Below are 45,354 nucleotides of genomic sequence, written 5' to 3' on the forward strand. Positions count from 1 at the left end.
AAACTCTTCAGTTGAAGAGTTTTTAAGAAAAATAGATTGTCTCATTTCTTTCTTTTCTTCTTCTTGAGTTAAAAGATTGTAAATCTCTTCTCCTTCTAAATTAATAGAAGAAAAGGGAAAATTATATTTTCTTGTTCATTCTATTAACTCATTTAATTTAGAAAGAGATTGCTTGCTAGAGCCATAATTTCCTAAAATAACTACTTTTTTGGAGCTCAAAAGATTTAATTTATTAATTATTTCTTTTTGCTCTTCTGAAAGAGCTAAAAAATAATTCAACATACTAATAGGTATAAATTTTTTTAATTCTAATTCTTCTTTTATATTAGAAAGAATAACTATTTCTTTAGAAAAAGTTTTTCTATCTTTTGAATATTTAGCTAATAATTTAATAATTAAGTCTAAATCAGACTTAATTAAAGTTAGTAGAACTAGCTTTAGTTCTAATATAGGTTCAAAGGAGTGGAAACTTTCAACTATATTTATATTTTTATTGTCTTTTTTATCTAAATCTAAAGAAGTTCAAAAAGATTTATCTTCTGAATAAAACAAAGGTATTTTAGAATCTAAATCTAATTGAATTCCCTCTCCCTCTTCACTTGTTTGTGATTTTTTAAAAAATTTAATAGATTTATCTTTAAATTCTTGCTCTACTTCTTTTAAAGAACTTTTAACAATTAAGCTGTTGTACATTTTTGGATTTTCTTCCAAAAACGTATTTAATTGAGATTCTACAGATTCATCAGAAAAAGTTCTAATGACTATAACAATTAAATCTACTGCTCTAATATATGATAAAAAGGAAGCTCCCATATCACTCTTCTTTTTGTCTAACTCCCCATCTAGGGGAACTATTCCAGCTAAATCAAGAAATTCAAAACTTTCATACTTTTTATCTAATTTTTCTCTATAGAGAGAATCTCTAAAAAGTCATAAAAATAATTTTTCTAATTCATCCAATTTAGAATTTGGAAATTCAACCAATGAATATATTGGTTGAATAGTAGAATAAGGAAAAGAAGCTACTGTAGATTTGACTTTTCCATTCAATAAATTAAATATAGAAGATTTACCAACATTAGGTAAACCTACCAAACCTATCTTATATTTCATTACTTAAAAATTCAATTAATAATACAATATAAATTTTTAATTAAAAAATATAGAAATGTAAATAATTAATTAGCAGCCTTTTAAAGGCTGCTTTTTTTCCTCCTAATTAATTATTTTTAAATTTAAAAAAATTTAAAAACAGCTGTAATTTAATTAATTAAAAATTAGTAAGTTAATGATTTTCAAGAATTTCTTGTTAAATCAAAAGCTGGAAATCTTGATTTCATATCTTCTTTTTTATTGAAGCATTTTACTTCTGTTCAATCATTATCTCTTTTAATTTGACAAAAATCTTTACTCAATTCATCTAAATTTTCAGAAACTTGTAAATGAGGCTTTTCTACTGTGTTAGTTCATCTAAAGCCACTTATATCTTCTCAATTCCATCAGATTGTTTTCTTAACAGCCTCATGCTTTCCTCTTATCCACAACAAATCCTCATAACCATTATCTTTTAAATCTTTATTTTTACTCTTAGACCAAACTGTTTGATCGCACAAATCTCTAAACATTCTGTTATTGTCATAATCATTAATTGTTATAGGGATTCTTTTTCTATCGTAATGATCATGTCCTTTTTTAACTAAACTGCAAACTTTTTGTCTACCAATTCCAGCAACTTTAAAGAATCAAGCAACTTCCAATCAAATATCTTGTTTTTGTTGTTTTGCCAATTCCCGTCTTCTAGCTTTTTCTTTCGCCAATAATTCTTCTAATACTTGTTTTACCTTTGGATCTACCTCCTCATGATTTACACTAACTTCTGCCGAAACTGCTTGTTGTTCATTAATTACTTGTTGATCTTCTACTATTTCTTCTTCCTTATATTCAGGTAAATTAAAAGCCGCTTCTCTATCATTTAACCCATTAAAAACATTATTAAATCTTTGACCTCCTCGTGAATTTATCTGTCCTATTCTAGCGAAAGATTCTACTCTTGGAACCTCAATCTTTTGTTCAAACTTAACTTCTTCTTTCTTTAATTGTTGAGAAAAATTTTCAGTATTTTTCCCGACATCTAAATTATTAGAATTTTTGGCAACCCCACCTTCTTCATTTGACACTCCCAATTTTCCAAATAAATAACCAAAAGTAGAACCTCCAGAAACTGTAGTAGAAGTAAGCGACAAACCTAAAATCGCTTTTTTTGTTAATCCCAAAAACATTGTCTAATAAATTTTAGCTTTTTTTATTAATTAACTGTATCCTTAATATAACCTTCTGAATTAATTTCATCTAAAAGAGCTCAATTTTCTAAACAAGTTATATTTGTTCAATTATCATCTTTTTCTTTTTGCTTACAATAAATACCATTTAAAAAATCCATTGGATTTGAAGAATCCATACTATAAGTTGTTGCATAAAATTTAGGATTTCAATCCCTCAAATTATCTTTAATTAATTTAGTGACGATCCCTTTTTCCCCTCTAATTCATACTCCTTCTTTACCATATTTATTCAACAAATATCTAGTTCAAAAAGTTTCTCTGCAAGTATCTTCATTATCTGCTAATTCATCAATACGCAAATTCTTAAGTTGATCATAACCAGACTTTAAAGTAATACAATTTTCTTGCAATTTCCCATGTTCCCCGCCAATCCCAAATTGTCAAGCAGCCTCTAACAATATAGAATCATCCTTTATCTCTTGATCCCATTTCTTTTCTAATATCTCCCTATTTTTAGTATTTGAAAAATCTAATTCGTACAATGCCTCATCTTTCTCCAAAATATTTGAATTATTTGAAATATCAATTGCATTTTTTGAACTTTCTTCAGTAATATTTATTTTTTCTAGAGATTCCGATGAAGAAACTTGTAGTTTATCAGACTCAACCATTTTTTCTTTACTTGTTTTAGGGGAAATTTCATTGTTACTGAAATCTGAATAACTTTTTTCTAACTTTTCCTTTAAATCTGATTTATTTATTAATTTTTGTTGCTTTAATGCCACAGCAATAGCTCCGCCTATTGCTCCGCCAGCAAAAACAGTAATAATTAATACTTTAGAGAATATAGTCAACATATTCTAAAAACTATTTAAAAAAACTAATTTTTTAAGCAAGTGATTTCTAATCATTCATTATTTCAATCTTCTTCCATTTTGCAATAATTATTCAACCATCCTTTACCTTTTATATTTATATTCAAATTTTCTATTTCAGATGTAAATCCATCATATTTCAAAGTATTTCAATTTTCAAAAAGTAATTTATTAACTACTTCTTTCTTCCCTCTTATTCATAAACCTAACTGATTATATTTCTCAGAGTGATCCAAAGACCAAGATGTTTGTTGATCGCATGAATTAAACATTCCGGCTTGTGTTTTTCCCTCTGTAATATCAAAATTTTCATTTAAATCCAACTCTTCTCCATTTTTATATAGAATACAAACATCTTGAAAACCTTCCGAACCATCACCCTCTCTTTTTTTATAAAGACTTTCTAATAAAATATCTCTTTTTGTTATTTCTTGTTTTCATTTTTCTTTGCCTTTTAATTCAGGTTCATAAGATCTTTCTCTTCTCTTAAAAGTTTTTAATGACTTAGTTTTTTGTTCAACTTTTTTCTTTTCTTCTTGATGAGGTTTTTCTTTTAAAGTTTCACTATTTTTAACTTTTGTGTTTTCTTGAAACTTAACATTTTCTCTTTTATTCTCTAAATCAATTGAACTTTGAGAAGAGAAACTTTGCGCGATGGATGTAAAAGGATTTGCAGCGTTTTTTTGAATTTTTTTCCCCTCTGGCCCTAAATTATTTGTGAGTGATAATTTTTTTTGTTTTTCATTAACTTTAGTTTTATTCAATAATGTAACTGTTGTAGCTGTTATTCCTCCTATTGAGCCACTAACAAAAGTAGCAATTAATACTTTAGAAAATGAAGAAAGCATACCCTAAGAAATTACTTGGTTTTATTAATAATTTTTTATTAAAGAAAGGGAGAAAATTTCCCCTTAAAATTTCTAAATTTAGAGAAATATATCTGATTTGGCGATTAATTTAATTTACCTAAACAAGTTATTTCTAACCAATCATCTTTTTTTACCTCTTCTTTACATAAATTAGTTAATCATCCGGCTCCCTCAATGAATACATTTGAATCCTTTTGTTTTTCATTTTTTCCGAAACCATCTACCTTTAAATATGCATCTCAATTATTCTTAATTAATTTTTGAACTTCACTATTTTTACCTCTTATTCATAGTCCAACTCCTTCATGCTCATTAAATCTATCTGAAGATCAAGAAGTATATCAAGAGCAAGGATGATATTCTCCCTCTACATCATCACGACCTTCAGCTAAATCAGCTATTTCTCGCATTACTTCTCCATTTCTATATAAAATACAACTTCTTGCATCAGCCTTTTGGCCTCCATCTCCATATCTATAAACACTTTCTAATTGAATATTGTATTTCTTAACTTGTTCATCTCAATCTTTTCTCTGTTTTAATTTTTGCTCTTCTTCTGCTCTAAGAGAGATATTTAAATCATTATTTCTAACCTTTAAATTTTCTTTTTCTTGATTCTGTGATAATTTATGAACTGAAACTTTCTCTAGAATATTTTTCTTATTATCTTGCTGAAGTTGATTAGAATTCTCATTATTTCTTAAAGCATCATTGTTAGAAATATTTTCTGAATCAATATCTTTTGGTAATATTTCTTTTTCCGGCTTAATTTCAATAGATTCTATTATTTCTTTATTTTTTCAATCTTTAAGTCCTAATGCAATTCCGCCGCCTACAGCACCTCCCACAAGAACAGTAGAAATTAATACTTTAGATAGTTTAGTCGACATATTCTTTTAAAAACTAATTACTTAAACAAGCTATTTCTAATCAATCTTCTTTATCTATTTCTAACTTGCACGATTCATTTAAATTGCCTTTGTGATTTTTTTCAATTTTTAAATATTCTTGTTTGTTATTTATGTAATTTTCTTGTTTCAAATTGTCTCAATTTGAAGAAATTAAATCATTAACTGCATCTCTTTTGCCTCTTATTCAAAGACCAACATTATTATGTTTTGATGAATTTTCAATAGATCAAAAAGTTGCTCCATCACAAGAATCAGTGACATACTTTTTTGTTCTACCTTCAGTAATATCAAAGTTTTCTTCTCTATCTATATTTTCGCCAACTGAATATAAAATGCAGAAATTTTTAAATTGATCTTCACCATTTATATATTTCGCTTTATAAACACTCTCCACTAAGATATTTCTTTTTGATATTTCAGAATCTCATTTTTCCCTTCCCTCTAATTCTGGAGCTCTTTGAATCCTTGTTTTTTTAGGAGATTTAACTTTCGCTTTGTTCATCTCAACATCTAATCCTTCTTTTTTTGCATCATAAGAAGCATTTTTTGTTTCTTTAGTAAAAGATTCTTTTATTTCTGGAGTTTGTTTCAAATTTTCAGAGATTGAAGATAAATTTTGAAGAGAATTCCCTAGCTTGACCTCTTCTAAATTTTTTTCAACATTGAAAACTTCATCTAATTTACTATTTTTTAAATCTTTGCCTCTTAATTCTTCTTTGTGTTTATATCTATTATTTGAGGATGACACAATTCCTGCAATTGCCCCGCCAGCAGCACCGGAAATAATTAATGAAAACATTACCTTAGAAAATACAGTTAACATAACTTAAAAAATTAAATAATTAATTTTTATTTTTGTTTTGTTCTAAGAGATGGGAAAAAAATTCTCCATTATCTCCTAGAATTTTTGTTAAATTACAAGAAATTTCTACTCTTCCTTCAATTTTTGAATCTTTTCAAGAACAAGAAAAAACATTATTACTGGATGTCCAATTTTGATGTTCTTGAGATAAAGAAGCTTTTTCGCCCCACAAACTGTAATATTTTAAAAATTCCTCAAAGTTTTCTTTTTTAACTCGAAGTCAATAAAAAGGTCAATCATTTTTCTTCTTTCCTAAATTCTTTTCGATAAATTTTTCGCAATCTTTAGCTGCAATACTTTTAGATCCCTCTTCTTTAGCTTCTATAAGAAATTCACAAGTCAAATCCTCAAAATCACTAAAAGTTCTAATAAATTCCGAAGAATATGTTGTGCGATAATCTTCCATTCTTTCAACTTGATCAGTTTTAGAAATATCAGATAAATTCTTCTGAATATCTCCCTCAACATTATTAATTGGAGAGAAAAATTCTTTAATTTTATCTCTATAATATCATCCTCCAGCAGATATTGCCCCAACAAATAAAGTTGGTACTAACATCTTAACAGCTAAAGTAGACATTATTTATTATTTTTCAGTAGTCTCAAAATTACTTTGAGGTGGACCGCTCATTCAAATTTGTATTTTTTAAATCACATTTAACAATTACCCTATTTTCATTTTCTTTAGGATCTTCTTTTATGCAAGAATACCTTTCTTCTCACTTTATCGATTCACTTGAATCTAAAGAATTTTCTTTAATTAATTGATAAAAGGTAGCTGTATTTTTAAAATTCTCTTGCTTCACTCTTAATCAAATTACAGGCCATTTTTCCTCCTCATTTCCCAAAATTTTCTTCATATAATTTTTACAACTTCTACCTTTTACAACCATATCTTCCTTATCTTCTGTATTGACTCCATTTTCTTGTTTTCCATTCTTTTCATTTTTCAAAAACTCACACAAAAGATCTAAATCTAAATCATTTTGATTACTTAAATATTCTTTTCCTGTTGAAGTTTTAAATTCTTTTTCTTTATTATGCATATATTCCGAGACAATTTCATCATGATTTATTCTTATATCTTTTTCTTTAATTAAATACTCATGTATAAGATAAGAACCTCCCGAAACTGTTCCAAGTGTTCCAATTGCCATTAAAGCTTTAATGGCAAAAGAAGACATAAGGTTAAATAAAAATATTTATGTTTGTAGAAAGAAATTATAAACTAATTTAATCTAAATTACTCTATGAATAAATATATAGATAATAAAATTTTTGCTCGCAAAGATGTGATATTTTTTCCCCTTCTAGGGGAAAAACCCAGTTAATCTATTTTATGCCTCTTTTTATATATCTATAATCATTTCAATTATTTAAAAAGTTATTTATTAACTTTTGGCTCTTTTAAAGATTTTCTAAATCAAATTTATCTATCATTATCTTTAATAATCTATATGCTATTGCAATAGTAACTTGATTTTCTATATCTTCTTTAACGCCACTTAAAGATCTTGTTGATTCTTCACTTCATCGTTGACATTTAGAGGTTCAAGAGCAACGATCTTCAGAACGACCTCTTTGAAAATTTTTTACTTTATCATCCCATTTTATTGCTTCATTTCTAGCATTCTTTAAATATTCAGCTTCTAATAATATTGAGAAAGGATCATAATCTTTTCCTGAATCGTTTATTCTAAGATATTTTCCAAAACTAACCCTATCTAACCCCTCTCAATTAATATCTTTGAGAGCTTGAATTAATTTTTTATTATTCTCGGGAATTGTATTATTCACTTTTTGATAACTAGAATTATTATTTACATTATTTATCTCTTTTAAAAATCCTATCTCACTCCCTTTTAAACCAGAAAATATTTCATAATAAGTTAATAAAGCCTTTCTTTGTGATTGAGTTAAAGGCTCTGTTTTTTCTGGAAGTCCATCGCGCCCTTCAAATTGTTTAATTCTTATTTTTTGTAAATCTCCTTTATTTTTTCATTCTTTTACTTTTTGATAGAGTTCTTTGAAATTCCTAGTAAAATCAACCAGTTGACTTTGTGAATTTGATAATTCACCAGAAGATTCATCTTGTATTATTGAAAAACCATTTTCTTTATTTACTTCTTTAATAATCTTTGTAACTCTTTCTTGTACTTGAGAAACTTCATTATTGCTATTTAAAGTTCTTAATGAGAGAGAATCTTCAGAAATATTTAATTTGTTTATCTCTGAAGAATAAGATTGAGAATTTTGTATTTCTAATTTTTCATTTAATGATTTAATTGTCTGCCCTTTCTTTATTAATGCATTATCATTTTTAGACTGGAATTCTTTTAAAGAGGTGATTGGTGCCCCTCCCATATTTGAAAGACTAGAAGTTAATACTTCTATATTTTTACTACTGGGTAATAAAAAATAAATCAAATTACCTCCAGCGAATAAAGGAAACAAAGAATAAATTCCATATTTATATTTCAAAAAAATAACTATTAATTATTAAAACATGTCTTTAATAATTTACTCAATTTAATCTATTTTTTATATTTTTCGTTAAATTCTCTATTTTTAATTTTGTATCAATCTTAGTACTCAATTTTTATAACAAAATATTTCTCCTAAATTTTTCTTTCAAAAAATTAATTTCTAAAAATTTAATTATTTAGAGCCTAAAGGCCCTAATTTAATTAAAAAACTAATTTATAGAAATAATTATCGATAACAATATCATTCCACAAAAGTTTTTCCTTTATTATCTTTCTTTTCTTGCACTAAACATGTTCGATTTAAATTTTTTTCACCTCCTTTCAAAACTTTATTTGTTCATAAATAGCCCATAAAGTTAAGAGTTCAATAATCTTTTTCTCATTTATAGTCTCCTTTTATTTTTAACTCTGGGAAATCCTTAGATACTCTAATTAATAATGACATATTATTTTTTCCATTCCCATTACCAATCTTTATATCTGGTAAACAATTATTTTCTTGGGTGTGTTGTAATATATTATTTTTATTATCTCCAGAACCACAAATCCTTTTTCCCTCAAAATTGTAAAGAACATATTCTATATTTTTTGCTTCAGTAGATTTTTGAAATTCATTGGAGATCAATGTCTTTGGAATTTCAATAGTTTTTAAATAAACTCCATAAGAAGCTACTGTACCAATAGCTACACCTACAGACATTTGAAAAACTTTTACTAAAGAAATAGTCATGATTTAAATAAATACCGGATTTAAAAAAATTTTATCTACCTGATTATCGAAATAATTTTTATTGACCAAAAATTTAAAATTTCGTGCTCACAATTTCCTTTGTCATTTCTTCAACTAATCCAACAACAATTATTCGTTTGATTCATTCCTCTCAAGTTTTGATCGCATCATCAAAAACTTTAAAACTTCTACCACCATCATTCCTTCAACCAAATCAACCACTTCTTCCCCAACTTCTAATTCCCGAATCAACGCGCCCCCTTCCTCTTTTTAAATCTTCAATTTTCCCATTAATTTTTAATAAACATTCTTTCTTAATAATACCTTCACTAATTATTTGTCCCAACAATTCAGTAACACTGATATTATTTCCATAACCAAAACCGAGTCTTCGCAAAATTGGAAGAATTTTATCTTCTTGTTGAGTTTCATGAAATGAACTTTCAGTCAATTTATCTAGATTACTTATTTCTTCAATTTCTTTTAAATATTTACTTTTAGCTTTCTTCGTGTTAACCAGTTCTTTGTAATAGTTGAAAATTGATTGCATATCCATTAAGCTCATATTTCCATTTTCTTTAAAACTCTGTTCTTGTAAATTTTGCGAACTTTCACACTTCTTAATTTTTTCGCTCCATGCATTTATGTTCAGAAGAATCTTTTTGAAGTCTTTTTCATAAGTTTTTAATTTTCCCTGCGATTCAATAAGTTTTGCTTTTGCTTCTTTTTCAATTCTCATAAGTATTTTCTTTTTATTCTCATTTTCAAAAACGGATCTAACGGAATCCCTCATTTTATCTAATTCCTTTTTTTCTAAATTATTAATGTTCATAGAAGGAATTTCAAAGATTTTTAAGTTATTATTTTCAAAGTATTTTTTAGAAATATCTGTTGTTATCTTATTGTTGACAACTTTATTCGAAATTCCTTGTAATCGCAAAACATTATTTTTAGTTTGCAGATTTTTTAAGGGAGTAATAACGCCCCCCCCTTAGATAAAAAATGATTAAAAGGCAAATTTAAATTTCAATTATTAAGAGCAAAATAATAAATTGTGCTGCCTGCCGCAGCCAGATAAGTTATTAAATATTCACTTTTGTATCTCAATAACTAATAAAAAAAATTTCTAAATATATTGGAAAAGAAGATCCTTAAAATAATTAAATTTATAAAAATTTTAAAATCGTAAAAATTATACTAAAACCCATTTATTAAAAAATACATTTCCCTATTTCTACTAATAATTAATTAGTAAATTTACTTTACTTATTTCTCCAAATTAATTTACTATTTAAATTTATTTCTATCATAAATAGGAAGATATTTCTTATTAGGGATAGGTTTTCATATTCTATTTCTAATTAATTGAATTTCATGTTTATAAGGAGAAATTAATTTCTTGATATTTTTACTTTCCCTTCAATAAGGTGTTTCAACAATTATTGGTAAGTTTTTAAAAAGAGGTTCATAAGCCCATTCCATTAAAATATCAAATCCTATATGGCCATAATCTAAATTTGCATGTCTATCTTTCCCAGAACCTCTGGGATTCATGGAATCTCCTAAATGAACTACTTTTATTCTTTCTAATCCAATCAATTCATCAAATTTTTTTAAAAATTCTTCTTTTTTAGATAAATCATATCCAGCATCATGTAAATGTACAGTATCTAAACACACTCCTAATTTAGGATGATTATCACATCCTTTAATTATTTGTGAAATCTCCTCTAAAGTTTTCCCTATTTGATTCTTTTTTCCTGACATTGTCTCTAAACAGATAAATACATTAGTATCTTTACATTCATTGAAAATCAATTTAAGATTCTCAATTAAAAAATTAATTCCTTCATCTAATGTACTATTCACATAATATCCAGGATGTAATACTATATAAGGAATTCCCATTGCATCCGTTCTTTTAATTTCTTCACTTAAAAAAGAAATCATGAAATCTCTATTTTCTAAATTAGAGCTAGATGGATTAATAATATAAGGTGCATGAACTAAACAGTTAGAAAAAGAAATTCCATTTTTTTCAGCTAATTTTTTTGCCTCTCCTAGAAATAATTCAGAAATAGGAACTCTTTTTTTATTTTGAGGAGGTCCTGTAAAAATCATAAAACAATTAGCTCCATTAAAAATACTTTCTTCAACTACTCCTAATAAATATTTATTTCCCCTATTAAGGGAAATATGAGAGCCTAATATTAAAGAAATATTTTTAAATAGTTAATAAATAATTTAATATTGCTTGAGCACCTGCACTTACACAATCTTTTCTAGTTTTAGAGAATTGAAATTTTCAAAACAATTTCAAATTTTCTTCATGTATTTCATTTTCCTCACATTTACTATCTAGCATATTTAAAAATTTTTGAATAATTTTTATTCCTTCTTTTTTAGATTTTCCTTCTATTTCTAAACATATTGCATTAGAAGAAGCCTTAAAAAGAATACAACCTTTACATAATAAATTTATTTTTTGAATCAAATCATTTTCTAAATTACAAGAAAAATTTATAAGATGCTGACAAGAAGAAAAATCAACTAAATTTATCTCTTCTTCCGGAAAAGAAGAAGAAAATTTTTTTAAAAAAGCTAAACTATAAATTAAATCTTGATATAGCATAAGTTCAGCCAGAGGCTGAACTTTTTAAAAAATGCTAAATTACTTTAGTTTCTTTATCGCAGGAACAACTTTCAGAACAACAATCTTTTTTACTTCCACAGCAAGAATCAGAACACCCACAACTACTTAATGAACAATCAGAGCAACAACTTCTACTACATGCATCATGGCAAATAGAACCAGCCCCACAGCAAACTCCTCTATGACAACCAATACCCCCTCCAAAACAATGACATGAAAATCCATTGCATGCACAACAATGGGGGCAATTTACTCCAAAACAACCACAAAATCTACAATGCATGACCTTTTTCCTTTCTATGAACTTAATTATATATTTTTAAAAATAAATTGACTTTTTTAAATTTTCAGAAATTAATAAATTGGGGAGATCATATTTATGAAGATATATTATCAAGAAAATGATAATGACTGTGGAATTTCAGTCACTAGATCATTAATACAACATTTTTTTAAAAAAGAAATAACTAGAACAGAAATATTTAACCAAGTAAATATTTCTTCTGAAGGCCTTTCTATTTTCGAATTAGAAGGCATTAATAAAAAATATGGAATTCATTTAGAAACTTATCAAATAACAATGCAAGAGCTAATAAAACTTAGTATTAAAAATTTCTTTTTATTAATAATTCTTAAGGATGGAAGAGAACATTTTGTTATTTCCAAAAAAACATTAAAAAACTTCGTAATTTATGATTCAGCCATTGGGAAAGTTAAATTAACTCCTCTCGAGTTAAGTCAAATATTTTCTGGAAAAATACTACTTATTGAAAGAGTAGAAGACTGAAAAGATGAAAAAGAAAAAATTTACCACAAAGAAAAAGAAATTTTTCTCTTAGATTTTCCTAAATTATGTGCAAGTATATCAATAGAACTAATAACTTTTGTATTTTTATTAATTAGCTTTGCAATTAACAAATTTATTTTTGAGGATGTAATACAAAGTAATTATTGAGGCAATATAGCTGGAATTATTTTCTGAGCAGCTTTACTTATATTTACTTGAACTACAGCTGAATATCTAAAAGATATTTTTTATTTACGCAATAAACAATGATATTTCAAAAAACTATATCAATTATTATTTGAAAATTTAGAAAATAAAAAGAATTTTTTCTTTTCTAAATTAAATAAAAATCAATTTTTAATGACTCATCAATACATCAAGAATTTATCTCTGTTTTATGGAGAAATTATTAGTCTTTTAATTTCTTCATTATTAATTACTCTATTTCTCTTCTTTTATTTGATCTCTTTGGGTACTTGAATCTTTTGCATAATTCTGATTATGGCTCTCATTAAATTGGGTCATTTTTATTGTGCTTATAAATTGGATAGTAGAAAATTATCGGAAATATGAAAAAATGATCTAAATATTCAAAAATTATTTTTTACTATCAATCATTTTTGTAAAAATGAATGAAATTACAATAAATTTATTTTTTTAAATAAGTCGTTAAAAGATGAGTTATTACATCATAACTTAATTGATAAAGAATTAAGTACTCATAAAATAATGCTTTCTAAATTAAATTTCTTTTTCAATTATTCCCTAAATATTGCTATTTACTTAATAGGTTGTTATTTTTATTTCCAAAATAATATAAGTCCAACAAATATTATTTTGGCTGGAATAATTTTTCATCAATTGAATGGCTCTTTAGATAAATCTATTTCAACTAGTTTTAGTTGAAATAAATATATTTCTTCTCTAAAAAACTACAAAGAATTACTATTTAATGACAATATTCCAAAAAATAAGAAATTAAAAATATCTCTACCTAAATTTATTGAACTAAAAAATTTGAATTATCACAATGGCAAAAAAGATATTTTTACTAATTTAAATTTGACCATTTATCCTAATACTTTCTTAATAGGATCATCCGGAATTGGAAAGAGTACTTTATATAAATTAATTTCAGCTAAATTGCAATTACCAGAAAACTCTATTTTCTTTGATAATATCGAGATTTCAGATATTTCTGAAAAATCTTTCAATCAATTAATTGTCTATCAAAATAATCAAACTATTTCTGAAGAATTTCAATGAGAAAAACTATATGAATCTATAAATTCTGAGATTTTAGATGAAATACTAGAGCTAGCTAAAGAACTAAATATTCCTATTGGAAAAAACATTAAAGAACAAAAATTTAGTGATGGTCAAAGACAATTTATAAATTTGCTAAATTTGCTTTCTTTAGAAAAGAAAGTTCTTTTATTAGATGAAGTTACCTCACATATTAATAAGAGAATTAAGTCAAAAATATATAAAACAATTTTCCCAATTATTTCTAGTAGAAATTTTTTGGTTTGTTGTGAACATGATAGTGATTTAAAAAACTTTTTCCCAAACCAAATTAATTTAGATAATTTGCTAAATATTTAATGTTTTTAAAAGAAATACTCTCTATATTTGGTTTTTCATCGATTATATTTGTATCTTCAGGATTTGCTATTAAAGTTAAAAAATTTGAAAATAATAAGTTAATTGTTGATCCTCAAGATAATAAATTAAAGCTCTATCTAACAAATAATAGTTATCACAAAATTGAGCCAAAAACTCATCAACAATTTACTTATTTAAAAATAAAAGGAGAAAATGAAATAACTAAAAATATTTCTAATATTGAGCGAAAAAATAATTTTTATGAATTAACTTTAACTCCTAGCAGTGAATACCAAAATTTTCAAGAAAAAATAGAGCTAATTAAATATCTTGTAGAATCTAAAACCTTTTGAAGTAATTTATTTACTTAAAATGGCGGAAACTGGGGGATTCGAACCCCCGCGCAGCTTTTAACCACCTAACATCTTAGCAGGATGCCCCCTTAACCACTTGGGTAAGTCTCCATTCTAATTTTTAATAAAAATACTATTTATTCATTGATGATTACCGCGAAATTGTCATAAAATCAAGTTTTTTTATCAAAAACCATTAATTTAAATTTGACAATAACTCATAGAATGTTTTCATCTACTCATTTATAAAAGATATTTCCTATTAAATCTTGTCGATCAAATTTAAGTTCAGGCCTCAAAGAAAATATTTTTTTAAAAATTTGATTTTTAATAGTATTCTTAATTTGATTTCATAAATTATCTTTCTTCATATAAGAAAAAGTTTTTTGAATATTATGTGATGCATTTTCTTTCACCATTTTAGGTAGAGAAATATTAAAAATACTATTAAATAGTCTTAAAGGAGAAGAATTATAGAAAAAACTCTTAGTTAAATAATTAGTGTTTGATTGATTATTGAAATTTCTTTGCTCATTTGAAATAGTTCCTGTTAAATAGCTAACAGAACCTAAAAATATAAAAGAACATAGCAATAAAGCTATTCTTTTCCTTCAACCAAACAAAAACATAGAAATAACAATTTAAAAAATCTATAGTACTTATATCTCTATATCTATAAAATTTCTTGTTTTCATTGCGAATCAATAACAAGTTCATCTAAATTAAATTCCTCTGGATGAAAAGAAACTTTTCATAAATTTTTAATATCTTTTTGTTCTATTTCATTATTACTGTCTTTTAAATAAAAAATTAAGTTAACCAGTTCTTTTCTATTTCTTTCATGAAAGTAAAAATTTAATTCCAATTCTGCTTTAGAAAAATCATTAACATTTTCTGATAATTTATGAAAAAGATTAGAAGAAAAGTCTAATTTTCAATAATTATTGATATTATGTTCTAGATCAAAATCACTTTTTTCTAATGTATATGAATAAAATTTTTCATTTATATTGTTAAAAAAAGATAAATTTCCTTGAAAGCTGTCTTTATCAATTAGTCCAATATTTTCCAATGTTGAAATATTTTGAAAATACAAAATTGGTAAATTAAACTTTCTTTTTTTAGATTTATCTATATACATTCTTAATGGATAATAAGAATAAATTGGTGGATTTTTATATTTAAAAATTACTTTATTTAATATATTCAATTCTTTATATCTAGAAGAAAAATTTTTATCTTCAATAAAAACATTTTTTCAATCAAATTGGTTTTTTAATTGAATATTGTTTAATTGTTTCTTTAAAAGATAAAAATCTGAAAAATTCTCTAAATAATTATTCTTATTTTCTAAATAAGAATTAATATCAAAGTTTACTGTAAAAGGAATAAGAGAAAAGTCTTTTCTTTTGTTTGAAAATAAAGAATCATTCTTTATATCAATAAAAGCAAAATTTTCATAAACTGAACAATTTAATTCCGGTGAATGGGGAAAACAAATATCTTTTGTACTCTTTTTTAAAAATAATTTATCTACTTTTTGTTTGGGAAATAAATAAGAAATTTCTATTAAATTATCAGTTAAAGGTATATTACTTTCTAAATGGAATTTTCCATTTACATTCAAATGTTCATTATTGGGAGTTAAAGTAATTGTATAATTTTTAAGGGTTACTAAGGGATTGTTACTGTAATTTAACATTCTTCAGGTTTTCTGGGCAGATAAAAAGAAGGATCATTAGAAGAATTGTAAATATCAGATAAAGTCTTATGAAAAAATTCATAATCGAAAAAAGATAAGAATTTTGCAGAATAATTCTTTAAACATCTATAATAAGATGATTTAGATAAAAACATATCTTTATGTCCCATTCTCTTCAAATAACAATTTTCTAGAAAACCTCTTTCATGAATAGAAATTTGGTTCAAAGCCAATTGAATTTCACTTAAATAAAATTCCCAATATTTGATATATTTTTCGGGGAAAAAGTTTTCATAATTCAATCTATTTGAGAAAATTCTAGATTTATAGAAAACTAAAAATGTATTTTCTATTACCTTTTTGTTTTCTTTCATTTTGTCTAACTTCTCTTGTTCTTTTTTGTCGTAGAACTTGGTTTTTTTGACTATCATTGTCATGATTAAAAAGTTTTCATTTACTTAATTAGCTAAAAAATAAAAAATGACATAAAATTATTTAGCTAACCATTCCACTTCAATAAAAAAATGTTGTGGAAAGAATTCAATATAAATGAAGAATTTAAAAGCCAATTAAAACTTAAGTTATCTGCTATTTCGGGAGCTTTTATGCTCCCAGTAGCAACAATGGCTGTAGTACAAATTTTCTTGTCAATTGCCGGAATATTGACTGATGGGCAAGTAAAAAATTCATTTGAAATGCGACTAGGGGAAGCTTTGCGATCTTTATCTGTTCCTATATTGCAAGCTTTTCCTATTCTACTATGCGTTTCATTTACTATTGCCTTCAACAAAAAAAAGATTGGAATTGCCATTTGATGTTCTTTATTGGCCTTCTTGACTTTCATTTATTTTCAGTCAGCTTTTATAAGCTTTGAAAATAATTCTAACAATTGCTCCCAAAATGGAGCATATTGTAGCCATATGACGGATAAAAGTTGTGGATGTCTATTCTGTCATACTGCAAATTTACAACCAACAATAGCTTTTAATACTGAAGGTCGAAATAAACCTTGATTAATACATCGTATTCTAGGAATCACTACTGTAAATACTTCCGTTTTCGGACCTATTTACATAGGTGGTGTTCTAATTCCATATATTATCAAAAATCATTCAAATATCAAATTACCTACTTATTTGTCTTATTTCTCGGGAAATAGATTACTTCCTTTAATCTCTTGCCTATATGTTATTCCAGTTGGACTATTTTCTGTAATTTTTTGACCTTGAATAAGTTATGCATTATCTTGATTAGGAAATATCATAACTAAAAGTTATGGAGTTGATTCATTCTTTTTTGGATTCATCCAAAAATTATTAATTCCTACAGGTCTTCACCATATTTTGAACTCTCTCTTTTGATATAGTCCTTTGGGTGGAGATGTCTCCCAAGCTTTAATAAATGGATCAGACTGCACTCAAAATTGTTCCTCAAGCTGCTCTTCTTCGCAATTAAATTCAGGTATAGCTCTATCTCAAGCTTTAAGTCTTTCATCATATAATTCTCTTCCACTACAAGGAGATGCATTAATAGGAGCTTCTTTCCTATCGTTGCCATCCAATGAATTCAAAGATATTTGTCAATTAGTAAAAAATGGTAATTCAAATGGAAAAAAAGTTTTTGAATTTTTCGGAGGAAATGGAAGTGGTTGGGGTCATGACATGCAATTAAAAATTGGTAAATTTACTCAAGGTAAATTTCCAATAATGCAATTTGCACTCCCTGCTGCAGCTCTTGCAATTTATCTGAGCTCTAAAAAGAGAAATGAAACTTCAAAAAAGTCTACTTTCTCAGGAATTTGAAATTCATTTATATTAGGTATTACTGAACCTGTAGAATTCTCATTTATGCATAAATTCCCTAAATTATTTTGATTCCATGCAGCTATGTGTGGAGTTTCCTTCTGAACTATGAATTTATTAGGAGCGCACATTCCTACAACATTCTCAGGTGGATTTATAGAACTAATAGTTAATGGAGTTATACCTTACAAAAAAGGTACTAATTTTCATTGATATGCAGTAGTAGGTTCTGTACTAGCTCTTATCTATTTTGCAGTATTTTATTACGTATTCTGCAAATATGATCAACAAAGTGAGACTGGAGGGATAAATCAAAATGAAAATAAAGAACAAGAAGAAAGTCAATTGCCCCCAAATATCTTTTATTTCAAAAAAGGTCTTGGAGGTTGAGATAATGTAATTAATTACAAAAATTGCGCCTCAAGACTTCGATATGACATTAAAGATAAATCAAAAGTAAATGAAGAAAGTCTAAAAAAGGCTGGTGTAATAGCTATCAAATGAATAGGTAATAAACATGTTCAATTAATTGTTGGTCCAAAAGCTGAAGAAATTAATACTAACTTAATGAAATATTGTCAAGAAGAACTTAAAGTTCTTTCCCAATAATCTCTCAAAAATATTCATTTAATTTATATAAGTAATGACAAAAAATTCCAATCTCAAATTATTCCCTATTTGATATCAAATTTTTCTATTTCACAAATTCTTTTACTTTCAAAAGAAGAAAAAAACAAAGATTTAGAACTTAATCTTTGTGAATTAAATTTATTTCTTGAAAATTTAAATGTTGTAGTAAATAAAAAGGTACTATCTCCGCTAGGAGATATACTTAAAAATTCTTTTTATTTAGAAAAAAAAATTTGAAATCAATTTAATGAATTAACAAAAAATCTAAATAAATTTTTCTTATTGTTAGAAATTAATAAATTGAAAGAAATTAAAAATTTATTAGAACAAAATGAGTTGGATTTTCCAAAAGAAAAATTACTAGGTCTTTTTTGTTTTAATAAAAAAACAAAAAAAATGAAACTCTATGATATATCTTCTAATAAATGAATAAATAATAATTTAGAAGAAAAAAATATTAATAATTTAGCAGAAATCAATAAAGCTTTGAGAAAAACTTTTAAAGAACAGACTCTAAAAAGATTTGAACATACTATTAGAGTTTTAGAAACAGCTCATTTAATTTCTTCTAAAGTTCAATTAAATGAAAAAGAAAAAAATAAGTTACTACTAGCCTGCGCTTATCATGATTTTTGTAAAAATTGAACTCTTAGAAGATTACTTTTTTACTCTAAAAAAATATTTATTAATAGAAATAAAGAAGAATTATTAAAAGAAGCTTGAGGTCTTCATGGGCCTGTTGCTTCTTTTATATTAAAAAGAAATAAATTATTAAAAGATGAAGAAGTTTTGTTAGCTATTACAAATCATACCTATCCTGATAGAGAATCAAGTATTATAGGAAAAATATTAATAATAGCTGACAAAATAGAACCTAATAAAATTTCAAACTTTAATGAAAATATTTATAAGGAATTATGAAATTATTTGAGATTTGGAGATATAGAAAGCACTTTTAAATTTTTATTAGAAAATCATAAACCTAAAACTGAATGAAGAAAAGAATAAATTATTTTCAAAAGTTTTTATAAAAACAATTAGAAATTATTTAAAAAATGAAATTAAATTGAAGATATTTGATTAGACATGAAAAATAAAAAACTTACAAATCGATAATTCCCGAAGTAAGAAGTTGATCAATAAATATTAAAGATTCACAAAATACTGAAATAAAAATATGATGATAAAGTTTCTGATTTAAATTCCTAGTAATTAAAAAAATATCAATCCCCTTTTAGGGGATTGAAAAAATGAAATTTAAATCACTTTTTGCTTTATTTTGCAGATAAAGTTGGTGCTACATGTTTTAAATAGTAATCTTGTTCAGACAAACCAGCTTCTTTTGCGGCTTTCATATTAGATTTTTTTAATTTGAAAACCAAGAAATTAGCTACAAAAGAAAAGACATTTCCTGCAATCATAGCATAAGAAATACCTTTTGTGCTGAAGTCTCAAGAAGTTCCACCCATATCAAAAAGATTACCTGCAATAAATAATATAGCAGTTACACATGAGAAGATTAAAAATTTTGTTATTAATCCTGATGTATTTTTAGAATCAAAAGCTACTTTTCAGTGAATATATGAAACAACAAACAAAAAGGTAGCTCCAAGAGCTCCAAAAACTGTTGCTACTGTAGCCGCGGAATAAAACAAAAACATTTTTATTGACTAAAAGAAGACAACTTTGAGCTGCAAAATTGTACTTCCGACATGGAGCACCTTTTAGCTTTATTCGCGTTTTGTAATTTCAAGAGAATTATTTTTCCACATGTATATAAAACGAATGCATTTACATATAATCAAGAAATATGATTTGTATAGTAAGTGCCAGCAGTCGCAGTGCCGTTGCCGTTGCAAAGGCCTGCGATAGTGGCGCAAAAGAAACATAACCCAATTGAAAAATGCAAAAGAAATACTTTTAGATCGATAGAAGAGGTATTTTTATTTTTCATTATTGCCAAAAATTGCGGACCAAAAGAGACAGTTATTGAAATTGCTGCCAAAATAAAAAGAAAAGAACCAATCCCCTCTACCGAAGGATTGGTTTGAAAAAAAGAAATTATAGCTTAAAAATCAACTAAATGTTTTTTATAAAAAACATAAAAAAATTCCCAAAACTCAAGCTATTTGAGCTTTGAAAATAATTTTCCAAATTCATTTAGAATTTTAAGTTCTGAAATTACACAAAATTTAAAAAAATAATTGAAATTATTTTGATTCATTAACGACAGAATTTTTATTAATAAAAGTAGTTTTTCAATAATTTCCCCAATCTAAAGCTTCTTGATATTTTTGCTTTAAATTTTCCGCTCCATTATTGCCATTATCAACATTAATCCCAAATTGCTTCACTAATAAATCAACTAAATTGTCCAATAAAAGATTTAAAGCTATTGGGGATCTTAAACCTTCATTTCAAAGATGATAATTACTATAGCTAAATTTAGAGCTAACAGTAGAATTTGTTGCTTGTGTTTCATTTTTTAGGAGTCTTTTCAAAAATTCCAATTTTGGATTTTCATCTGACTTTAAAATATTTCAATCATCCTCTGTAGCTACAAAAATAATGGAATCTGCTGTTTGTTCAAACTCAGATAATTGACTTCCTTCAAAATTAAAATCTCCTAAATTCCATCATCATCCATTATCATCAACTCCAAAAATATCTTTATTTAATTTAGGAGTATGTGAAGATACTTGTTTTATTGCGGCTTGACCTAAAGAATTAGGTAAAACTTCTTTTAAGCCTAATTCTCTATAGAGAAAAGGATATTTAGATACTGTTTGTATTGTTGAATTTCCAGCTCCTAATTGTGCCGGTGGATAAGAAATAATTGCAACACTTTTTGATTGGTCTTTTGTAAATTTTTCTTTTTCTGGATCAAAATTAGAATCAACGATTTTAGCGCTTTGTAAAAATTCTCTAATTTTTTTTAATCTCTCTTTATAGTTATTTACTATAGAGAGAGCATTTTTTAGAGCATTTTCAATATATTGTTTTCTGAAATCTTTCTCAAAATCTTTTGCAAACTCATTTGATTGAGAGATATTGTACAAAGATGTTGCAATTTGAGCCAAATAAACCATTAAATCTTTCTGTGTGCCTTCCGAAACAGGACTAGATCCGGGCATAGTTGAATGTTCTAATGCTGGATGATGGGCTAAAACTCCAGGACTAGAATTTAATTCTGTTTTACAAATTGAATTATTTTCTGGAGCAGAAACTTTAGAAATACCATTATTTAAATAATTAATTTTGAAGCCATTTTCTCTATCAACAAATTCCTTTAAAATTTCTTTCTCTTCATCATCAAAAATGAAAGTTTCAAATAATTCCGCTATCTCTTTATCAGCTTTAGATTTAGAATCTTGTTTTTCTTTAATATCACTATAAGTAGAAAAGATAGCTTCATTTTGTTTTGGTAAAGAAATAAAATTCTTAAGTTCTCCTAATTCATTTGCTTCTTTTCCTCTATTTTGTTGTAAGTTATCTAAAGTATTGCAAAAAGAATTTCAAAAATCCATATATTTAGCTGTTCTATATAGGGTATTGGGCTTTAATTTAGAATATTTTTTATAGTACTCATAAATTTTTGATGCTAATTTATGATTATTACTTTCTTGGGATGCAGTTCCTGCACTCGGTGAATTAGGATTTTTTGATTTATTGAGAAAGTACTTATATACTTCTTCATTAAATAAGGTATAAGGATCTCTTGCCGCTCTAAAGTTAGTAACTATCAAATTTTTATGTTTAGGTAGAGTACCAGCTAAATACAAGGGACTAGCTGAATCATCTAAAATAAATTGTTCTAAAAATAAATAATCTGTTTTTTTAGATGATCACATTTGCTCATTTTTAGTAACTAATCCCCCTTCATAAAGATCTTCATTTCAAAGACTAGGGCCAAATTCTTTAATATTGCTAATTAATTCATTTATTCGTTCTTGTATTTTTTTACCTATATCTTGCTTATCATTTGATGTTTTACTATCAGCAATAATATATTTATTGATATTGGTTAAATAATCATATAAACTTCTTTGTTTAAATTGATAAGGATAGTAATCTGGAGGTATCTGCAAGCTTAACAGTAAATCAGCTTGCCCATTATAGTTCACCATAATTTTGTAATGAGATGAATTATCTAAAGAAGAAAATTTAATCATAGTTAATGATGGGGAAGCAGATGCCGTTAAAGTTAAAAAAATCATCTTTTTTTGTAATAAAGGAATCATTACTTAATCTTTAAAAAGATAATGATTTCTTAGATAAAAAATGAATTATTTATTTTTTTCGAAAAAATTAAGTGTTTTTTCTAGTTATCTAAATTTATTAAGCTCTTTAGGTTGAATTTTTTTAATTTTCTCTATGGGTTATTATCACTTATATTTAATTAATGATCTTCCTAAAGGATATTACTATTCTTTTTTACCTAATAAAAGTTTCATAGCAGATGTTTTTAGTAACTTGAGACAAAGAACTCCAGTAACTTCTATTCAACCAACACCTTCTTATGCTAGTTCTTTCATAAATGGGCATGGACATGAGCTTTTCTTTTCCCAAGAAATTAATTTATTTAATAAAGCTATTAAATTTTGAACATTAGTTCAACCAGTATTTATTTTTTCTATTATCTCTTCTTCTTTAAATTTAGGTATTTCTCTACTTACCTCTTTCCTTTCTTTTAAAGCAAGATCATTTAATTATTTAGTAATTAGTCTTGCTAATTTATTTATACCTATATATGGATTCTGATTAACTTTCAAAATTAATAATAAGATGAATGATTTCAAAGATGCAAATCTAAATATTAAAAAAATTATTTCTCCAGGTCAATGAGTTAAATTCAAATCTAAACTATTATTTTCAAAAATATTTTCAGATATGACAGTTCCAACTTAAATAAATTAACTCTACAGTTAATTTTTTCAAGATACTTTTTATTGGTGATATTTTTGGAAAACCAGGTAGAATCTCAATTAAAAGATTTTTATCAGAGATTAAAAAAAAATATTCAATTGATTTTGTAATAGCCAATATAGAAAATTCTGCCCATTGCAAGGGCATAACTCTTAGAATATTAAGAAGTCTTTCTGAATATGGAGTTGATTTCTTTACTTTAGGGAATCATTCCTGAAGTAAAACCGAAGAGTTAGAAGAAATTTTTAGTACTTACAAAAATATAGTAAGACCTTTAAATTTAAGTTCTTCCTTTAAGTACTATAACTTAGGAATGGGTAGTAGAGCATTCCAACATAATGGAATAAATATAAGAATTACTAATTTAATAGGAACTAGTGTTGCATTTAAAAATCAACAAACTAATTGTTTTAAAGTATTTGATGATTTTTTAGCTCAATTAAAAGAAAAAAGTCAAGAAAAAGAGCTTCATATAGTAGATTTCCATTCTGAAACTACTAGTGAAAAAAATGCTTTTTTATGAGCATTTAATGGACAAGTATCCGCAATATTAGGAACACATACTCATATACCTACCAATGACTACGTAATTACACAAGAAGGTACAGCCTATATTTCTGATGTTGGTATGACTGGACCTTCCTGCGGAATTATTGGTGGAAAAAAAGAGAGCATTATTTCTAAATTTTTTCATCCAGAAGAAAAATTTAAATTAGAAGCTGAAGAAGGTCCTATTCAATTATGTTCAGTTGTAATGACTTTCAATAGAAAGAACTATAAACCTATCTCTATTGAGCCAGTAATTATTAGAGAAGGTTTTTCATCAGATAAATATTCTGTAGAAAATTTCTCTTTAAAAAATTAATTATTTTTTAATTAGGGCTACTGCCCTAAATTTATCTAAATAATCCCTGTATTTATAAATTTCTAAAGAATATTCTGTGAAATTTTCTTGATTTCATAATTCTTCATGAAATTCACTGCACTCCAAAACTATTAATTTTCAGTAAGAATTATTTTTAACAAACTCTAATATCTTTTCATAATGAGATCAACCATCTTTTTTAGCTTGTAAAGATCATTGAGGATCTCCTTGACATAATACTTTACTATTGTTAAATTCTTTTTCACTCAAATAAGGGGGATTCATAGTAATTACCTCTCATTTACTATTGGAATTCAAAAAATTAACTCAATCAGTTAGATAAATATTAATTGAAAATGATTTAAATGATGAAGAAAGATTTTGAAATATATTCTTACAAGCTTTAAACGAAGAATCAATTGCCACTCCTTTTTTAATTTCTTTCTTTAAATTTTCTAATACAGATAAAAAAATCACTCCACTTCCAGAACATAAATCTAAATAGGTAAAAGAGCTTAATTTAAGCTCTTTAACTCACTGTTTTACTAACTCCACTAAAAGTTCAGATTCAATTCTAGGGGAAAAAACACCTTGGTTTAAAGTTCATTTTTTTCTATAAAAAAATACTTTATTAGTCAGTCTTGTTAAGGGATAATCTAGATTTTCTAACTTTTCCCTAAGTTTTTTATTTAAATTACAAGAAAAATCAATTCAATTTTCTTTTTCTTGGTTATATTCAATTAAACTAGTTACTTTTGAAGACTTTAGAAATATAAATTCAAGCATTCTATTTCTTAAATCTTCAGGAAAAGAAAATATTAGCTCTCTAAAAGAGAGCAAAAATTTATTTAATTAATTAACCAGTTGTTAAACTATTTAATCAATCTTCTTGCTCTCTTAAAGATAATTGATTATGTATTTGCTCAAAATGACCTTCCATTACAGCAACTAAATTATTAATAGTTAATAGAATTCTATGATCAGTAATTCTATTTTGAGGATAGTTATAAGTTCTGATTTTTTCTGCTCTCTCTCCCTTACCAATTTGTTGCTTTAAATTAGAGAAAAATTCTTCTTTTTGAAGTTTTTTCTCTCTTTCTCATAATTTTGTTTTCAAAATTTTGAAAGCTATCTCTTTATTTAACATTTGAGATCTTTCTTGTTGACAAGCAACCATAATATTAGTTGGTATATGTACCAATCGAACAGCCGATTCTGTTTTATTAACATGTTGCCCTCCTGCTCCGCTCGCCCTATAAACATCTATTCTTATATCGCTAGGGTCTAGTTGTATTTCTATTTCATCAGCTTCGGGAAGAACACTTACTGTAATAGTAGAAGTATGCACTCTTCCTTTAGATTCTGTTTCAGGAACTCTCTGAACTCTATGTACTCCCGATTCATACTTCATTTTTGAATAAACCTTATCTCCTGATAAGGTAAATGTAATAAAGGCTAGTCCTTTTTCACTTTCACGTAAATCTACCACATTTAATTTCCATTTATTTTCATTAGCATATTTTTTATATGAATCAAATAAATTAGAAACAAAAATAGCTGCTTCTTCTCCTCCGGCAGCTGAGTGCATTTCTATAACTATATTTTTTCCATCATATTTACTACTTGGAAAAAGCTCAGCTTTAAATTCTTCTTCTAATTTATTTATTTTTTTTTGTAAAGAAGAACATTCCTCATCAAGTAAAGACTTGAATTCCAAGTCTTTACTTTTAGAAATTGATTCTTTGCATTCTTCATAGTCTGAAATACATTTTTTATAAATAAAAAATTTAGAAAGTAATTCTTTATTTTTAGATATTTCTTTTTGAAGCTCAATATTTTTAATATTGGAACTATCTGATAATAATTTTTCTTCTAAAAGAGGTTGTTTTTCGGCTATAGAAGTTAAAAAAGAATAAATTTTTTTATTGTAAATCATTAAATAAAAATATTCCTATAAGAGGGATAAATCCCTCTTAAAAAAATTATTTAGAGTTTAATCTTCCTGAAGCAAATTTTTCTTTTAATTTCTCTGCAGGACCTAAATTAGATTCAGAAGCTAATTTTCCTAGATAAAAAGGATGACATGCTGCGCAAATATCTAATTGAACTATTGGAGAACTTGTATCATTGCTTAATAATTTATAAGTAGAGTTGCAAGAATTACAAGAGAAAGTAATTAACTTTTCTTGTAATTTAGATTTATTAGACAAAATACCTTATTTAATCTTAAATACCCTAAATTAAAAATTAATTTTTTTAAATAAATTTTATAATAGGGATTTTAGCATGCTTTATAACAAGTATAGACCTCAATATTTTAGGGATTTAATTGGCCAAGAATTTTCTAAAAATTTACTATTAAATATTCTAAAACAAAAAGCAAATATTCATTCTTTTTTGTTTTATGGTCCAAATGGTACTGGAAAAACTACTGCAGCTAGATTATTTGCTAGAGCAATAAATTGTGATTATTTTGATGAATCACAAGATATTTGCGGAAAATGTGAAAGTTGCAAACTTTCGCGAGAAGAAGGTTGTACTGACATTATTGAGATAGATGGAGCTACTAATAATGGAGTAGAGTTTATTAGAGAAATAGTAAAAGGCAATGCAATTTATCCTCCATTATTACTTAAAAAAAAACTTTATTTAATAGATGAAGCTCATTGCCTAAGCTTACAAGCTTGAAATTCTCTACTCAAAATTATTGAAGAGCCCCCATCTCATTTAATTCTTATTTTTTTAACAACAGAAGTACATAAAATTATTCCAACTATTTTGAGTAGATGTCAAAAATTGTTATTCTCTCCATTAGAAGATCATCTATTACTTCCCTTCCTTGAGAAAGTTTCTTCTCAAGAAAAACAAGAAATTCAATTAAATTTATTAAAAAAAGTTATTGAAGAGTCTAATGGTTCTGTACGAGAAGCACTCGTAATATTAGAAAAAATTTTTCTCAACCAAAAAGAAAAAGAATTAATTAATAATTTACAAATTATCGAAAATACTTCTTTAGAGTTATTGAATTTAATTTTTAACTCTAAATATTCCGAGTCATTAACTAAATTAAGTGAAAATCTTAATAACTCTATTAGAATTTTCGAAATTATTCTAGATAGATTACTAGAACTATCTTTCTATAGTATGGGATCTTACTCTAGGGAATTGTTATTTAATTTAAGCGTGCAAGAAGCAGAATCATTTCTTAAATTAAGTCCTAATTTAAACTCTATGATTAATTTTTTAGCTCCAGTAATGTCCTCTACCACAAGCAATTCTTTAAAAACTATTCAATTTTCTAAATTTATTCTTCTAAATCTCTTTCAAGCTAATCTAAAAAAAGAGATAATTTCCCCAAAAGGGGAAATTCTTATGAATTCTACAACTTCAGCAAATAAAGTTATTGAGCAAAAACAATATTCTCAAACGCGGAACTATTCAACAGACGGCCCTAAAATTGCCCCTCTCCTAAGTGAAACAATAGAACAAAAACAAAAATCTTCTGATTTACCTAATATAAAAGATATGACTAGTCATAATATTCTGAAAATTGTAGCTTCAGATTTCCCTAAATTAAATTTCATAGAAAAATTAATGAGAGAAGAAGAAATATTAGATATTCTTAATTCCTGCGATAAACAATTAAGTAAAGAAAGATATCTTATTCTACAAAAATATTTGGAATCAGATAACTCTAATTTTTTATTAACTGAATTAATTAAAAAAATTAATTCTAAATATGAAATAATATGTTCAAAAGAAGGATGTTTAATTACTTTTTCTAATGATTTTGATACTAAATTATTTAATTTAAAGATTAGATCTCCTAGAATTAATTCATTACTAGTTAAATTATTTGAAAAATCTATAAATTGTATAGGTATCTCAATTTCTGATTTATCTACAGTAGTTAAAAGAAATAATAATAGTGATAATAAAGAGATTAAAAATTATTTAGCCATTTCTTCTAAAAAGAAGCAAGAAGAACTTCTTTGAAAAAACATTAACAAAATATTTGCAGCTCCTCTTGAAAAATAGTTGTTGAAATTTAAAAAATGGAGAAAAGAATTATTATTTTTCATACTATCCGCATTTGGAGCTGGAAGCAGCTCTTTAGTTGCTAGTAATAAAGGGGGAGGATTTGGATCACTGAGATTTCAAAGCATTAATGATAAAAATGTAAATAACTTTATTTATTCCGTTGGGGAGAATTCCCCTTCAAACGGACAAGTTGATCAAAATGGAGCAATTACTCCCGAAAATTTACTAAAAAATTTAAGCTTATATTCTTCCTCAATCCCTCTCTTAATAGAGGGTTTTGCAATCCAAACAGCTAAACAAATATTTAATAAAACTCTCTTTCAAGGAACAACTTTTAATAAGAAAATACAAGATATTTTGGAAACAAACTTGAAAGAAAAAAAAGAAAAAATCGATAAATGAATTGAAAATTGACAAAACAATTCAAAAAGAATTAAAAAGAGATGAATTCAAGATGACAGATGATATCTTTCCGCATTAAAAAATTATTTGTTATCAAAAATAGATGAAAAAAGTATTCTTGATTATTTTGAGATAAAAGATCATCTCATGAAAGAAAAAAAAGTAAAAGTAAAGGAAATATCAAATGAAAAATTTATCCCTCTATTACCTTTCTTTATGAAAGCATGAATACAAAGGCATAAAGCTGGTTTTTATGTACATAAAAATATTCCTTATTCTCAAGAATTTACTGAAAAAATGAAAAAAAAATATCAAGAAAAATATAAAGACATTATTTCCTTACCCCAAAAACCCAATTATTATTTTCCTGACTATGCAATAAGCGAAAAAGAAGCAGAAAATAATGAATTTAAAAAATCAATCGAAGATTGAGAAAAAGGAAGAAATTATTACTCTACTTGAAGTTCCTTCAGCACTACAAATAGAGATGAAGCATTAATTAAGGATACAAAGCTTTTATGAATAAATAAAAATAATAATTCTCATAAAAATATAGCTTTAAATCTTTTATCCGAAGAAAATAAAACACAACAAACTCAACAGGAAGATTCTGAAAATATATATAATCGAAACAATTTGCATATATGATACTTACATAGAATAATTAACTCTATATCGTCTATTTTTACGGGAGAAAAAAATAAATGTAATTATGACCATAAAAATAGCACAAATAATGGCATCATAAAAGTTTCTAACAAACTATTTGAAATTGAAAAAAATAGTCCTATGAACCTTTTCTGTTTAGAACAAGTTGGCGAAACTCATCCAGAATTTTTACTGCTCAAAGCAAAAGAAAATGAATCTAAACAAAATATTTCTCAAAAAATTATCTTTTACAGAGATCATTCAGGTTTTAATCTAATTTATCCAATAAGCTTGAATGAAATAATTCAACAAAAAGAAAGTAAAAATAATGAAACAGAAGATAAAAAATTGCAATTTCTTAAAGATAGTAATATGGTCAATGAATTTAAAAACTTTATAAAAGATAATTTTTCTCAATTACTTCTTAAATACAGGCTGGCAATAAAACATAAAGTTATGTATTTAAAGTCAAATAATTCCCAATGCTGCTGCGATGAAATAATTAAAAATTTGTTAATTTTACTTCAAATGAGCAAAAAATTATTAGATTGAAATGAAATTTGAAAATCTTACGATATCAGAAAAATAAATAATAATTTTTTACAAAATATCAGTAATAATGATTACTTTAAAAAATTAGGAACAATATCTCCTAATCCTCCAGCTTTTTTAACTGAACAGTTAAAAAAAGACTTAAAAAATATATCTGAATTAGCAAAACCTATCAAAGAATACATGAATAAGATACAAAAAATATTTTCACAAGAATTGAAAGCTGAAAAGCAAACTTCAAAAATTAGAAATAAGGATAAGTATTATTGAAGTTTCATGAAACAAGATGATAAATTACAACAAGTATCTCAAGAAAAAATAAAGAGTGAAACTTGTATAAAAAATGAAGTAGCTGAATTTTTATTCGAAAAAATTTCTAAAAAGAAATTAATTAAAAATTTTCTTTCTATACCAATTGCTTTTAAATCTTCTTTAGATTGAACTAATAAAGAAAATTCATTTAGTGAAATTTCCCAAACATCAACAAATGGAAATAATGAAGAACCTAAAAACTTTATTGGTAATAAATTTGCAGATTATTTCCAAAATTTTTTAAAAAATGAAAACTTAAATAAAAAAAATGGCCAAAAAACTCCTAAATTGATTGAAAAATTAATTGAAATCATCAATAAAGAATTAACTCTATCTGAAATATCTGAAATAAGTGATACTACATTATTTAACCTATTAAAAAAGGCTGAAAATCAAGAAAATATTCTTGATAACAAAGAAACACAATTAGAAAATATAGAAAATTATTTAACTCTCATTAACTTAAATAATCCGAAAAAAAATAGATTACATGAAAAATTAAAAGTTTTAATAACATCTCTTTATTTAATGGAAAATTCATTCGAAAAATATAGAGAATGAATTAGAGAAATTATTAAAAAAGAAGGATTTGGAGCATATGCTTTTTCCCTAAATTGAAATAAATTTTGCGAAAACAAAGAAATATTAGATCCTATGGAATCAGCAATAATAGATAGCTTTTGAACTCCCTTAGAAAATATTTCAACAGAAAAAGAATGAAGTTCAGAAAAATTCGATTCAAGGCAATGCATTAATTTAGTAGATAGATACTCTTCTACTACAGTCAAGAAACAACTTTTAAACAATTTAGACATGTTATATGTTGTTTTATTAGATCATTGATTTCCAAACCCTACAAAAAGTTTTTTAAATAGAAAAATGATGGGCTTCAAAGGAATTGTCTCTAGCGAAATGGCAAATAAATTGCCTACCAGAATTTATGAAAAAATCGGTGATTTCTTAAATAAAGAAGGCTATATCGACTGAAAAGAGAATAAAAAACAAATAGATTTCCTAACAACAAATAGAGATTTTTATAGATATATAAATAAATTGGAAAATATTTATCCACAAATTAAAAATGCTTTTAATCTTCCTAATTTAGATGAAATTAAAAAAGATTTAGAAAAAGCAAAAGAAACTGAACCCATAGAATACTTAAATTTAAAAACAAGAAAAGAATTATTAAAAAAATTTATTGAAGAAAGTATTTTAAAAAATTCAGCAAATTCTCAACAATCACAAACAAGAAGTAGATTTCAAGGATTAATGAAAAATAATGAAGACCTTAATTTCACTAAATATATCTTTGATTCTGAAGAAGAAGATTGATTAAATTCTGCTTCTTATTTAATTCAAATTACTACAAAAGATGTAAATCAGGAAGAAGATTTTTTAAAATTCGCCAATACATATTTAACTCCGGAAATGCTGTTACAAGATGTAGTCAAACAAGCTAGAATTGGCTCATTACAAACACAAGCTATTAATCATTTCTTGCATAGAGGTAAATGAGCTAATGGCCAAAAAGTAGATATTTTAAAATCTTCGGATGTTTTCTTTGAAGATCAATTTACTACCTTTTTTCTTTAATAAAAAATAAAACTTTTTAGGTTGAAAAACCTAAAAAATTATCTCTTTACATTACAACAATTTTATGGTCAATTTAAAAGAAACTATTTTCCAGAAATACATGAACCTCAAGTACTAAGAAAATGAGCTGGAATTTATTCTCTTTCAAATATTATTGCTGCAATTTTTTTCTATTTATGACATTTAAGTGGAAGTTATCTACCAATCGATTCCACGTGAACTAAATATTTATTCATTATTTCTGCAATTATTCATTTATCAATAGCTTCTAGATTTATTAAGAATTCTCAAAAATTTAATAAAACCTCTTTTACTAAATGAGCTTGAATAAATTTAATTTTTATTTCCCCTATTGGCTTAATACTTCTTTATTATGTCTTAATGCCTAAATATTGGGTTTTAGAAGATACTACTTCAGAAGAAGAAAAAAAAATATTGTTAGAAGAACGAAATAAAGAAAATAAATTCCAAAGTCCTAAATACAAAAAATTAGAAAATAAATTTAATAGTTCTTTAGCTCATTTAAGAAAAATGAATGAGAATGTTACTAAAGATATTCTTCAAAATATTCTTAGAATTCAAAACTTTGTTTTTGAAGAATTAAGCTTTCTTCAAATTAGTATAATAATTGCATTATCTACTGTTTGTAAGCAATGTAAACAAAAGAATTTTGATAATTTGATTTGAGGAGCACATTGATATGAAGATAATTTTTTTACTTTTGGTTTCAAAAATATTCAACCTATTTCAATGCACAATAAATATTTAATGACAGTAGGCTCTATTGTACTTGATGAAATGAATAATTACAAAAAAATATTAGATAAAAAACATCAAATTAAAAATAATTTATCTTTTTCAGATGCAAAAATGATTTCTTTGCATATGGGGGATGAATGTAAATGATATGTAAATCAATAAAGTCTAAAATTTAATTGGATATTTTTTAATTCCAAATTTAAATGTCAATTTATATTTCGGACAATAAACTGATTAAATCTTTTTTATCCAAGATTAGAGATAAAAAAAGTAACAGTGTAGTTTTTGGAAAAAATTTAAAGAAGGTTACTGAAGCATTAGTTTTAGAAGCTTCTAAAGAATTTTCTTTAGTAGATTACAAAATTGAAACTCCTATAAAAGAATGTGTAGCTAAAAAACTTTCGGATTCAATTGTTATTGTTCCAGTTCTTAGAGCTGGGCTAATAATGTCTGAAGCTTTATCCTCATTCTTTGAAGATTGCGCTGTTATTCATTTAGGTATTTATAGAAATGAAGATTTAAATGCCGTAAAATACTATGAAAAAATCCCTCCACACATAGATAGAAAGAATTCTAAAGTAATTCTTTGCGATCCTTTGATAGCTACTGGAGTTACTCTTGCAAAAGCTTTAGAAATTTTAGAAAGTAATGGATTTGAAAATATTATGGTATTAAGTATTATTATGTCCGAAATTGCCCAAAAATTAATTACTGAAAAATATCCAAATTTGAATGTTTATGTTGCGGAAATAGATAAAGAATTAAATGATCATGGATATATAATTCCCGGAGTAGGAGATGCAGGGGATAGATTATTTGGCACTAAATAAAGGCTTTTAGCCTTTAAATTTTCAATTGTCAGAGTCCTGCACTTCACATTTGAAAGAAATATCTATTAGCTCATTTACAGAAGAATTAATAGATATTTGAAGAGATAAAAAAGATGATGAAGAATATTACAAGAAATTTAGTACTCTTCAAAAAGAAGAGTTATTAGAACTAATTGATTATTTAATTGAAGAAATTGAAGAAATAAAAGGAGTTAATAAATTAATAAGACTTAAAGAAAGTCTTTCAGCAGTTTTTGATTTAAAACTATTGTATAATAATCTTAAAAATACAGTAGTAAGTAGTTATTAGTAAAACTTTATAACCTAATTAACCCCTTTGTTAGGGGGGTTTTATGATTTATTTCAAATTAATTAAAAGTTAAGAATTTTTTATATCAAATTTTCTTTATTTTTAGAAAATCTACTATTTCTTCTTTTCCCGCTTAAAGATGAAGAATATTTACATTTTGGATAATTAGAACAAGAAATAAATTTAACTCCTTCCTTTTTTAAAGAAGCTTTATACACTAATTGTCCTTTGCAATAAGGACAAGAAGAATTTTCAATAGGCTCTATTTCTTGTTGATTTTTTTCTATATATTTGCATTTAGGGAAATTAGTGCAAGAAACAAAGAATTTTCCCCATTTATTTTTCTTTTTAGCTAACTGACCTTTACAATCTGGACAGATTTTGTCTAATACTTCAAAATTTTGTTGTTTATTTTCCCTCGCAGAATTTTCAGTAAATTTGCAATTTGGAAAATCAATACATCCTATAAATTTGCTACCTCATCTTCTAGAAAATTTATAAACACATTGTTTTTGACATTCAGGGCATAATTTATCTTTTACTATTTCAAAATGTTCTGCTTTATTGTAATCTTTCTCTCAAGTTTTAAAAACAGATTCTAAAAATTCTTTTCAATCTGTTTTTAATTTAGAAATATTATCTAATTCTTCTTCCATACTTTTTGTATAGTCATAAGAAATAAAACTAGAAAAATTTTTATCTAAATCTTTAGAAACTTTATAACCCAATTCGGTAATTTCAAACTTTTTATTTTTAAAATTAGCATAATTTCTTGATCTAACTATTTCTGAAATTAAAGGATAAGTAGAAGGTCTACCTATTCCTTTATTTTCTAAAGCTTTTATTAAAGTAGCTTCGCTATATTTTGCCGGAGGGGAATTTCTTTCTTCTACAATGTTGTATTGTTTAGATAAATATTTTTCATTTTTTTTCAAAAGATTGAAATTAAATTCTGCTTTTTCTGGAAGTTCCATAAGACCATTTTTTCTCAAAATATATTTATAGCCATCAAAAATTTCTTTATTTTCTGTGGCAAAAAAAACATTTCCTTGATTAATGAAGTTATATCTTTTTTTCTCATTTTTGGAAGGAGGAAAAAAAGAAGCGACTGTATAAGATCAAATTAAGTTGTAAAGCCTAAATTCTAAAGATGAGGTTGATACTCATCTAGAAAATTGTTCCGGAGTCATATAAATATCAGTTGGTCTAATCCCTTCATGAGCTCCTTGAGTAAATAAATCTTTTTTCTTTTTAATATCTCTCTTTTTTAAATTTGTTTCATCTACTCAATATTTAGAGTCATAATTAGCAGCGATAAATTTTTTACTTGTTTGAACAAATTCCTCGGACAGAGAAGTTCTATCTGTTCTAGGATAAGAAATTAAAGAAACTGTTTCTTCTCCCAAAGGGATGCCTTCATAAAGTCTCTGAGCAGTTCTCTGAACTTCTTGAGATTTAGCTCCTAGTTTATTAATAGCTATTTCAAATAATGTAGAAGTTTTAAAAACTTCTGGAGCATTAGAACTTTCTATTTTAGATTCTCCTATCTCAGACAATAAATAATGATCATCTAATTGAATTAGAAATTTATCTAAATCTTCTTTAGTTTGAAAATTTACATATCCTTTATGTCCGTGAGGAGATAATTCAAATTGAGCTTCTGCGCCGGCAGAAAGCTTAGATAAAGAAATTCACAATTCATTAGCTAATTGAACTTTTAAAATAAATCAATTTTTTGGCTGAAAAGCTTTTATCTCTTCTTCTTTATCAGCTAAAAATTTAAGTGCAATTGATTGAACTCTACCAGCTGATAATCCCCCTACTTTTCTTCTTACATATTTAGATAATTTAAAACCTATTCATCTATCTAATAAAATTCTTGCTAAATAAGAGTTAATTTGAGCTTGATCCAATTGTCTAGTATTCTCTAGAGAATATTTGACAGCACTTTCAGTAATTTCATTAAACACTGCTCTAAAACACTTTTTTTGTTCTTTCTCGCCCAATATAGAATAAATATGTCAAGAAATTGCCTCGCCTTCTCTATCTGGGTCAGTTGATAGATAAATTTTAGAGGCTAAACTAGCCTCTTTTTTAATTGCTTCTATAACAGGAATTTTTTTATTAGCGTAATCAATTTTTTTATCAATATTCTCTCATTTGAAATTAATTTTGTTAGGACCAAAATTAAGTCAACCTTTAGCTAATTCTCTTATATGGCCATAAGTGGCCATAATTTTCATATCTCTTCCTTCCAAATATTTAGAAATGCTCTTGATCTTTGCTGGGGATTCAACAAGCATTAACTCCCTCATTGCGGAAGGAATTTAGCAGCTACATTACAAGACTCTAATTAAAGTAAGAAATCACAGAAATTACTGCTGGTTTCTTGTACATTAAAGAATCTAAAGAACCATAAATAGATTTTCTAATAATTTGCTTAAAAGCTTTATTATCTATTTCTGAATTTAATTGAAGATATTTCACAATATCTTGTTTTAAACTCAGCTTAATTCTTGAAAGAACTTCATCTGATTTTAAATAATCATCAGAAAAAACATTCATCATTTGTATTATCGGAGAACTAACAATATTTTTTTTACATCTTAAAGAAACTAATACTACTCCACTTTGTGCTATTAATCTTCTTTCATAAATAGTCATTCTATTAATATCTAATATTTTTTTATTACCTATATATATTTCTTGTACAGGATTATCAGTAATGGTTACATTTTTTCTTTCTATATTAATATATTGACCATTTTCAAGAAAATATATTTTATCTATATTCATTACATTAGTTAAAGCTTTAGTAAATTCTACATAATCTTTATAAAAACCATTAACTGGCACTACATTATATGGAGCTAAATAATTAATTAATAACATTAAGTCTTCTGCTCCAGCCATATAAGGAGCAATAGAAGAAGGTATTTTTAGTACCTCTCCGCCCCTATCAGCTATCTCATTAATTACTGAAATTTCTTCTAATTCTCTTTCAGTAAAAGTATGAGTCATGAAGACTGTTATATCACTAATAAGAAATTCTCAGTCTTTAATATTTCCTTTATTCATTTCTCTTAAAAAACTATATAAACTATTATGATTCCCAACCACTACTCTAATTTGAACTACACCTTCTCTAGCATTATGTTCTCCTGTTTTCGAAAGTGAATGATTTTTTAATTTAGCCTCAGAAATAAAATCATTAAACATTTTGGATAATCTAACAGGATAAATAAAGAAATCATATTCATATATTCTTGCTATTCTACTTAAATTGAAGAGAGTATATCAATCATCTTTATAAGTGGCAACAAATAATCTAGTATTAATTCTTGAGACTAATTTCTTTAAATAAGAAAAATTATCAGCAACTTTTAAAGCGAAAGTTGGAACTGTTGCGCAAGATTGAGTTCCAATGATTAATAATGCAACTTTATTCTTAAGAGCTTGAAATAAAAAATTTAATTGATTCTCCCTGCATGGGAGATTTTCAGAAGCAATTAAAAATTCATCTATAAAGAGAGCATAATCAGAAGGAGATAATTTAAAAGCTCAAGCTAATGAATTAGGGAGTGAAGCTGCTACCTTAATAGGTAGCACTTTACATTCAGATTTAGGAACTGCATATTCACTAATTAAATTAATAGCAATAATATTAGGTGAATATTTATTACCTCCTTCCTTTTCAAATCTTTCTAAAAATTCTTCAATTATTATCTTTCCAAAAGAATTAGTAAAAATAGGTATTTCAGGAAATATATCTAAAAAATAAGGTAAAGAAGCAATATTTAATTCTTTTGGAACTCCAATAAATAAACCTTTTATTTTTGGTTTTAGAGGTAATAAAGAAGCATAATCAGGTATTACATCTTCTATTTCATATACATTAGTGTTTACACAACTTCCCCCAGCATTCAAAATGAAAATATCTCCATTTATTTCTAAAACACCACTAAATCTAAATTTTTCATCTTGACCTCCTAAGGAATAATACTTTAATCTAGCCATTACTCCTTAATGTTTAAACTTATCATCTATTATTTCTTTTTCTCTTGAGATTTTTTCAAATCCAAAAGTTGTAACTAGAGGAGAAGGAATTTGAATTTCCCCTTCTTCTGTTTGTCAATTTTCAAGCACAGCAGCAAATAATCTATCTATTGCTAAGCATGACCCATTCAATATATGTACATATTTACTCTTTTCAGAAGCATCTAGTTTAACTTTTTTATATCTAATTTTTCCCCTTAAAGCTTGAAAATCTCTAGTATTAGATAGAGAAGAAATTTCTCTATATTGATTTTCAGAAGGAATTCAAACTTCAAAATCATAAGTTTTTGAAGAAGAAAAAGATAATTCTTCTCTTGATAATAAAACTTTTCTATAAGGTAATTCAAGCTTTTCTAGTAATGATTCAATTGCAAAAGACATAAATTCTTGAGCTTGTTCTGATTGTTCAGGCTCAACAAACATTACTATTTCAGTCTTATTAAATTGAAAAAGTCTCATAATCCCTTTATTTTCCACTCCAGATCCTATTTTTTCATTTCTAAAACAATTAGTATTTGCACAAATCTGAATAGGTAATTCATCTTCTGACAATATCTTATTTCTACATGTATTAACTAATTGCACTTCTGCAGTAGGAGATAGGAATTTATCTGATAAGTTCAATTGAAATAAATTTTTATCAAACTTATTTAACTGAGCTGTACAAAATAATGAATCTTTATTAATTACTAAAGGTAAATAATATCTTTGAAAACCGAACTGTTCAGCTCAATCCAAAGTAAATTCAATTAAAATCCTCATTAATTTTTCTCCTTGTCCTGTATATGCTGAATAACCTGAACCTGTAATATTAGAGGCTAACTCCAAATCTAACATATTTAAATTAGTTGCTAACTCTAAATAAGATTGAATTTTTTTATTTTGAGGCAACTCCCCTCAAACTTTAACTACTTTATTTTCAAATGGAATTGATTCATCTGGAATTGCAGGTAAAGAAAAAAATAATGAATTAAATTCTTCTTCTTTTTGAGTTAACTTTTTCTCTAACTTTGATAATTTAGTTTTTATCTCACCACTTAAAGATATAGACTGATTATCTTTATAACTTTGAGATAATTTATTTTTTTCAGCTCGTAAATTATCTATTTCTTGTTTTAAAGAGATAATCTCACTATCTAAAAGTTTTATTTTTAGAAGAATACCTTCTTCTAAACACCTCCCCTTATATCTTTTTTCTAATTCTTCAAAATTTTCTCTAAATCATTTCAGAGAAATCATTATTTAAAAGTAAGTACTTCATCAATCTTAAGTCCAGCCTTTTTTTCTATTCTGCTTCTTTCTAATTCGGCCTCTTTAGGTACTTTTTTATATTTATGAATAAATTCAATTTGAGTTCTATCTATTGTTTCTAACAACAATAGAGTTTCTACTATTAACAAAAACTCTATCTTATTTTCCTTAATTAATTCTTTAGCATTTTCATATTGTTCAGCTAAAATAGAATTAATTTCTCGATCTATTACTTGGGCATATTGTTCTGAGTAATTATTTTTATAAGGATTTTCATTTTCTTCTGAAGGAATAAATTGAGTCATTCCTGCCGCTTCAGTCATACCAAACTTCAAAACAATATTTCTAGCAATTCCAGTAGCTTTATATAGATCATTAGCTGCTCCTGTACTAATATTGTCTTTTCCAAAGAATAATTCTTCCGCAGCTCTCCCTGCCAACATAGTAAGAATTGTGGATAATAATTGCGTTTTAGTGCTGATCATTCTTTCTTGTACTTTAGGTACAGAAAGAACATAACCTGCAGCTCTTCCTCTAGGAATAATAGTTATTTTTTCTACCAGCTCTCCATCATCAGTATAAAGCCCTGCAATAGCATGTCCAGCTTCATGATAAGCAATTTGTTTCTTTTCTGAAAATAATATTTTTCTACCTTTCTTAGCTGGTCCTGCCATAACTCTATCAATAGCCTCATCAATTTCTTCAGTAGAAATTGTTTTCTTATTGAATCTAACAGAAAGAAGGGCCGCTTCATTCAATACATTTTCTAGTTGAGCTCCAGAAAAACCTGGAGTTTTTCTAGCCATTTCTTCTAAATTAACTTTATTTGATAGATTTTTATTTTTAGCATGAAGTTTCAGAATCTCTCTTCTTTCTGAAATATCTGGTAGATTTATTTGAATATGTCTATCAAATCTACCAGGTCTTAAAACAGCTTCATCAATACTTTCTAAGCGGTTGGTAGCTGCTATAACAATAATTCCAGCTTGAGTATTGAAGCCATCCATTTCACTTAATAATTGATTAATTGTTTGTTCATTTCCCTGCATATTGTATTTACCTCCCCTTCTAGCTGCTAATGCATCAATTTCATCAATGAAAATGATGCAAGGGGACATTCTTTTAGCCTTTGAAAACAATTCTCGAACTCTTTTGGCTCCAACTCCAACAAACATATCATCGAAACTTGCACCTGAAGCTTCGATGAAAGGAACATTAGATTCTCCCGAAACAGCCTTAGCCAATAATGTTTTACCAGTTCCTGGAGGTCCATATAAAATTACCCCTTTAGGAATTCTAGCCCCCATAGAAGCATATTTCTTAGGTCTTTTTAAGAAATCAACTATTTCTTCAAGCTCTTGTTTTTCTTCTTTAATTCCCGCTACATCCTTAAAAGTAATATTTGACTTATTTCTTTTACTAATTGACTTTCCAATTCCAAAAATTGAACTTTTACCTCCATAAAGACCAAAAGCACCTCTTGAAGCTCCTTTAGCTAATGCCAAAAACACTAGCAAATATAGCAATGTTGGCAAAACGGAAAGCAAAACTTTTCCAGTTGTAAGCTTATTAGGATCTGTAGGATTCAGAATAGCCGATTCAACCAACTGTACAAAACAACAGCAACAACAACATTTTCCATCTCCATTACATTTACAACCTTCCTTTTTGCAACATTCTTCAGAACACCCTTTCTCACAACATTTACATTCCCCATTTTTTTCAGTGCAACAACCAGTAATTTTGCTTGTTTCAGCCTCAATTTTGCAATTATATCCATCCTTTCCATTGAAAGAATATATTTTCTTACCATTACTATTTCCGTTGCTAGAAGATCTATTTACATTAAAGGAAATTGTTCCTCCTTTTTTAGTTTTCAAGAAAACTTTAAAAAGAGTTTCAGAATCACTTATTCTTGCTAATCTCTCTGAATAGTTTTGATCTGGGGCGCTAGTATCTATTTCTTCTCCATCTATTTGAAACTTTCCATTAGTTGACCCATTCTTACAAAAATCTATTTTGCTTTTATGACTTACTCTGTTATGAAATCAAATGAAATAAATAACAAGAATTGTAATTGCAATGAAAATAAATTTCATGAGCCTGCTTTTTCTTCTGGGATTCATATTTCCAGGTGAAAGCGAATTCCTAAATTTTTTAAGTTTTGATAATGCATTTTCTTCATCTGGCTCATAAGGAAAAGAATCTTCATCCTCGAAAAATTTAGGAAAAAAATTGAGTCAATATAGAATTTTTCAAAAAAACATTTTTTAAATTCCTAAAAAAATAAACTCGGAAATATCCGGAGAGAGGGGTCTTTAATCCCCTCTGCTAGACTAATTTTTAAAATTTTTGGATATTTTTTTTTCAATTAAGATATTTTTAAGTGAAATAATTTTCAAAGAGTCAAATTAGTTACTCAAAACTCCTTGAAACATTTAATTTTTACTAATAATTCCTATTAATTCTAAGTTAGATTTCAATAAAAAATTCTTAATTCTTGAAATAGAAGCTACAGAATTTAATTGAATCTCTTTTTTTCAGTTTTATTCTTTTTCCCTATCCAAAGATAGTCTATTATTATTTCCTTACTTATATGGACAATCAAGAATTAATTCAAATAATAAATTAGAAAAATATTCTCTTTCTAATTTATTAACTCATCTTTCGATTGATTATTCACAATTCAGAGAAAGTATTGCTGAATTAGAACTTTATAAATTACTTTCAATTTATTCATCTAAAGATTTAAAAGAAGATACTTTAATAATTAAATTAAATTCTCCTTTATCCATAAAAGAATTAATTTATCAAGAAGATTTAATTAAAAACATTCCAGAAAATAAACTTTCTGAATTAAAGTATGGTTTAGAAAAATATGAAGAAATTAATGAAATTTCTTTCTTTCAAAAAAATAATGAGGAAAAAGAAAATGAAATTAATATTTCCTTAAATCCTGAAGATCAAAAACTTTATTGATCTTTTTATGATGAACTTTATAAACATTTAAGCAAAGAATTTATATTATCACAAGAAATTGTGGAAATAATTAAAGATTGTTGGAAAAATAATAAAATTAGTCCTTCAAAATTAATTAAATTATCTACTCTCTCTATTAAATTAAATGAAAAGAATGAATATTATTTATCTATTAGTGAACTAAAAGGATTAATTAAAAATGAATTAAATCCTATTGAAGATGACTTCGATATAGAAAAATATCACTTATTTTGAAAAAACTTTTTGAATCAACAAGACAAAAAAGAATTAAAAAGAGAATTTAAAGAGTTATTTAGTAAGTATACCAATGTTATTTTCTATTTAAAGTTAACAAGAAAAAAGAATGTTCCATTAGCGATGGAAAATTGAATAAAAGAATGTAGTAATCAAAAAAATTTTAATGCAACAATATTAAATGGAATTATCTCTTTTGTATTTTCTTTATTAAAAAAAATACCTGTTAAATATTTAACTACTATGTGTGAAAACTTAAATAATGATGGAATACACACAACTGATCAATTATTGTCTCATATTAAAGAAGTTCTTAAATATGAAAGAGTCAAGAAAAATAGATTAGGCTTAACTGTTGAAGAAATTAGTAAATAATTTTTTAAGATTGTTTAATATTTTTCTTAATATCAAGAAATAATTTTTTTATTTTTTCAGGAGGTAACTCCTGAATTCTTATATTTCTGGAAAAAGAATTTTTATAAAAAATATTATTTAATTCTTCTTCTGAATAATTCTTTTTTAAGTTATTTCACAAAATCTTTCTAGGACTAAAAAAAGATTGCTTAATGAATTCCACATAATTTTTTAGAAAATCTTCAGAAATTTCTTCTCTCTTTTTTATGGAAAAGAAAATGGAATCTACTTTGGGTTTAGGATAGAAATTTAATCTACTTATTTCGAAAGATTTTGAAATATCGCAAAAAGATTGTAGAAGAACAGAAAGTGAAGAATATTGTTTGGTATTAAATTTAGAGGATATACAATCAAAAAATTCTTTTTGAACCATTAAATATGCTTCTTCAAAAAAATTAATGCTCAAAAATTTCAATAATATTTTTGAACTAATTGAATAAGGAATATTTCCAAACAATAAAAACTTTTGAAAGCCAAAAACTTCTAAGTCTTTATTATCTAATTCCAAAAAATCTTTATTCAGAATATTTACTTTTTCAAATTTAGAACTTAAAAAAGAACAGAGACTGGAATCAATCTCTACACCTAAATAAATTTTTTTATCCAAATTTAAATATTGAGTGATTTGTCCGCAACCTGGACCTATCTCCAATACATATTTATATGCAGAAGTATTAACTAATTGAGCAATTCTTTTCTGAATATTTGGATTACGTAAAAATATTTGAGATAACTCTCTTTTTTGTTTAATAATTTAGACAGAAAAAAATTAAATTCCTAAATTTTTTAGTTTTTTATTTAAAGTACTATCTTGTTCTTTTCTTCTTTTTAAGATAGCATGGATAATATAACTAAAAAATATATTGAATAAAGAATTAAAGAAATAATAAATAGCCAAACTAGTAGATCAAAATAATGAAAAAGCTATTAAAGCTATAGAAATAATATTTTGTAATTTCTTACTACTTCCAACATTTACATCTTTAATTTTTAGTGGAATATCACTTTGAAGAGCAGGAAATCTTCTCTTCATTAAGATAGAAGGAATTCGCTGACTAAAAAGATTAATTGGAATTGCCAAAGCAAAAAAGAAGAAAAAGAATAAAACATGTCTTCAATCAAAACCAATAATCAAACTTCCAGGTGATTGAGATAATGGAATAAAACCAAATAATTTTGCATGTTTAATAGGTTTAGTAATTGTCATTAATTTATAAACAACCATAAAAATAGGAGTATTAATAAAGAAATTTTCTAAAGCTGAATAAGGTTTTAAACCATGTTTCCTACAATAAGCTCCTATTTCCTTTTGCCTCAAGATAGAAGAATTTCTTCATTCTTGCCTATCTAATTTATCAGTGTTATATTTACTTTTAATTCTTTCTAAATTCTTTTTATGTCTTTGTTGTAAATCTGAATAATATTGAGCTCTAAAAATGGTTAAAAATACTATAGATTTCATAATTAATAAGACAATTATGATTGAAAAAAGAACATTTAAGCCATAAATATCTAAGGGGCTATTATTATCACTACCTTTTAGAGCTCAAATTAAATTAAGAAAAAGTCTAGAAATGGGATAAACAAATCACATAATATAAGGCCCAAAACCACCATTTGAATTAGTTAAAGGTCAGTAAGCTCAGGGATTAGGATGTCAAGGAAAAGCATCATATCTTAAATCTCCACTAGAGCTGGGACCAGTTGAAGGGAAAGCGGCTTCTAATCCTATTCCTATTTCTTTTGAATGACCTACATAAGAAGTAAACATATGTTGAAAAAATGATCAAGAAATCATTAAAAAACTGAAAGAATAAATAATTACTTTTAAATAAAATAGTCCTTTTCTTAAATATTTTCTATAAGGACTAATATCTTCTCCACCGAATAATCGAAAAGCTTTTTCACTATTACTCTCTTTTGGAGAGAGTCCTAAAAATGAACCTAAACTAAAATTTAGGAACATTTCTTAAGTAATATTGAATAAATTTTTTTTATATCTTTTTCTATGGCTAAAAAATCTATTTTTTTATATTGGTATCTTGAATAAAAATAACTAGTATATAAAAAAATAGAAAAACAAGAAGGTAAATTATTTAATTGAATATTTGAATGGATAGCTCAAATAACTCTTTTTAAATAATTTCTATCAACAGCTTTTTTACACTTTTTTTTAGGTATTATTATTCCTATTTTTATATTGTTTTTACTATTTTCTTTATTTATTTGTTTAGGTAAATAAATAAAAATTAAATTTGAGGTTTTGATACTTTTTCCTTTTCGTAAAACTTCTTTAAATTCAGTTATTTTTCTTAATCTGTATTTTTTCTTCAATTTTTATTTATGAGGTCATAAGACCTCATAATGTTTTTATTCGCTAGAAACTGTTAATTGTTTTCTTCCTTTTCTTCTTCTAGCACTTAATATATTTCTACCAGATTTAGTAGAAATTCGTTTTAAAAAACCATGAGTTCTAGCTCTTTTTCTTTTTTTTGGTTGATAAGTTCTTTTCACTATTTTTTTAAATAACTAACTATATAAATATTCCCTAAAAATTAAATATAATAATAAAAATTATTCCTAGAAATTATATATTTAATTAAAAATTTAAGAC

The 45,354-nt window shown here is 25.8% G+C and carries 44 protein-coding genes and 1 tRNA gene (1 of these 45 cut by a window edge); 13 read left to right on the plus strand and 32 right to left on the minus strand.

Annotated elements, in window-relative coordinates:
* The 15 genes from PRV_RS02630 to PRV_RS03010 all read right to left on the minus strand — a co-directional run.
* A protein-coding gene (locus PRV_RS02630) for a DUF933 domain-containing protein (RefSeq protein ID WP_022770557.1) crosses the window boundary here: on the minus strand, positions 1 to 1,113 show its 5' portion. It extends 345 nt beyond the left edge of the window; the window shows 1,113 of its 1,458 coding nt (coding positions 1-1,113); it begins with the start codon at positions 1,111 to 1,113; its stop codon lies off the left edge, out of view.
* A gap of 164 nt (positions 1,114 to 1,277) precedes the next feature.
* Complete coding sequence (locus tag PRV_RS02635) at positions 1,278 to 2,279, minus strand: hypothetical protein (RefSeq protein WP_022770558.1); 1,002 nt, start codon at positions 2,277 to 2,279, stop codon at positions 1,278 to 1,280.
* Positions 2,280 to 2,305: 26 nt separating this feature from the next.
* The gene (locus PRV_RS02640; protein ID WP_022770559.1) at positions 2,306 to 3,139 is read right to left on the minus strand and encodes a hypothetical protein; all 834 of its coding nucleotides are present in this window, start codon (positions 3,137 to 3,139) and stop codon (positions 2,306 to 2,308) included.
* Between the two features lie 23 nt (positions 3,140 to 3,162).
* Positions 3,163 to 4,005 (minus strand): hypothetical protein, encoded by an 843-nt coding sequence (locus PRV_RS02645; RefSeq protein WP_022770560.1) that lies wholly within the window; start codon positions 4,003 to 4,005, stop codon positions 3,163 to 3,165.
* A gap of 104 nt (positions 4,006 to 4,109) precedes the next feature.
* On the minus strand, positions 4,110 to 4,916 hold the full coding sequence (locus PRV_RS02890) for a hypothetical protein (protein WP_022770561.1): 807 nt from the start codon (positions 4,914 to 4,916) through the stop codon (positions 4,110 to 4,112).
* 13 nt (positions 4,917 to 4,929) lie between these two features.
* The gene (locus PRV_RS02655; RefSeq protein WP_022770563.1) at positions 4,930 to 5,736 is read right to left on the minus strand and encodes a hypothetical protein; all 807 of its coding nucleotides are present in this window, start codon (positions 5,734 to 5,736) and stop codon (positions 4,930 to 4,932) included.
* Positions 5,737 to 5,779: 43 nt separating this feature from the next.
* Entirely contained in the window at positions 5,780 to 6,379 is a 600-nt protein-coding gene (locus tag PRV_RS02660; protein WP_043896097.1) for a hypothetical protein, read from the minus strand.
* A 28-nt stretch (positions 6,380 to 6,407) separates the two neighbouring features.
* A complete protein-coding gene (locus PRV_RS02665) occupies positions 6,408 to 6,983 on the minus strand; it encodes a hypothetical protein (RefSeq protein WP_022770565.1) in 576 nt (191 codons plus the stop codon).
* Between the two features lie 223 nt (positions 6,984 to 7,206).
* Positions 7,207 to 8,253 carry an OmpH family outer membrane protein gene (locus tag PRV_RS02670; RefSeq protein ID WP_144062319.1) on the minus strand — a complete coding sequence of 349 codons (1,047 nt, stop codon included), beginning with the start codon at positions 8,251 to 8,253 and terminating at the stop codon, positions 7,207 to 7,209.
* A 258-nt stretch (positions 8,254 to 8,511) separates the two neighbouring features.
* Positions 8,512 to 9,015, minus strand: coding sequence for a hypothetical protein (locus PRV_RS02675; protein ID WP_022770570.1), 504 nt, complete (start codon positions 9,013 to 9,015; stop codon positions 8,512 to 8,514).
* 73 nt (positions 9,016 to 9,088) lie between these two features.
* Complete coding sequence (locus PRV_RS02680; RefSeq protein WP_022770573.1) at positions 9,089 to 9,955, minus strand: hypothetical protein; 867 nt, start codon at positions 9,953 to 9,955, stop codon at positions 9,089 to 9,091.
* 26 nt (positions 9,956 to 9,981) lie between these two features.
* Complete coding sequence (locus tag PRV_RS03065; protein ID WP_022770574.1) at positions 9,982 to 10,122, minus strand: hypothetical protein; 141 nt, start codon at positions 10,120 to 10,122, stop codon at positions 9,982 to 9,984.
* Positions 10,123 to 10,302: 180 nt separating this feature from the next.
* The gene (locus PRV_RS02685) at positions 10,303 to 11,235 is read right to left on the minus strand and encodes a deoxyribonuclease IV (protein ID WP_052312112.1); all 933 of its coding nucleotides are present in this window, start codon (positions 11,233 to 11,235) and stop codon (positions 10,303 to 10,305) included.
* A 4-nt stretch (positions 11,236 to 11,239) separates the two neighbouring features.
* The gene (locus tag PRV_RS02690) at positions 11,240 to 11,647 is read right to left on the minus strand and encodes an iron-sulfur cluster assembly scaffold protein (protein ID WP_022770580.1); all 408 of its coding nucleotides are present in this window, start codon (positions 11,645 to 11,647) and stop codon (positions 11,240 to 11,242) included.
* 34 nt (positions 11,648 to 11,681) lie between these two features.
* A complete protein-coding gene (locus PRV_RS03010) occupies positions 11,682 to 11,951 on the minus strand; it encodes a hypothetical protein (protein ID WP_144062320.1) in 270 nt (89 codons plus the stop codon).
* A gap of 96 nt (positions 11,952 to 12,047) precedes the next feature.
* On the opposite strand from PRV_RS03010, the gene PRV_RS02695 reads away from it, so the two are divergent.
* Positions 12,048 to 14,060 (plus strand): cysteine peptidase family C39 domain-containing protein, encoded by a 2,013-nt coding sequence (locus PRV_RS02695; RefSeq protein ID WP_022770592.1) that lies wholly within the window; start codon positions 12,048 to 12,050, stop codon positions 14,058 to 14,060.
* On the plus strand, positions 14,060 to 14,431 hold the full coding sequence (locus PRV_RS02700) for a hypothetical protein (protein ID WP_022770595.1): 372 nt from the start codon (positions 14,060 to 14,062) through the stop codon (positions 14,429 to 14,431). The genes PRV_RS02695 and PRV_RS02700 overlap by 1 nt, the downstream gene beginning before the upstream one ends.
* A 2-nt stretch (positions 14,432 to 14,433) precedes the next feature.
* On the opposite strand, the gene PRV_RS02705 is transcribed toward PRV_RS02700, so the two are convergent.
* From PRV_RS02705 to PRV_RS02720, 4 genes are all read right to left on the minus strand, one after another.
* Positions 14,434 to 14,524 (minus strand) — tRNA-Ser (locus tag PRV_RS02705).
* 26 nt (positions 14,525 to 14,550) lie between these two features.
* Positions 14,551 to 15,042, minus strand: coding sequence for a hypothetical protein (locus PRV_RS02710; RefSeq protein ID WP_022770597.1), 492 nt, complete (start codon positions 15,040 to 15,042; stop codon positions 14,551 to 14,553).
* A gap of 44 nt (positions 15,043 to 15,086) precedes the next feature.
* The gene (locus PRV_RS02715) at positions 15,087 to 16,115 is read right to left on the minus strand and encodes a hypothetical protein (RefSeq protein WP_022770600.1); all 1,029 of its coding nucleotides are present in this window, start codon (positions 16,113 to 16,115) and stop codon (positions 15,087 to 15,089) included.
* Entirely contained in the window at positions 16,109 to 16,546 is a 438-nt protein-coding gene (locus tag PRV_RS02720; RefSeq protein ID WP_236608066.1) for a hypothetical protein, read from the minus strand. Before PRV_RS02720 ends, PRV_RS02715 begins: the two co-directional genes overlap by 7 nt.
* A gap of 93 nt (positions 16,547 to 16,639) precedes the next feature.
* Between PRV_RS02720 and PRV_RS02725 the strand changes: the two genes are divergently transcribed.
* The gene (locus tag PRV_RS02725; RefSeq protein ID WP_022770606.1) at positions 16,640 to 18,526 is read left to right on the plus strand and encodes a PTS transporter subunit EIIC; all 1,887 of its coding nucleotides are present in this window, start codon (positions 16,640 to 16,642) and stop codon (positions 18,524 to 18,526) included.
* Between the two features lie 69 nt (positions 18,527 to 18,595).
* Entirely contained in the window at positions 18,596 to 19,555 is a 960-nt protein-coding gene (locus PRV_RS02730) for an HD domain-containing protein (protein ID WP_022770608.1), read from the plus strand.
* Positions 19,556 to 19,821: 266 nt separating this feature from the next.
* Here PRV_RS02730 and PRV_RS02735 read toward each other — a convergent pair whose 3' ends face one another.
* A complete protein-coding gene (locus PRV_RS02735) occupies positions 19,822 to 20,208 on the minus strand; it encodes a hypothetical protein (protein ID WP_022770609.1) in 387 nt (128 codons plus the stop codon).
* A 165-nt stretch (positions 20,209 to 20,373) separates the two neighbouring features.
* On the opposite strand from PRV_RS02735, the gene PRV_RS03085 reads away from it, so the two are divergent.
* Complete coding sequence (locus PRV_RS03085) at positions 20,374 to 20,619, plus strand: ubiquitin family protein (protein WP_201765367.1); 246 nt, start codon at positions 20,374 to 20,376, stop codon at positions 20,617 to 20,619.
* Between the two features lie 138 nt (positions 20,620 to 20,757).
* Here the strand turns inward: PRV_RS03085 and PRV_RS02745 are convergent, their stop codons facing one another.
* The gene (locus tag PRV_RS02745; RefSeq protein ID WP_022770612.1) at positions 20,758 to 22,788 is read right to left on the minus strand and encodes a hypothetical protein; all 2,031 of its coding nucleotides are present in this window, start codon (positions 22,786 to 22,788) and stop codon (positions 20,758 to 20,760) included.
* Between the two features lie 40 nt (positions 22,789 to 22,828).
* On the opposite strand from PRV_RS02745, the gene PRV_RS02750 reads away from it, so the two are divergent.
* Positions 22,829 to 23,455 carry a hypothetical protein gene (locus PRV_RS02750; RefSeq protein ID WP_022770613.1) on the plus strand — a complete coding sequence of 209 codons (627 nt, stop codon included), beginning with the start codon at positions 22,829 to 22,831 and terminating at the stop codon, positions 23,453 to 23,455.
* A 31-nt stretch (positions 23,456 to 23,486) separates the two neighbouring features.
* Positions 23,487 to 24,338 (plus strand): TIGR00282 family metallophosphoesterase, encoded by an 852-nt coding sequence (locus PRV_RS02755; RefSeq protein ID WP_330216745.1) that lies wholly within the window; start codon positions 23,487 to 23,489, stop codon positions 24,336 to 24,338.
* Here the strand turns inward: PRV_RS02755 and PRV_RS02760 are convergent, their stop codons facing one another.
* From PRV_RS02760 to rpmE, 3 genes are read right to left on the minus strand one after another with little or no spacing between them, the layout of a single operon-like run.
* Positions 24,339 to 25,178 (minus strand): N5-glutamine methyltransferase family protein, encoded by an 840-nt coding sequence (locus PRV_RS02760; RefSeq protein ID WP_022770623.1) that lies wholly within the window; start codon positions 25,176 to 25,178, stop codon positions 24,339 to 24,341. It lies immediately after the preceding gene.
* Positions 25,179 to 25,194: 16 nt separating this feature from the next.
* Positions 25,195 to 26,274: a peptide chain release factor 1 gene (gene prfA / locus PRV_RS02765; protein WP_022770626.1), complete on the minus strand. Its 1,080-nt coding sequence runs from the start codon at positions 26,272 to 26,274 to the stop codon at positions 25,195 to 25,197.
* Positions 26,275 to 26,320: 46 nt separating this feature from the next.
* Complete coding sequence (gene rpmE / locus PRV_RS02770; RefSeq protein ID WP_022770630.1) at positions 26,321 to 26,548, minus strand: 50S ribosomal protein L31; 228 nt, start codon at positions 26,546 to 26,548, stop codon at positions 26,321 to 26,323.
* Between the two features lie 76 nt (positions 26,549 to 26,624).
* Between rpmE and dnaX the strand changes: the two genes are divergently transcribed.
* The 5 genes from dnaX to PRV_RS02795 are packed head-to-tail and all read left to right on the plus strand — an operon-like array spanning position 26,625 to position 33,785.
* Positions 26,625 to 28,376, plus strand: a complete 1,752-nt coding sequence (dnaX, locus tag PRV_RS02895; RefSeq protein ID WP_022770633.1) for a DNA polymerase III subunit gamma/tau — start codon at positions 26,625 to 26,627, stop codon at positions 28,374 to 28,376.
* Positions 28,377 to 28,379: 3 nt separating this feature from the next.
* Positions 28,380 to 31,886: a DUF3713 domain-containing protein gene (locus tag PRV_RS02780; RefSeq protein ID WP_043896219.1), complete on the plus strand. Its 3,507-nt coding sequence runs from the start codon at positions 28,380 to 28,382 to the stop codon at positions 31,884 to 31,886.
* Positions 31,887 to 31,907: 21 nt separating this feature from the next.
* Entirely contained in the window at positions 31,908 to 32,807 is a 900-nt protein-coding gene (locus PRV_RS02785) for a hypothetical protein (RefSeq protein WP_022770640.1), read from the plus strand.
* A 41-nt stretch (positions 32,808 to 32,848) separates the two neighbouring features.
* The gene (gene upp / locus PRV_RS02790; RefSeq protein ID WP_022770643.1) at positions 32,849 to 33,475 is read left to right on the plus strand and encodes a uracil phosphoribosyltransferase; all 627 of its coding nucleotides are present in this window, start codon (positions 32,849 to 32,851) and stop codon (positions 33,473 to 33,475) included.
* Positions 33,476 to 33,500: 25 nt separating this feature from the next.
* Entirely contained in the window at positions 33,501 to 33,785 is a 285-nt protein-coding gene (locus PRV_RS02795) for a hypothetical protein (protein ID WP_236608067.1), read from the plus strand.
* Positions 33,786 to 33,865: 80 nt separating this feature from the next.
* Here the strand turns inward: PRV_RS02795 and topA are convergent, their stop codons facing one another.
* The 4 genes from topA to ftsH are packed head-to-tail and all read right to left on the minus strand — an operon-like array spanning position 33,866 to position 41,359.
* Positions 33,866 to 36,100, minus strand: a complete 2,235-nt coding sequence (topA, locus tag PRV_RS02800; RefSeq protein WP_043896112.1) for a type I DNA topoisomerase — start codon at positions 36,098 to 36,100, stop codon at positions 33,866 to 33,868.
* A 34-nt stretch (positions 36,101 to 36,134) separates the two neighbouring features.
* Positions 36,135 to 37,802 (minus strand): ribonuclease J, encoded by a 1,668-nt coding sequence (locus PRV_RS02805; protein WP_022770652.1) that lies wholly within the window; start codon positions 37,800 to 37,802, stop codon positions 36,135 to 36,137.
* A 6-nt stretch (positions 37,803 to 37,808) separates the two neighbouring features.
* Positions 37,809 to 39,080: a serine--tRNA ligase gene (gene serS, locus PRV_RS02810; protein WP_022770657.1), complete on the minus strand. Its 1,272-nt coding sequence runs from the start codon at positions 39,078 to 39,080 to the stop codon at positions 37,809 to 37,811.
* Positions 39,080 to 41,359: an ATP-dependent zinc metalloprotease FtsH gene (gene ftsH, locus PRV_RS02815; RefSeq protein WP_022770661.1), complete on the minus strand. Its 2,280-nt coding sequence runs from the start codon at positions 41,357 to 41,359 to the stop codon at positions 39,080 to 39,082. The genes serS and ftsH overlap by 1 nt, the downstream gene beginning before the upstream one ends.
* Positions 41,360 to 42,131: 772 nt before the next feature.
* Between ftsH and PRV_RS03150 the strand changes: the two genes are divergently transcribed.
* On the plus strand, positions 42,132 to 42,701 hold the full coding sequence (locus tag PRV_RS03150; protein WP_022770666.1) for a hypothetical protein: 570 nt from the start codon (positions 42,132 to 42,134) through the stop codon (positions 42,699 to 42,701).
* Positions 42,702 to 42,705: 4 nt separating this feature from the next.
* Here the strand turns inward: PRV_RS03150 and rsmA are convergent, their stop codons facing one another.
* From rsmA to rpmH, 4 genes are read right to left on the minus strand one after another with little or no spacing between them, the layout of a single operon-like run.
* Positions 42,706 to 43,494 carry a 16S rRNA (adenine(1518)-N(6)/adenine(1519)-N(6))-dimethyltransferase RsmA gene (gene rsmA, locus PRV_RS02825; RefSeq protein ID WP_043896115.1) on the minus strand — a complete coding sequence of 263 codons (789 nt, stop codon included), beginning with the start codon at positions 43,492 to 43,494 and terminating at the stop codon, positions 42,706 to 42,708.
* A gap of 15 nt (positions 43,495 to 43,509) precedes the next feature.
* Positions 43,510 to 44,706 carry a YidC/Oxa1 family membrane protein insertase gene (locus PRV_RS02830; RefSeq protein ID WP_022770676.1) on the minus strand — a complete coding sequence of 399 codons (1,197 nt, stop codon included), beginning with the start codon at positions 44,704 to 44,706 and terminating at the stop codon, positions 43,510 to 43,512.
* Positions 44,697 to 45,074, minus strand: coding sequence for a ribonuclease P protein component (gene rnpA, locus PRV_RS02835; RefSeq protein ID WP_022770681.1), 378 nt, complete (start codon positions 45,072 to 45,074; stop codon positions 44,697 to 44,699). Before rnpA ends, PRV_RS02830 begins: the two co-directional genes overlap by 10 nt.
* A gap of 36 nt (positions 45,075 to 45,110) precedes the next feature.
* Complete coding sequence (gene rpmH, locus PRV_RS02840) at positions 45,111 to 45,254, minus strand: 50S ribosomal protein L34 (RefSeq protein ID WP_022770685.1); 144 nt, start codon at positions 45,252 to 45,254, stop codon at positions 45,111 to 45,113.
* Positions 45,255 to 45,354 lie beyond the last annotated feature (100 nt).

It is taken from the genome of Mycoplasma parvum str. Indiana, from assembly GCF_000477415.1.
Taxonomy (GTDB): Bacteria; Bacillota_I; Bacilli_A; order Mycoplasmatales; family Mycoplasmoidaceae; genus Eperythrozoon_A; species Eperythrozoon_A parvum.